Annotated in this window: 50 protein-coding genes (1 of these 50 running past the window's edge); 11 read left to right on the plus strand and 39 right to left on the minus strand. The window is 64.2% G+C overall.

Features of this window, described 5'->3' with window-relative positions:
• Window positions 1–168 precede the first annotated feature (168 nt).
• The 9 genes from hslU to LPA37_RS21110 all read right to left on the minus strand — a co-directional run bounded on the left by hslU (window position 169) and on the right by LPA37_RS21110 (window position 9546).
• Complete coding sequence (hslU, locus tag LPA37_RS21070; protein ID WP_229013646.1) at window positions 169–1515, minus strand: ATP-dependent protease ATPase subunit HslU; 1347 nt, start codon at window positions 1513–1515, stop codon at window positions 169–171.
• Between the two features lie 9 nt (window positions 1516–1524).
• On the minus strand, window positions 1525–2061 hold the full coding sequence (hslV, locus tag LPA37_RS21075; protein WP_228875513.1) for an ATP-dependent protease subunit HslV: 537 nt from the start codon (window positions 2059–2061) through the stop codon (window positions 1525–1527).
• A gap of 350 nt (window positions 2062–2411) precedes the next feature.
• On the minus strand, window positions 2412–2831 hold the full coding sequence (gene dksA / locus LPA37_RS21080; protein ID WP_006050516.1) for an RNA polymerase-binding protein DksA: 420 nt from the start codon (window positions 2829–2831) through the stop codon (window positions 2412–2414).
• 573 nt (window positions 2832–3404) lie between these two features.
• On the minus strand, window positions 3405–4463 hold the full coding sequence (locus LPA37_RS21085) for a CobW family GTP-binding protein (protein ID WP_229013647.1): 1059 nt from the start codon (window positions 4461–4463) through the stop codon (window positions 3405–3407).
• Between the two features lie 166 nt (window positions 4464–4629).
• Window positions 4630–5832, minus strand: a complete 1203-nt coding sequence (locus LPA37_RS21090; protein ID WP_228980105.1) for a class I SAM-dependent rRNA methyltransferase — start codon at window positions 5830–5832, stop codon at window positions 4630–4632.
• A gap of 123 nt (window positions 5833–5955) precedes the next feature.
• Complete coding sequence (gene xerC, locus LPA37_RS21095; RefSeq protein ID WP_228980108.1) at window positions 5956–6879, minus strand: tyrosine recombinase XerC; 924 nt, start codon at window positions 6877–6879, stop codon at window positions 5956–5958.
• A 36-nt stretch (window positions 6880–6915) separates the two neighbouring features.
• A complete protein-coding gene (locus tag LPA37_RS21100) occupies window positions 6916–7635 on the minus strand; it encodes a DUF484 family protein (RefSeq protein WP_229013648.1) in 720 nt (239 codons plus the stop codon).
• Between the two features lie 70 nt (window positions 7636–7705).
• Complete coding sequence (gene dapF, locus LPA37_RS21105) at window positions 7706–8572, minus strand: diaminopimelate epimerase (protein WP_228980113.1); 867 nt, start codon at window positions 8570–8572, stop codon at window positions 7706–7708.
• Between the two features lie 89 nt (window positions 8573–8661).
• On the minus strand, window positions 8662–9546 hold the full coding sequence (locus LPA37_RS21110) for a lipid A biosynthesis lauroyl acyltransferase (RefSeq protein WP_229013649.1): 885 nt from the start codon (window positions 9544–9546) through the stop codon (window positions 8662–8664).
• 277 nt (window positions 9547–9823) lie between these two features.
• Here LPA37_RS21110 and metK point away from each other — a divergent pair, with 277 nt between their 5' ends.
• On the plus strand, window positions 9824–11011 hold the full coding sequence (metK, locus tag LPA37_RS21115) for a methionine adenosyltransferase (protein WP_228980117.1): 1188 nt from the start codon (window positions 9824–9826) through the stop codon (window positions 11009–11011).
• Window positions 11012–11161: 150 nt separating this feature from the next.
• Here the strand turns inward: metK and LPA37_RS21120 are convergent, their stop codons facing one another.
• On the minus strand, window positions 11162–11521 hold the full coding sequence (locus LPA37_RS21120; protein WP_229013650.1) for a hypothetical protein: 360 nt from the start codon (window positions 11519–11521) through the stop codon (window positions 11162–11164).
• A gap of 427 nt (window positions 11522–11948) precedes the next feature.
• Between LPA37_RS21120 and LPA37_RS21125 the strand changes: the two genes are divergently transcribed.
• Window positions 11949–12728, plus strand: coding sequence for a phytanoyl-CoA dioxygenase family protein (locus tag LPA37_RS21125; protein ID WP_228980122.1), 780 nt, complete (start codon window positions 11949–11951; stop codon window positions 12726–12728).
• A gap of 82 nt (window positions 12729–12810) precedes the next feature.
• Here the strand turns inward: LPA37_RS21125 and LPA37_RS21130 are convergent, their stop codons facing one another.
• Window positions 12811–13014: a DUF3185 family protein gene (locus LPA37_RS21130; protein ID WP_228980123.1), complete on the minus strand. Its 204-nt coding sequence runs from the start codon at window positions 13012–13014 to the stop codon at window positions 12811–12813.
• A 160-nt stretch (window positions 13015–13174) separates the two neighbouring features.
• Between LPA37_RS21130 and mgrA the strand changes: the two genes are divergently transcribed.
• On the plus strand, window positions 13175–14218 hold the full coding sequence (gene mgrA, locus LPA37_RS21135) for an L-glyceraldehyde 3-phosphate reductase (protein ID WP_228980124.1): 1044 nt from the start codon (window positions 13175–13177) through the stop codon (window positions 14216–14218).
• Window positions 14219–14341: 123 nt separating this feature from the next.
• On the opposite strand, the gene LPA37_RS21140 is transcribed toward mgrA, so the two are convergent.
• The 5 genes from LPA37_RS21140 to LPA37_RS21160 form a co-directional block, all read right to left on the minus strand.
• The gene (locus tag LPA37_RS21140) at window positions 14342–14527 is read right to left on the minus strand and encodes a hypothetical protein (protein ID WP_090534779.1); all 186 of its coding nucleotides are present in this window, start codon (window positions 14525–14527) and stop codon (window positions 14342–14344) included.
• Between the two features lie 258 nt (window positions 14528–14785).
• Window positions 14786–16069 (minus strand): MFS transporter, encoded by a 1284-nt coding sequence (locus LPA37_RS21145; protein WP_456093801.1) that lies wholly within the window; start codon window positions 16067–16069, stop codon window positions 14786–14788.
• Between the two features lie 169 nt (window positions 16070–16238).
• On the minus strand, window positions 16239–17699 hold the full coding sequence (locus LPA37_RS21150; RefSeq protein WP_407672593.1) for an efflux transporter outer membrane subunit: 1461 nt from the start codon (window positions 17697–17699) through the stop codon (window positions 16239–16241).
• Window positions 17700–17770: 71 nt separating this feature from the next.
• On the minus strand, window positions 17771–19060 hold the full coding sequence (locus LPA37_RS21155; protein WP_407672588.1) for an efflux RND transporter periplasmic adaptor subunit: 1290 nt from the start codon (window positions 19058–19060) through the stop codon (window positions 17771–17773).
• Window positions 19060–22254 carry an efflux RND transporter permease subunit gene (locus LPA37_RS21160; RefSeq protein WP_228980127.1) on the minus strand — a complete coding sequence of 1065 codons (3195 nt, stop codon included), beginning with the start codon at window positions 22252–22254 and terminating at the stop codon, window positions 19060–19062. Before LPA37_RS21160 ends, LPA37_RS21155 begins: the two co-directional genes overlap by 1 nt.
• Before the next feature lie 423 nt (window positions 22255–22677).
• Here LPA37_RS21160 and LPA37_RS21165 point away from each other — a divergent pair, with 423 nt between their 5' ends.
• Together LPA37_RS21165 and LPA37_RS21170 are read left to right on the plus strand one after the other, a co-directional pair.
• Complete coding sequence (locus LPA37_RS21165) at window positions 22678–22890, plus strand: hypothetical protein (protein WP_228980129.1); 213 nt, start codon at window positions 22678–22680, stop codon at window positions 22888–22890.
• A gap of 220 nt (window positions 22891–23110) precedes the next feature.
• A complete protein-coding gene (locus tag LPA37_RS21170) occupies window positions 23111–24139 on the plus strand; it encodes a serine/threonine protein kinase (protein ID WP_228980239.1) in 1029 nt (342 codons plus the stop codon).
• Between the two features lie 21 nt (window positions 24140–24160).
• Here LPA37_RS21170 and LPA37_RS21175 read toward each other — a convergent pair whose 3' ends face one another.
• Window positions 24161–26074, minus strand: a complete 1914-nt coding sequence (locus LPA37_RS21175) for a DUF3857 domain-containing transglutaminase family protein (protein ID WP_229013652.1) — start codon at window positions 26072–26074, stop codon at window positions 24161–24163.
• A 402-nt stretch (window positions 26075–26476) separates the two neighbouring features.
• On the opposite strand from LPA37_RS21175, the gene LPA37_RS21180 reads away from it, so the two are divergent.
• A complete protein-coding gene (locus LPA37_RS21180; protein WP_229013653.1) occupies window positions 26477–27223 on the plus strand; it encodes a PepSY-associated TM helix domain-containing protein in 747 nt (248 codons plus the stop codon).
• Between the two features lie 18 nt (window positions 27224–27241).
• On the opposite strand, the gene LPA37_RS21185 is transcribed toward LPA37_RS21180, so the two are convergent.
• The 17 genes from LPA37_RS21185 to LPA37_RS21265 all read right to left on the minus strand — a co-directional run bounded on the left by LPA37_RS21185 (window position 27242) and on the right by LPA37_RS21265 (window position 48072).
• Window positions 27242–28264, minus strand: coding sequence for an XdhC family protein (locus LPA37_RS21185; RefSeq protein ID WP_229013654.1), 1023 nt, complete (start codon window positions 28262–28264; stop codon window positions 27242–27244).
• Window positions 28237–28818, minus strand: coding sequence for a CoxG family protein (locus LPA37_RS21190; RefSeq protein ID WP_229013655.1), 582 nt, complete (start codon window positions 28816–28818; stop codon window positions 28237–28239). The genes LPA37_RS21185 and LPA37_RS21190 overlap by 28 nt, the downstream gene beginning before the upstream one ends.
• A complete protein-coding gene (locus LPA37_RS21195; RefSeq protein WP_228980138.1) occupies window positions 28809–30125 on the minus strand; it encodes a vWA domain-containing protein in 1317 nt (438 codons plus the stop codon). Before LPA37_RS21195 ends, LPA37_RS21190 begins: the two co-directional genes overlap by 10 nt.
• A gap of 5 nt (window positions 30126–30130) precedes the next feature.
• On the minus strand, window positions 30131–31027 hold the full coding sequence (locus LPA37_RS21200) for an AAA family ATPase (RefSeq protein WP_228980140.1): 897 nt from the start codon (window positions 31025–31027) through the stop codon (window positions 30131–30133).
• Between the two features lie 193 nt (window positions 31028–31220).
• A complete protein-coding gene (locus LPA37_RS21205; protein ID WP_229013656.1) occupies window positions 31221–32042 on the minus strand; it encodes an FAD binding domain-containing protein in 822 nt (273 codons plus the stop codon).
• 15 nt (window positions 32043–32057) lie between these two features.
• Entirely contained in the window at window positions 32058–34445 is a 2388-nt protein-coding gene (locus LPA37_RS21210) for a xanthine dehydrogenase family protein molybdopterin-binding subunit (RefSeq protein ID WP_228980147.1), read from the minus strand.
• Between the two features lie 10 nt (window positions 34446–34455).
• A complete protein-coding gene (locus tag LPA37_RS21215; RefSeq protein ID WP_229013657.1) occupies window positions 34456–34977 on the minus strand; it encodes a (2Fe-2S)-binding protein in 522 nt (173 codons plus the stop codon).
• Between the two features lie 822 nt (window positions 34978–35799).
• Window positions 35800–37185, minus strand: a complete 1386-nt coding sequence (locus tag LPA37_RS21220; protein WP_228980151.1) for an amino acid permease — start codon at window positions 37183–37185, stop codon at window positions 35800–35802.
• A 276-nt stretch (window positions 37186–37461) separates the two neighbouring features.
• Window positions 37462–38121, minus strand: a complete 660-nt coding sequence (gene rqpR / locus LPA37_RS21225) for a response regulator transcription factor RqpR (protein ID WP_228980153.1) — start codon at window positions 38119–38121, stop codon at window positions 37462–37464.
• Window positions 38118–39161: a sensor histidine kinase gene (locus LPA37_RS21230; protein ID WP_229013658.1), complete on the minus strand. Its 1044-nt coding sequence runs from the start codon at window positions 39159–39161 to the stop codon at window positions 38118–38120. The genes rqpR and LPA37_RS21230 overlap by 4 nt, the downstream gene beginning before the upstream one ends.
• Before the next feature lie 592 nt (window positions 39162–39753).
• A complete protein-coding gene (locus tag LPA37_RS21235) occupies window positions 39754–40524 on the minus strand; it encodes a ferredoxin--NADP reductase (RefSeq protein ID WP_228980158.1) in 771 nt (256 codons plus the stop codon).
• A 519-nt stretch (window positions 40525–41043) separates the two neighbouring features.
• Window positions 41044–41688 carry a LysE family translocator gene (locus tag LPA37_RS21240; RefSeq protein WP_228980163.1) on the minus strand — a complete coding sequence of 215 codons (645 nt, stop codon included), beginning with the start codon at window positions 41686–41688 and terminating at the stop codon, window positions 41044–41046.
• A gap of 121 nt (window positions 41689–41809) precedes the next feature.
• Window positions 41810–42805, minus strand: a complete 996-nt coding sequence (locus LPA37_RS21245; protein WP_229013659.1) for an ABC transporter permease — start codon at window positions 42803–42805, stop codon at window positions 41810–41812.
• A gap of 23 nt (window positions 42806–42828) precedes the next feature.
• Window positions 42829–43824, minus strand: a complete 996-nt coding sequence (locus LPA37_RS21250; protein WP_229013660.1) for an ABC transporter permease — start codon at window positions 43822–43824, stop codon at window positions 42829–42831.
• A complete protein-coding gene (locus tag LPA37_RS21255; RefSeq protein ID WP_229013668.1) occupies window positions 43814–45379 on the minus strand; it encodes a sugar ABC transporter ATP-binding protein in 1566 nt (521 codons plus the stop codon). The genes LPA37_RS21250 and LPA37_RS21255 overlap by 11 nt, the downstream gene beginning before the upstream one ends.
• 520 nt (window positions 45380–45899) lie before the next feature.
• On the minus strand, window positions 45900–46904 hold the full coding sequence (locus LPA37_RS21260; RefSeq protein ID WP_228980169.1) for an ABC transporter substrate-binding protein: 1005 nt from the start codon (window positions 46902–46904) through the stop codon (window positions 45900–45902).
• A 115-nt stretch (window positions 46905–47019) separates the two neighbouring features.
• On the minus strand, window positions 47020–48072 hold the full coding sequence (locus tag LPA37_RS21265; protein WP_229013661.1) for a LacI family DNA-binding transcriptional regulator: 1053 nt from the start codon (window positions 48070–48072) through the stop codon (window positions 47020–47022).
• A gap of 320 nt (window positions 48073–48392) precedes the next feature.
• On the opposite strand from LPA37_RS21265, the gene LPA37_RS21270 reads away from it, so the two are divergent.
• Complete coding sequence (locus tag LPA37_RS21270; protein ID WP_229013662.1) at window positions 48393–49364, plus strand: aldose 1-epimerase; 972 nt, start codon at window positions 48393–48395, stop codon at window positions 49362–49364.
• A gap of 37 nt (window positions 49365–49401) precedes the next feature.
• Here the strand turns inward: LPA37_RS21270 and LPA37_RS21275 are convergent, their stop codons facing one another.
• Window positions 49402–50199 carry an endonuclease/exonuclease/phosphatase family protein gene (locus LPA37_RS21275; protein WP_228980172.1) on the minus strand — a complete coding sequence of 266 codons (798 nt, stop codon included), beginning with the start codon at window positions 50197–50199 and terminating at the stop codon, window positions 49402–49404.
• A 31-nt stretch (window positions 50200–50230) separates the two neighbouring features.
• Complete coding sequence (locus tag LPA37_RS21280; protein WP_228980174.1) at window positions 50231–50737, minus strand: hypothetical protein; 507 nt, start codon at window positions 50735–50737, stop codon at window positions 50231–50233.
• 365 nt (window positions 50738–51102) lie between these two features.
• Between LPA37_RS21280 and LPA37_RS21285 the strand changes: the two genes are divergently transcribed.
• The 3 genes from LPA37_RS21285 to LPA37_RS21295 all read left to right on the plus strand — a co-directional run bounded on the left by LPA37_RS21285 (window position 51103) and on the right by LPA37_RS21295 (window position 54086).
• Window positions 51103–52080 (plus strand): AAA family ATPase, encoded by a 978-nt coding sequence (locus LPA37_RS21285; protein ID WP_228980176.1) that lies wholly within the window; start codon window positions 51103–51105, stop codon window positions 52078–52080.
• A gap of 377 nt (window positions 52081–52457) precedes the next feature.
• The gene (locus LPA37_RS21290) at window positions 52458–53564 is read left to right on the plus strand and encodes an NAD(P)/FAD-dependent oxidoreductase (RefSeq protein WP_228980177.1); all 1107 of its coding nucleotides are present in this window, start codon (window positions 52458–52460) and stop codon (window positions 53562–53564) included.
• Between the two features lie 210 nt (window positions 53565–53774).
• A complete protein-coding gene (locus LPA37_RS21295; RefSeq protein WP_228980180.1) occupies window positions 53775–54086 on the plus strand; it encodes a high-potential iron-sulfur protein in 312 nt (103 codons plus the stop codon).
• Between the two features lie 70 nt (window positions 54087–54156).
• On the opposite strand, the gene LPA37_RS21300 is transcribed toward LPA37_RS21295, so the two are convergent.
• Complete coding sequence (locus LPA37_RS21300) at window positions 54157–54459, minus strand: hypothetical protein (RefSeq protein WP_228980182.1); 303 nt, start codon at window positions 54457–54459, stop codon at window positions 54157–54159.
• On the opposite strand from LPA37_RS21300, the gene LPA37_RS21305 reads away from it, so the two are divergent.
• Entirely contained in the window at window positions 54419–55699 is a 1281-nt protein-coding gene (locus LPA37_RS21305) for an MFS transporter (RefSeq protein ID WP_228980184.1), read from the plus strand. The two genes, LPA37_RS21300 and LPA37_RS21305, sit on opposite strands and share 41 nt — an antisense overlap.
• Before the next feature lie 54 nt (window positions 55700–55753).
• On the opposite strand, the gene LPA37_RS21310 is transcribed toward LPA37_RS21305, so the two are convergent.
• On the minus strand, window positions 55754–57271 hold the full coding sequence (locus LPA37_RS21310; RefSeq protein ID WP_229013663.1) for an amidase: 1518 nt from the start codon (window positions 57269–57271) through the stop codon (window positions 55754–55756).
• Window positions 57272–57430: 159 nt separating this feature from the next.
• Window positions 57431–57671, minus strand: partial view of a dienelactone hydrolase family protein gene (locus LPA37_RS21315; RefSeq protein ID WP_228980188.1) — the final stretch only. The gene runs 458 nt beyond the window's last position; 241 of the gene's 699 nt are visible here — the last part of the coding sequence; the start codon falls outside the window, past its right edge; the stop codon is at window positions 57431–57433.

Genomic DNA, 57671 nt, shown 5'->3' on the forward strand with positions numbered 1-57671 from the left:
CTCAACTTCCCGAACCGCCCGGTGCGGACCCGCATGCCGGGTGGTGTGGCAGGGGTACGGCCTCATGGCCGTCCCCTATGCCGATGTGCGTGATGCCGTATGGTCTACCCGGCGGGTGCCGGATAGTGTGTGCGTCGACGGCATTGCAGGCAGCGCCGTCGCGCGGGACTACAGCACGTAGCGCGACAGGTCCTCGTCTTCGGCGACTTCGTTCAGCGCACGATCGACATAGGCCGCGTCGATCGTGACGTTCGTGCCCGCGTGATTGCCCGCGGAGAACGACACTTCCTCGAGCAGCTTTTCGATCACCGTATAGAGACGGCGCGCGCCGATGTTCTCGGTTTTTTCGTTCACCGAAAACGCGATTTCGGCCAGGCGGCGAATGCCGTCTTCAGCGAAGTCGAGATGCACGTCTTCGGTAGCGAGCAGCGCCTGGTACTGTTTGACGAGGCTCGCGTCCGTTGCGACAAGAATCGATTCAAAGTCTTTCACCGAAAGCGAATCGAGTTCGACGCGAATCGGGAAGCGACCCTGCAGCTCGGGAATCAGGTCACTCGGCCTGGCCAGATGGAACGCACCGCTCGCGATGAACAGAACGTGATCCGTCTTCACCATGCCGTACTTCGTGTTGATCGTGGTGCCTTCGACGAGCGGCAGCAGATCGCGCTGCACACCCTGCCGCGACACCTCGCCGCCGCCGGCTTCATTGCGTGACGCGATCTTGTCGATCTCGTCGAGGAACACGATGCCGTTCTGCTCGACGTTACGCACGGCCATTGCCTTGACTTCTTCGTCGTTGAGCATCTTGCCGGCTTCCTCGTCGGTCAGCAGCTTCAGCGCTTCCTTGACCTTCAGCTTGCGACGCGTTTTCTTGCCGCCGCCGATGTTCGCGAACATCGAACGGATCTGCTCGGTCATGTCTTCCATGCCCGGCGGCCCCATGATGTCCATGCCGACCTGCGGTTGCTCGACGTCGAGTTCGATTTCCTTGTCGTCGAGAAGACCTTCGCGCAGACGCTTGCGGAATGTCTGACGCGTGGTGCTGCTTTCGTCGACGGTGTCGGCCGCGCTCGAGCTTGCGCCAAAACCGACGGGTCGCGCCGTTGGCAGCAGGATGTCGAGAATGCGGTCTTCGGCCTGATCTTCGGCCTTCGTGCGAACCTTGCGCATTTCCGTTTCGCGCGTCTGCTTGATGGAGATTTCCATCAGATCGCGCACGATGCTGTCGACGTCGCGACCGACGTAGCCGACTTCCGTGAACTTCGTGGCTTCGATCTTGATGAACGGCGCGTCGGCGAGCCTGGCCAGACGGCGCGCGATTTCGGTTTTACCGACACCTGTCGGCCCGATCATCAGAATGTTCTTCGGCGTGATTTCCTGGCGCAGCGGCTCTTCGACCTGCTGACGACGCCAGCGGTTGCGCAGCGCGACCGCGACCGCCTTCTTTGCACGGTCCTGACCGATGATGTGTTTGTCGAGTTCCGAGACGATCTCGGCTGGAGTCATGGTGCTCATCGTGGGTCCTTACTCGATCGTCTCGATGACGCGGTTATGGTTCGTGTAGATACACATGTCGCCGGCAATCTCCAGCGCCTTTTCGACGATCTCGCGCGGTGAAAGATCCGTGTTCGCGAGAAGCGCCGCGGCCGCCGCCTGCGCGTACGCACCGCCCGAGCCGATGGCGCAGATGCCGCCTTCAGGATCGAGCACGTCGCCGTTGCCGGTGATGACGAGCGTGGTGTGTGCGTCGGCGGTGATCAGCATGGCCTCGAGGCGGCGCAGCATGCGGTCGGTGCGCCAGTCCTTGGCGAGTTCGACGGCTGCCCGCGTGAGGTTGCCCTGATGTTTTTCGAGCTTGGCTTCGAAGCGGTCGAGGAGCGAAAAGGCGTCGGCCGTGCCGCCGGCGAAACCGACCATCACCTTGCCGCCATAGATGCGCCGGACTTTTTTTGCACCGCCTTTCATGACGATGTTGCCCAGTGTCACCTGGCCGTCGCCGCCGAGCGCGACCTTGTCGCCGCGCCGCACGGAAACGATCGTCGTGCCGTGAAATTGCTCCATATGCGTTCCTTTTGCAAAAACGGGAAGGACGCAGCAGCGCTGTGCGCCACTACTTGAATCCGGGTAAGCGGACGGCGCGCAACGCGGAAAACCAGGCAAAGGCGCGCGCGCTCGTGCAACGCATGTCGGATTTATTTTAGGGCGTGCGCCGCCATATCAAGAGTCGGCCGGATGGCTAACGGCGGAAAAAGGCGGGATAAAGAAGAAAAAACGCGTAAAAAGATGGGGCCGAAACGGCCGCGCCGGCAGTACGAAAGGGCGCGCCCCGGAAGAAAAAAGGCGCACGGAACACCGTGCGCCTCTCGACGAAGCAGCGTATTGGGGCGCGGGCCGAAACCGCGCCGCGGCGGTTAGTCGCCGAACAGCTTCTGGCGCAGCTCGCGGCGTTCCTGCGCTTCGAGCGACAGGGTTGCCGTGGGGCGTGCGAGCAGACGCGGAATGCCGATCGGCTCGCCGGTTTCCTCGCACCAGCCGTAGTCGCCCGAATCGATGCGTGCGAGCGATTGCTGAACCTTCTTCAGCAGCTTGCGTTCGCGGTCGCGCGTGCGCAGTTCCAGCGCATGCTCTTCCTCGATCGTCGCGCGGTCGGCCGGGTCCGGCACGATCACGGTTTCACGCAGGTTTTCAGTCGTCTGGCCGGCATTGCGGAGAATTTCCGCCTGCAGCTGTTCGAGCTTGTTCTTGAAGAAAGCGAGCTGATCCTCATTCATGTAATCCTTGTCGCTCATCTTCAGGATTTCGGCTTCGGTCAAGAGTCGTTTCGTCGTCATCTGGCTTGCTTCTTCAATGTGAGGCAAAACTCATACATATTGCCCGCTCTTTCGTGTTGCCCGCAAAGATGCCCTGATTAACGCTCAAATGAGCGACGGCGAACACGGACGGTGGGCTGTCGTGACGCCAAAGGCGCCGATGCGGGGCCGAACTCCTCTGGAAACCGGTCTACAAATGCTCCTGAGGCATGATCTTTCTACCGGCAGCGCGCTCCCCGAAACCGGTGTGCCAACCGGCATGCCGACGTGAATTCCGGATGAGATTTTCCGGCGCCGTGTGTGCCCGGTGCGAGCTGCAATGTCCCGGGCATTTCGTTGTCATTCTCCAGTGGGCCCGTATTGTAACTGAATCACAATACGGGACGACAACCGGGGGAAATCCCTGCTGCCACTGCCAATATCCTGAAAATATAACGCGCTGACGACCAAAAAGCGATGGTCGTTCATGGTTTTGCACAACAGGGTTTTCACGCGCCTTTCATATATGCCGCATTTTTGAATGGCCCGGCCGCACTGGCGAGGCCAGATTTACCGGTTTCGGGCCGCTTCCTGTTTTCGCGCAGTGCGGCCGCTTCAGGCAAGGCAGGCGTCGAGGCCGTCAGTAATCAGGTCTTGCGGCAGTTCGATACCGATAAACACCATCTTGCTGTTTTTCTTTTCAACCGGCTGCCATTTGGACGCGAGATCGCTGCCCATCATCTGATGCACGCCCTGGAACACCACCTTGCGATCGACGCCCTTCATGTACAGCACGCCCTTGTAGCGCAGCAGACGCTCGCCGTAGATCTGCAGGATGCCGCCGAGGAAGTCTTCGAGGCGGTTCGGGTCGAACGGCCGCTCGCTGCGGTAGACGAACGATTTGATCTTGTCGTCGTGATGCGCGTGGTGGTGATGGGCGTGATCGTGGTCGTGACCTTCGTGATCGCACTTGCCGTGATCGTGATCATCATGTGCGTGGTCGTGGTCGTGGTCGTGGTCGTCTTCGGCGAGGAAATCCGGGTCGATTTCGAGTTTCGCATTCAGGTTGAAGCCGCGCAGATCGAAGATTTCCTTGATGTCGGCCTCACCGAAATTGACGATCCTGATCGCCGCTTTCGGGTTCATGTGCAGCAGACGGTGACGCAGGTCGCCAAGCGCCTTGTCGTCGACGAGATCGGCCTTCGTGATGAACAGGCGGTCAGCGAAGCCGACCTGACGCTGCACGACTTCATGCTCGTCGAGCTGGTGATCCGCGTGTTTTGCGTCGACGAGCGTGATGATCGCGTCGAGCAGGAATTCGTCGGCGATCTCGTTATCCATAAAGAACGTCTGCGCCACGGGACCCGGATTGGCGAGACCGGTGGTTTCGATCACGACGCGGTCGAAATCCAGTTCGCCGGCCTGCTTTTTCGCGGCCAGGTCGCTGAGCACGCGCGCGAGGTCGCCGCGGATCGTGCAGCAGATGCAGCCGTTGCTCATCTGGATGATCTGCTCGTTCGCGTCCTGCACGAGGATTTCGTTATCGATGTTCTCTTCGCCGAACTCGTTTTCGATCACGGCGATCTTCATGCCGTGCTTTTCGTTCAGGATGCGCTTGAGCAGCGTGGTTTTGCCGCTGCCGAGAAAGCCGGTCAGGATGGTAACGGGAATCATGGTGTCTGCCTGTTAAATACGTGAAATCAGGTGCGGGGCCGCGCGCCGGCGGCCACTCGATCGGTCTGTTATTGAAACATATCTGTCAAGGCACCGCTTGCGGCTGCACGGCCAGCGGCACCCCGCCGGAATCCGGCCACGGGAAATATCCCGAAACTATGGGCGATCAGGCGATTTGCAACAACAGGCCTTTCAGATACTCGCCTTCCGGAAACGCGGTCAGCAGCGGATGGTCGACGCCCGCGCCGAGCCGCTTCAGGATGCGCGCGTCGATCCGCGCGTCGGAGGCGGCACTGGAGACGATTTTCTGGAACAGTTCGGCATCGATCGCGCCGGAGCACGAATAGGTGAAGAGCAGGCCGCCCGGCCGAAGCAGTTTCAGCCCGGTCAGGTTGATGTCCTTGTAGGCGCGCGCCGCGCGGTCCACATGTTCGCGCGACGGCGCGAATTTGGGCGGATCCAGCACGATCAGGTCGAAACGTTCGCCTTCGTCGTAAAGACGGCGTAGCGTCTTGAACGCGTCGGCATCGAGCCAGGTGGCGCGCGCAGCGTCGAAACCGTTAGCCGTCACGTTCTGCTGCGCAAGCGCGAGCGCCTCGCCGGACGAATCGATCGACACCACGCGCTGTGCGCCGCCCTTTAACGCGGCGAGCGAAAAGCCGCCGGTATAGCAGAAGCAGTTGAGCACGTCGCGACCCTGTGCAAACTGCTGCACGAGCGCGCGGTTGTCGCGCTGGTCGACGTAGAAACCCGTCTTGTGGCCGTTGCGTACGTCGACGTGATAGCGCACGCCGTTTTCCGTCGAGATCAGCGTGGCCGGCGGTTCGTCGCCGGCCAGCACGCCGGTTGTCTGTTCGAGGCCTTCCTTCTCGCGGATCGACACGTCGGAGCGTTCGTAGACGTTCGGACAACCCGTTGCATCTGTCAGCGCCGCGACGATCGCTTCCTTCCACGCCTCGACGCCCGCTGCCATGAACTGGCAGACGATCTGGCCGCGCTGTGTTTCATCGTCGGCGATGTAGTAGTCGACGACGAGACCGGGCAAACCGTCCGCCTCACCGAAAATCAGCCGCACGGCGCCGGTGTTCTGCACCATCTTTTGACGATGTGCGAGCGCGCGCTGCACGCGGCGCCTGAAGAACGCGTGATCGACGGGCTCGGCCTCGTCGAAGCTCCAGACGCGCGCGCGGATCTGCGAGTGCGCGCTATACGCCGCGCGCGCCAGAAACCGGCCGTCGTGCGCCCGGACGATGACGGTCGCGCCCGAAGCCGGCTCACCGTCGACGCGATCGATCGCGTTCGCATAGACCCACGGATGGCGGCGCAGCAGCGACTTCTCTTTCGACGATTTCAGCGTGACGGTGATCATGATTTGACTTTGCGAGGGGCTATTGCGTGCGGGCGACCGGGCGGACGTCTGTGCCCTGGGCGCTGCGGGAAGATGCATTGATATGGCCGGCGCGCATCAATTCGGGCGCCGGAAAGAGTATGGCTAGTCGCGCTTTTTGGCGCGCGGATGCGCCTGATCGTAGACCCGCGCCAGATGCTGGAAATCGAGCGCCGTATAGACCTGCGTGGCGGTGATGCTCGCGTGCCCCAACAGTTCCTGCACCGCGCGCAGGTCGCCGCTCGACTGCAGCACGTGCGTGGCGAACGAGTGACGCAGCACGTGCGGATGCACGTTCGCGGGAATGCCCGCGAGCATCGCGGCACGCTTCACGCGATCGCGCACGACGTTCGGCGACATCCGGTTGCCGCGCGACGAGAGAAACAGCGGGTGCGGATCGTGTTTCACGAATTCATCGCGCACGGCGATCCAGGCGCGCAGCGCATCGAGCGCCTTCGCACCGACCGGCACGACGCGGCGCCGGTTGCCCTTGCCGAGCACTTCGACCTCGGTCGCGTCGAGCTTGAGCCAGCCTGCCGAGCGATAGCCGTCGCGGTCGGCGAACGCGATGTCCAGCCCGATCAGTTCCGAGAGCCGCAGCCCGGACGAGTAGAACAGTTCCAGCATCGCGTGATCGCGTAGCCCTTCGGCGGTGCTCGCGGGGGGCGCTTCCATCAGCGTGTGCGCGTCGTCGACGGAAAGCGCTTTCGGCAGGGTTTTCGCCTGCTTTGGCGCACGGATGGTAGCGACCGGATTCACCGGCAGATCGATCCGCCCGGCGAGCCAGCGATAGAACGCGCGCCACGACGAAAGACGATGACTGATCGAGCGCGCCGACAGGCCGCCCGCGTGCGCCCGCGCGACCGCGCCGCGAATATCGGTGGCGGTGAGCTGCTGGAGCGGGCGACCGTTCGCGAGTTTCTTCAGTTCGTCGAGTTCGTGTGCGTAGCCGCGCAGCGTGTGCTCCGACAGCCGCCGCTCATGCTCGAGGCTCGAGAGATAAGCGGCGACAGGATCGGCGGGATTCACGGTCTCTGGGTGCGAGGGGTGGACGCGGGCAGGCGTTTAGCGCGGCAACAGGCGGCTCAGCGCCGCGCTGGCGAGCGCGCCGATCTGCGTGAGGAAATCGGTTGCCATGCCGTCGTGAAAGCGCCGGGTATCCGGCGAGCCCATCACGAGCAAGCCGAACGCGCTTGCATCGGCCTCGGCTTCCGGGTCGCGCAGCGCGAGCAGCGCGATGGAAGCGATGGATTGCGCCGGAGCGTCTTCGGCAGGAACGTTGTTCTCGTCCGGGACCGCCGTGAGCGCGGGTGCGAGCCATTGCGCGGCCTCGAAACCGGTGTTCGCGCCGCAATACGGCGTGGCCAGACTATTCGCGAAAATGCGGACTTCCTCGCCGACGTGGCGCGCGAATTCCGCGTGCGCGTACGGCTCGGAGACGTCCCACACGCGCAGCGCCGCCTGTGGCACGTCAAAGATGTCGCGCAGGCCGTCGGCGATCGTGCGCGGCAGCGCGTGCGGATCGCGTTCTGACATCACGCGCGTCGTCCAGCGGCTGAATCTGGCCGCGATGCTGTCGTTTTCGTGACCGTAGCGCAGCAGCTCGGCGAGCCGCCGTTCAAGGTGTTTGTTCTTGTCGCGCAGCATGTCCATCTGCCGTTCCTGCAGCGACACCGCTGCTTTCCCGTGCGGATTCGCCAGGCGGATGGTCGCGAGCATTTCCGCGTGTTCGGCGAAAAAATCAGGGTTGGCAAGCAGGTATTCGGCGACTTCGCGATCGTTCATGGTTTCGGCTTAAGGGATGCGCGGGGCGTGGAGTGGTTAATGATGGATTATTGATGGATTCTGTTTGCAGCTAGCCGGCCAGCTCGATCTCGCCTTCGAACACGGTCGTGGCCGGGCCCGCCATCATGAGCGGCGCGGCCTCGTCCCGGGCGCCGTTCCATGTAATGGTCAGCGCGCCGCCATGGGTATGCACTGTGACGGGCGAATCGAGCAGCCCGCGACGGATGCCCGCCGCGACCGCCGCGCACGCGCCCGTGCCGCACGCGAGCGTTTCGCCCGCACCGCGCTCATGGACGCGCAGCCTGATTTCGTTGCGCGTGACGATCTGCATGAAACCGGCGTTCACCTTCTGCGGAAAGCGCGGATGCTTTTCGATCGCGGGGCCGTCGGTGCCGACGGCAAACGCCTCGACGTCGCCGACGATCTGCACCGCATGCGGATTGCCCATCGATATAACCGAAATCTCACGCGTGGCGCCGTTCACGTCGAGCGGCCAGAGCGTGTCGCCGCCTTCGCGGCGCCCTTCGAGGCCACCGGCATCGAACGGGACGCGCGCGGGCTCGAACACCGGCGCGCCCATATCGACGGACACGTCGCCGTTCTCCTGCATGGTGAGCGTGACAAGGCCGTTCTGTACCTGCACGCGCACGGTGTGTTTGTCGGTCAGATGCGCGTCGCGCACGAATTTGACGAAGCACCGCGCGCCGTTGCCGCAATGCTCGACCTCGCCGCCGTCGCAATTGAAGATGCGATAGCGAAAGTCGACACCTTCCACGGTGGGTCGTTCGACCAGCAGCAACTGGTCGGCACCGACGCCGAAATGACGGTCCGCGAGCGCGCGCACCTGTGCCGCCGTCAGCGAGACAGGTTGCGTGTAGCCGTCGAGCACGACGAAGTCATTGCCCGCGCCGTGCATTTTGGTGAATTTGAGTTTCATCCCACTATTGTAAGGGACGCGCGAGTATGCGCGTGGGTGCCGGTTACGACATTGGTCATCTGGCCAGGGTGCCACCAGATGCGCCGCGTTCAGTAAACGCTCGGGTCACCGGGCGGGCGCGTCTTGAAACGCTTGTGCACCCAGTAGTACTGCTCCGGCATGTTAGGGATCTGCTCCTCGAGAAACGCGTTCATGCGGCGTGCATCAAGGTCATCGTCGCCGGTGGGGTAGTTGTCCCACGGCTTGAATACGTTCAGCCGGTAACCCTTGTAGTTCGGCAGCACCTCGCCGATGAACGGCACCACCTGCGCGCGGCCCACTTTCGCGAGCCGGCCGACGGCGGTCAGTGTGCACGCCGGCACGCCAAAGAAGGGCACGAACGTCGAATTGCGCATGCCGTAATCCATGTCGGCGCCGAGCATCACGGGCTTGCGATCGCGCAGCCAGCGCAGCACGATGCGCGCGCTGTCGGCGCGGCTCGCCATTTCGGCGTCGAACCGGCTGCGCGCGGCCTTTGCCACGGCTTCGAATTCCGGATTCGACATCGGCTGATAGAGGGAGCCGCAGGTCCGATGCAGCGAATAGTTCAGGAAAATCGAGCCTGCCTCGATGCCGACGAAATGCAGGCCGAGAAAGAGCGTAGGCGGCAGATCGGGATCGTTCAGATCGATTGCGCTGTTCACCTGCACCAGCTTTTCCAGTTTTCGCGCCGAGCCGAACCACTGGACGCTACGTTCCAGATAACTGCGGATCGCGTGGCGAAAGTGCTTTTGTGCGACGTCTGTGCGGCGTTCGTCGCTCCATTCCGGGAAGCACAACTTCAGATTGATATGAACAATGCGCTTGCGTTGGCTCGGGATCTGATACAGCAGCCAGCCGAGGCCGTCACCGAGACGCGCGACGAAACCGTACGGCAAAAGCGCAAATAATTTCAGCAGCGCGATCCCGAATTTGGCCCCATAGCGGCTCAGCATGCGGCTTCCCCGTGTGGGGTGCAGCACGGAAGCGTCTTCAGGAAATCAGAAAAAAGGACGTAATACATCACGCGAGGTCGTTCTGTGACAATCTGAGGAAGTCGCTATAATAAGGGCTTCGCCGAGTTAATAGACAACTTGCGGGGCGAAGCTGACGGGTGCCAACACAGTGTTTGCGCGTCCGATGGTTTGTAAATCCGCTAAAGCGTCGCCGCTTCAGGCCTCCGGAGCTGGCTACGTGAAACTCAACCGTAACCACATAACAGGAGTCTGCAACGTGGCAAACGATTACTTCTTCACCTCCGAATCCGTTTCCGAGGGTCATCCGGACAAGGTCGCCGACCAGATTTCGGACGCGATTCTCGACGCTATCCTGGCACAGGACAAATATTCGCGTGTTGCAGCGGAAACGCTGTGCAACACCGGTCTCGTCGTGCTGGCCGGCGAAATCACCACGACGGCCAACGTCGACTACATCCAGGTCGCGCGCGAAACGATCAAGCGCATCGGCTACGACAACACCGATTACGGCATCGACTACCGCGGTTGCGCGGTGCTCGTCGCGTACGACAAGCAGTCGCCGGACATCGCCCAGGGCGTGGACCGCGCGCACGACAACAACCTCGATCAGGGCGCGGGCGACCAGGGCCTGATGTTCGGTTACGCGTGCGACGAAACGCCGGAACTGATGCCGCTGCCGATCCACCTGTCGCATCGTCTGGTCGAACGCCAGGCCAATCTGCGCCGCGACGGCCGTCTGCCGTGGCTGCGTCCGGACGCGAAGTCGCAGGTCACGGTGCGCTACGTCGACGGCAAGCCGCATGCCATCGACACCGTCGTGCTGTCCACGCAGCATTCGCCGGACATCGAACTGTCGACGCTGCGCGAAGCCGTGATCGAGGAAATCATCAAGCCGACACTGCCCGCTGAGCTGATCAAGGGCGACATCAAGTTCCTCGTGAACCCGACTGGCCGGTTCGTGATCGGCGGCCCGCAAGGCGACTGCGGCCTGACCGGCCGCAAGATCATCGTCGACACGTACGGCGGCGCGGCACCGCACGGCGGCGGCGCGTTCTCGGGCAAGGATCCTTCGAAGGTCGACCGTTCGGCGGCTTATGCCGGCCGTTATGTCGCGAAGAACATCGTCGCGGCGGGCCTGGCTTCGCGCTGCCTGATTCAGGTGTCGTACGCCATCGGTGTGGCGCAGCCGACTTCGGTGATGGTCAACACGTTCGGCACGGGCCGCGTGTCGGATGCAACGATCACGCGTCTGGTCCTGGAACACTTCGACCTGCGTCCGAAGGGCATCGTCCAGATGCTCGACCTGCTGCGCCCGATCTACGAGAAAACCGCTGCTTACGGTCACTTCGGCCGCGAAGAGCCGGAATTCTCGTGGGAATCGGCCGACAAGGCGCTCGCGCTCGCGGAAGCGGCCGGCACCGAACCGGTTGCCGCACTGGCCTGATCCGGGTCCTGCACGCGAAGTTTGTGTTCTACACAGAAAAACCCCGCCGGCCTGCGCCGCGCGGGGTTTTTTATTGCAAATCCGGAAAATTGTGCTGCGGCGGTCTGGCCTTGCGCCAGCCGGGCTCAACGCCCGGCCACAGCCTTTGATTCAATGCGTCGCAAACGCAAACGCAAACCAGCCCGTGCTCGTGACCGACACGCGACGCGGGCGACGGCTCGTGCTTCGAACCACCGCGGCCGGACGCGCGTTCAGCGTGCGCAGGGTCGTCGGCTTGCGCAGCAGCGTGCGCAGCGAGAAACGATGTGAACCGCTACTTACGCGAAGCGCCGCGAAAAACGAGTGAAACCACATGCGAAGACTGTCGACGGGCTTCGCGTCGCGCCATTGCCCGGCGAGTGCGCGCGTACGCGCCGAATGATGACGCAACGCACGCATGACGTGGCGGCGCGCGGGACGCGCAGCCTTCAACGCGGCGCGGGTAAGACTGGTGCTCGATAAGGTGTGCATGGTTTCAGTCAGAAAAATAGGGCATCGGACAAGCGATGGCAGGTGCGTTGAACGAAGCACCAAACAGGCCAGCGGGGTCGATGGAGAAACCGGGAAATGCGTGGATCGATGCCGCGGCAGCCGTCACAGGCCGCGCGCGCACCGCAGAGGCGGGATGGGCAATCAACATGCATGCAGGCTACACGCGATTCATGACGCCAGGAAGTCGGGTTTTTCCCCTTGAGAGTGCGGAAAATGCAGGTCATAACCCTGTTGCAAACACGGGCCATGAACTGCAATCGCGCGCCCGTGACCGTTTTTCGTGCGGGGCTGCCCCTCGGATGTGCGATACGTCAAGGTAGCCGTTTGCGCGGTCGCCGATCGCGCGCGCAGCAGGATCGGGTACGTTTTACAATCCGGTATTAGCCAGCCGAACCGGAATGTCTCCATGTCAGTACAGTCGCATCCTTCGCTTCATTCGAAAAAGGAACAGGTACAGGTGCTGCGCGAACGCGGCTTCGTGGTCGTGCCCGGCCTGCTTTCGCCAGAGCGCTGCGCGCAGATGAAGCAGGTGGCGCAGCGGCAGTTGCAGGAGGCCGCCGCGCCGCTCGAATTCGAGGCGGATCTGCGCTATCCGGGCGCGCCCGAGTCGAAGCATGCGCCTGGCGGACACACCGTGCGGCGCCTGCTCGATGCTTACCAGCGCGATCCGCTCTTTCGCGAATGGGCGACCGCGCCGGAAATTCGTGGCTGGATGGAACTGTATTTCGGCGAGGAGCCGCGCCTGTCGCGCGCGCATCACAACTGCATGATGACGAAGCACCCCGCGTACGGCAGCCTGACGGGCTGGCATCGCGACGTGCGGTACTGGTCGTTCGAGCGGGATGACCTGGTGTCGGTGTGGGTCGCGCTCGGACCCGAAACGGTCGACAACGGCGCGCTCTGGTTTGTGCCGCTGTCGCACACCGCGCCGTTCACGTCGGAGCGCTTCGATCAGGCGAAATTTTTCCGCTCCGATCTGCCCGAAAATCAGGCGCTGATCCAGACGGCGATCTCGCCGGAACTGCAGGCCGGCGACGTCGTGTTCTTCCACTGCAACACGCTGCATTCCGCCGGCAAGAATATCAGCGACGACGTGAAATTTTCGCTCGTGTTCACGTATCACGGCGCGAGCAATGTGCCGCTGCCCGGATCGCGGTCGGCGTCGATTCCGGAAGTCGCGTTCTGAAGCTCGACCGGCGATCTTCAACCGGTAACCGCAAACGATGAGCGGTGTTTCAATCGTCAATCGCCGCTCATCGCGCGCGGATCTAGCGCTTGCCCGACACGACGAGACCGGTGAGCCCGGCAAGTGTCGCGACCACCCCGCCTGCGATCAGAAAGATCGTCTTGTTTGTCGGTGCGCCCGTGAAGACGCGCGAGACATCGTTGCTGAACGAGTGGAACGACTGGCCGCCGAAGTAAAGCAGCACCACGCCGCCAACGATCAACGCAAACGAGATCGCTCTGGTCATGAAAATCCCTCATCGTTAAACATGGTCGCCGCAGTTTAGGCGAGCGACGTGGCAACGTCCATCCTTCGTCCCGCAGTGTGGGGCGATGCAGTCGACGCCCCGATTGGCTACCATACACAGTTCAGCACGCCTTTTCAGCCTCTATCAGGGAATTCCAGCGATGGCTTACGAAGCAGCATCAGAACGCTATTCGGACATGCAATACCGCGTCTGCGGCAAGTCGGGGCTCAAGCTGCCGGCGCTGTCGCTCGGCCTGTGGCACAACTTCGGCGATACGACGCCTTTCTCGACGCAACGCGACATCCTGCGCACCGCGTTCGATCTCGGCATCACGCACTTCGATCTGGCGAACAATTACGGGCCGCCGTACGGTAGCGCGGAAACGAATTTCGGCCGCCATTTCAAGGACGATTTCAAGCCGTACCGCGACGAACTGCTGATCTCGTCGAAGGCGGGCTGGGACATGTGGCCGGGTCCGTACGGTCAGGGCGGCGGCTCGCGCAAGTACGTGCTCGCGAGTCTCGATCAGAGCCTGCAGCGCATGGGCCTCGATTACGTCGACATTTTCTATTCGCATCGTTTCGACGCCGACACGCCGCTCGAGGAAACCGCCGGTGCGCTCGCTACTGCGGTGCAACAGGGCAAGGCGCTGTACATCGGCATTTCGTCGTATTCGCCGGCAAAAACGCGTGAAATGGCGAAGCTGCTCAGCGAATACAAGGTGCCGCTGCTGATCCACCAGCCGGCGTACAACATGCTGAACCGCTGGGTCGAGCATGAACTGCTCGACACGCTCGATGGCATCGGCGCCGGCAGTATCGCGTTCACGCCGCTCGCGCAAGGTCTTCTGACCGGCAAGTATCTGAACGGCGTGCCGCAGGACGCACGCGTCAACAAGGCGGGTGGCGGTTCGCTCAAGCAGGAGCATCTGAGCGCGCAAAACATGGAGCACGTGCGCAAGCTCAACGAAATCGCGCAACGCCGCGGCCAGAGCCTCGCGCAGATGGCGCTTGCCTGGACGCTGCGCGGTGGCCGCGTGACGTCGGCACTGATCGGCGCGAGCAAGCCGGAGCAGGTGCGCGAGAATGCCGGTGCGTTGAAGAACCTTGAGTTTTCGAAGGAAGAACTGGCTGAAATCGATCGTTACGCGACCGAAGGCGGCGTCAACCTGTGGGAAAAGCCGTCGACCGATCAGCACGTCTGACCGGCTGCGCGGCCCTCGCGTTTGATCGCGCAGGTGTATCCGGAAAGCCGCCGCAAGGCGGCTTTTTCACGTGTGCTTCACGTATGCGGAGCGCCTGCCCCGGCGATCCGCGTGATCGGGTAGCTAGACCAGTGCGGGTAGGCCTTCGACCAGCAGCACCGCAACGACCACGCCGAGTAGCGCGCCCAGCACGCGCAACACGTTATGCCTGAACTCGGTTGCACACGGGCACGCGCCAAGAAAGAGCGCACCGGCTAGCGCCATCGGAATGACCAGAATGAAATCACCGATCGTGAAATAGGTCGTCATGCCCGTCTCCTTATGTGTTGCTGCATATTTCTGCGCGAGGCCCGCTGTAGTTGTAATGAAAGCGGAGCAACCGCGTGATTTGAGTATAGGCGACGGTTTGACGGACAGCGCCGTGATGCGGCGCCGCAGCGCGGCGTTTCGCATAGCCGGAGGCGCGCCAGGTGGGGCCCGACGCGGTCTGGCACCTGTTTGAAGTGGTCACGCAAAAGTGTGACGGCGCCTTGCAACGACCTTTCGATGCGCGCGGTGGCTCGTGGTTTACGCGAGGCCTTGCCGTTCGCGCGCGCGCAGCCACCACGCCCCCGCGATGCCGCACAGCAACAGCAACGTGACGAGCGAAACCACGCCGTTCCAGCCGTGCTTCACCCACACGTGTCCGCCGTACGAACCCACGATGCTTGATCCGAGGTAATACGCGAGCAGATACAGCGCGGCGGCCTGGCCTTTCGCCGTTTTCGCCATCCGGCCGACCCAGCCGCTTGCCACTGCGTGTCCGGCGAAAAAGCCGAACGTCAGGCACGCGATGCCGGCCGCGATCGCCAGGATCGGTTGCAGCATCGTCAGCGCCACGCCGCTCAGCATGAGCACGAGGCTTGCTATCAGCACGCGTGCCCGGCCGAACGTATCGGCCATGCGTCCCGACCACGGCGAGGCGACCACGCCGGTGAGATACACGACGAAAATCGAGCTGATTTCGGCCTGGCTCAGCAGGTACGGCGGCGCGAGCAGCCGGTAGCCGATGTAGTTGTACAACGTGACGAAACTGCCCATCAGCACGAACGCCATCAGGAACACGACCGGCAGTCCGGCGGTCGTGAAATGCTTCGCGAGCGCGGCTCGATGATGCGAAAAACCCAGCCCGCGACGAGGCACGAAATGGCGCGACGGCGGCAGCAGCGTGCGAAACGCGAGCATCGCCAGCAGGCCGAGCACGCCGATGACGGCAATCGACACACGCCAGCCGAACAGGTTCGCGACGACGCCCGTGATCACGCGCCCCGCCATGCCGCCGATCGCCGTGCCGCCCACGTACAGTCCCATCGCGAGGCCGAGGCCCTCGGGATGCACTTCCTCGGCGAGATAAGCCATCGCGACGGCCGGCACGCCGCCGAGCGCGAGCCCTTCGAGCGCGCGCAGCACCAGCAGCTGATGCCATTGCGGCGCGAAAGCCGCCGCGAGCGTGAGCACCGACGACGCCGTGAGCGACGCCGTCATCAGACGATGACGGCTCCAGCCTTCCGACACAAAGCCCGCGACGAAAATCGCGAACGCGAGCGTGGCCGTCGTGAGTGAGAGCGAGAAACTGCTTTGCGCGGGGCTGACGCCGAACGCCGTCGAGAACGCGGGCAGGAGCGGTTGCACGCAATAGAGCAGTGAGAACGTCGCGTAGCCGGCGAACAGCAGCGCGAGACTTGCACGCCAGTAGGTGCGCGTGCCGCGCTCCAGGTACGGAATGCCGGAAGCGTCGTCCGGCGCATGACCCGAAGCAGTTGAAGAAACCGCCGGATCAGGCAGCCGGTCAGGTTTCTGTGAAGCGTTCACGAAGCGGTCTCCCGGAAAAGCAAAGACCTCAACGATACGCCGGTCACGCGTGAGAGGTGGCCGGCGCGGGCAATCGATGGCGTTCCCGCGGCTGCGCGAAACGCGCGCCGCGCACCGGATTCGATGCAACGCAACGCAACGCCGCTCGCCACGCGTACCGCGCGCGTCGCTATCCGCGCGTTGCCGGCGCGCTGGACACCGCACCGGTCGATGTGCCCGAAGGTGCATCGGGATGCACGATCTGCTCGTCGGTGGGCAGTTGCGACGCGTCCCAGCCGCCGCCGAGCGCCTTGATCAGCGCGACGCTCGAGGCCATCCGGCGGCGCGCGATGGCGACCGACTGGCGTTCGTTCGACAGCGCCGTGGTCTGCGCGACGACGACATCGAGATAGGTGATCGCGCCGTTTTTGTAGCGGTCCGAGATCACCGCGAGCGCGCGCTCCGCAGCCGTCACGGCATCGTTCTGCGCGAGCGCTTCCTGTTCGAGCACGCGCAATGCGGCGAGATTGTCCTCGACGTCGCCGAACGCGCTGAGCACGGTCTGACGATAGTTCGCGACGCTTTCGTCGTAGTGCGCCTGCGCCTCTGCCTTCACGGCCGCGCGTCCGCCGAAGTCGAGCAGCGTGCCCGCAAGCGTCGGCCCGAGCGACCAGAAGCGCGAGGGCGCCAGCAGCCACGAGCTGACGTTCGTCGCTTCGAGACCGCCGGTGACGGACAGCACCAGGTCCGGAAAGAATGCCGCGGTCGCAACGCCGATCTGCGCGTTCGTCGCGGCCATCTGGCGTTCCGCGGAAGCGATGTCGGGCCGCCGTTCGAGCAGCGCCGACGGCACGCCAGCCGGCGCCACGACCGGCACCGCGACGAGCGGCGCGACGGGCAGCGAGAACGTCGACGGACTCTGGCCCGTCAGGATGGCGATCGCGTGCTCGAGTTGCGTGCGCTGCACGTCGAGATCGATCGCCTGCGCCTGGGTGGTTCGCAGCTGGGTTTCCGCCTGCGCGACATCGGCGTCGGTGGCGATGCCGCCCGCCCGGCGATGCTGCGTCAGGTCGAGCGCATCGCGATATGCCTTGATCGTGTTGTCGAGCAGCTGATGCTCCTGATCGATACCGCGCAGCTCGAAGTAGTCGGTGGCGAGTTCGGCCTGCATCGACAGAAGCGCGGACTGCGCATCGGCGGCGCTCGCCTGCGCGCCCGCTTTCGCGCCTTCGACGCTGCGCGAGATGCGACCCCACAGATCGGGTTCCCACGATGCATCCGCCTGCACGAGGTAGTCGTTGAGCGTGAGGCCGGCGGTCGATTTGTGCAGCACGTTGGCCGACGAACGCGCGCGCGAATAGTCGCCGGATGCGGTCACGGACGGAAAGAAGCTGGAGCGGAACTGCGAGACCGTGGCGCGGGCCGCGCGAAAGCGCGCCTGCGCGGCCTGCACGTCCTGGTTTTCGGTGGCGACGCGCGTTTCGAGCGCGTTTAGCGCCGGGTCGCCGTAGACTTCCCACCACGCGCCGCGCGTGCCGAGGTCGGCGGGTTGCGCGGGCTTCCAGCCGGTGCCTTCGAGTTCCTTGTATGTCGCGGCGGTGGTCGAGGTCGGTTTGACGTAGTCCGGACCCACGACGCAGCCCGCAAGCATCGATGCCGCTGCAATCGCTGCCAGCGAAAGACGCAGCCCGCGCCGGTGAGACGAACGATGAAGTCGCATGTTCACTGCCCGGCCTGCCCTGACGAAGCGCCTTGCGCACTGGCCGTCGCCGTGGCGGACGCGCCCGCTGCGCCGCCTGCGCCATTGGGCCCGCCTGCGTTCTTCCGCTCGACGATGCGCACGGGTGCGCCGTTGACGATCGAATCCTGCGGATTGAGGATCACCTGCTCATCGCCCTGCAAACCCGATGCAACGGCCACGCGCGTGCCGAAGTCCGTCCCGAGGGAAACGGTCACCAGCTTGACGTGGTTGTCGGGCGTCACGGTGGCGACTTTCACGCCATCCGGCCGGAACAGGAACGCGTTGCCCGGCAGCGTGAACCGCGCGGCGCCCGTGCCGAGCGCGAAGTGCACCTGCGCATATGCGCCCGGCAGCAGATCGCCGTCGTGATTGTCGACATCGACTTCGACGAGCATCGTTCGCTGTGTCGCATCGACGGACCCAGCCGTGCGCGCGACCTTGCCTGGATAGTGTTTCGCGGGCGTTTCCGTGAGCGTGAGGTATGCGTTCTGCTGCGCATGGATCTGCTGCGCGTAAGCCTGCGGCACGTTGACGTACACCCGCAGCCGGTCCGCCTGCGCGACGTGGAACAGCTCTTTCGCCGGACCGCCCGAACTGCCTGCATCGATCAGCGCGCCGACGTCGACGTTACGCGCCGTCACGATGCCGTCGAACGGTGCGAAGACCTTCTGGAACGACTGCGTCTTTTCGAGCCGCGCGACGTTGAAACGCGCCGCGTCGAGCGTCGCTTTCTTCGCGAGCATGTCGCCGACTTTCTCGTCGGTTTCCTGCTTCGAGACCGAGTTGCTTTTCAGCATGTCGGTCCAGCGGTCGGCGGTCGTTTTCGACAACGCGAAATTTGCCTGCGCATTGGCAAGATCGGCGCGCGCCGCGCGCAACTGGTCGTCGACTTCCGGCGTGTCGATCTCGGCGAGCAGCTGGCCGGCCTTCACGTGCGCGCCGATGTCGGCGTACCACTTGCGCAGATAGCCGTTCGTGCGCGCGTAGATCGGCGTGTCGAGAAACGCCTGCACGTTGCCCGGCAGCACGAGATCGAGCGCCGCATCCGACTTTTGCGGATGCACGACCTGGACGCTCGTCTGGCTCGCGTGAACCGCATCGCGTTCGAGCGCGGCGTGCGCGCTGCGACGCGACCAGATGCCCTGCGCCGCGAGCACCAGCACGACGACGATCGCCACCACGACGGGCCAGCGCTTGCGCTTCGGCATCGCCGTTGCTTTAGCCTTCAGGAGGTGCGCGTCGTCGTGACGCTCCGGACCTTTGCCTTCCATCAATGCCCCACATCAGGATGTTTTTGAACCACGTTTTCCGACGCGCGTAGACGTCGCGCCGAGAGCTGTCTATAGATCAGCGAGAACACCACCGGCACGAAAATCAGCGTCGCGAGCGTGCCGACCGCGAGACCGCCGATCACCGCCCGGCCGAGCGGCGCGTTCTGCTCGCCGCCTTCGCCGAGGCCGATCGCCATCGGCACCATGCCGATCACCATCGCGAGCGCGGTCATCAGCACAGGACGGAATCGCGTGAAGCCCGCTTCGATGGCGGCGCGTGTCGCGTCGCCGTGTTCGAGCAGCTGTTCGCGGGCGAAGCTGATCACCAGGATCGAGTTGGCCGTCGCGATGCCGATACACATGATCGCGCCGGTGAGCGCGGGAATCGACAGCGTGGTGTGCGTGAGAAACAGCATCCACACGATGCCCGCGAGCGCGCCCGGCAACGCGGTGATGATGATGAACGGATCGAGCCACGACTGGAAGTTCACCACGATCAGCAGATACACCAGCACGATCGCGAACACGAGACCGGCGAAGAGGCCGGAGAACGAATCGTTCATCGTCTGCACCTGGCCGCGCAGCTTGATCGTCGAGCTCTTCGGCATGTCTGCTTTCGAGTCGGCGATGATCTTCGAAATGTCGTCGGAGACGCCGCCGAGATCGCGGCCGTCGGCGGTGCCGTAGATGTCGATCGTCGTTTGCGCGTTGTAGTGGTTGATGACGGCGTTGCCCGCTTCGCGGTGCATCGTCGCCAGCGAGCCGAGGATGTTGCTCTTGCCGTTCGCGTTGAGCGGAATATTCGCGAGCGCCTGCAGCGAATCGATCGTGTATTGCGGCGCTTCCGTGATCACGTTGTAGCTGACGCCGTTCAGCGGATTGAGCCAGAACGTCGGCGTCGTCTGCTGGCTGCCCGATAGCGTGATCAGCAGGTTGCTCGCCACGTCCTTCTGCGTGAAGCCGGCCTGCTGCGCGCGCGTGCGGTCGACGTCGATGAAAATGCGCGGCAGGTCGGAGGGCTGCTGGATTCGGGCGTCGGCAAACCCGGGCACGGTGCGCAGGCGGTCGAGCAGGCGCGCGGCGAACGCACGGTTACCCTGCACGTCGCGCCCGACGATCTGGATATCGATCGGCGACGGCATGCCGAAGTTGAGCGTCTGGCTCACGATATCCGCGGGCAGGAACGCGAACTGCACGCCGGGAAATTCGTCGCTGAGCGTGCGGCGCAGGAGGCGGACGTAACCGGCGGTCGGATGATGATCGGCGTTCAGCGTGATGAGCACGTCGGCGTCGGACGAGCCGATCGTGCCCGTGTTGCTGTACGACAGGTTGATACCCGACACCGGCAGGCCGATGTTGTCGATGATCGAATGCAGTTCGGCAGGCGGAATCAGCTGACGAATCCGTTTGTCGACGCGATCCGTGACGACCGCCGTTTCCTCGACCCGCATGCCGGTTTTCGCGCGCAGATGGAGCGCGATCGTGCCGGCGTCGACCTGCGGGAAGAAGTCGCGGCCGAGAAACGGCATCAGCAGCATCGACGCGCCGCAGCACGCCAGAAACGCAATGACGAACACGCCTGGTTTCGCCACGCGCGCTTCCAGAAACACGCGATAGCGGTTGCGTACGTTCTCGAAGCCGCGCTCGAACGCGAGATGCGCGCGCATGAACGGATTGTGCGTCGTTTCGCTTACGTGCAGGTCTTCCTTGCGATGGTGATTGCGCAGCAGGTATTTCGCGAGGGTCGGCACGAGCGTGCGCGAAAAGAAGTACGACGCGAGCATCGCGAAGACGACGGCTTCGGCAAGCGGAACGAACAGATAATGCGCGACGCCCGTCAACAGGAACATCGGCACGAACACGATACAGATCGCCAGCGTCGACACCAGCGTGGGGATCGCGATCTGATGCGCGCCATCGAGAATCGCCTGCTCGAGATTCTTGCCCTGCTCCAGCTGATGGCTGATGTTTTCGATCGCGACGGTCGCGTCGTCGACCAGAATCCCGACCGCGAGCGCGAGCCCGCCGAGCGTCATGATGTTGATCGTTTCGCCGAGCGCGGACAGCGCGATGATCGACGTGATCATCGAAAGCGGAATCGACACGGCGATGATCAGCGTCGCGCGCCAGTTGCCGAGAAAGAGCAGGATCATCAGGGCGGTGAGGCCGGCGGCGATCAGCGCTTCGCGCAGCACGCCCTGCACCGAGGCGCGCACGAACAGCGACTGGTCAGCGACAGGATCGATGTTGAGCGACTCGGGCACGAGATTGCGCAGCGTCGGCATCATGTCCTTGATGCGCTGGACGATTTCGAGTGTCGACGTATTGCCGCTCTTGTTGATCGTGAGGAGCGATGCGCGCTGGCCGTTCACGCGCACGATGTTCGTCTGCGGCTGGAAGCCGTCGCGCACGTGCGCGACATCGCGGATATAAACGGTGCCGTTCGCGGTGGACTTGATCGGAATGTTGTTCAGGCCGGCGAGCGAATCGGGGCTCGCGTTCATCGTCACCGAATATTCAGTCGAACCGATTTTCGCGGTACCCGAGGGCAGGATCAGGTTTTGCGCGGTAATCGCGTTCACCACGTCCATCGGCGACAGGTTGCGCTCCTGGAGCTTGCGCGAATCGATGTCCACCATGATCTGGCGCTGCTTGCCGCCGTACGGCAGCGGCGCCGACGCGCCGGGTATGGTCGCGAGCTGCGTCTTCAGGAAGTTATTGCCGAAGTCGAACAGTTCCTGCTCGGTGAGCGTCGGCGACGACAGCGCGAGGCGCAGGATCGGCACTGTCGACGCGTTGTAGCGCAGGATGAACGGCGGCGTGATGCCCGGCGGCAGCGAGCGCACCTGCGACTGCGACAGTGCGGTGACTTCCGCGAGTGCCTCGTCGATATTCGCATGTGGCTGGAAGAAGATCTTGACGACAGCGATGCCGTTCAGCGAGGTCGATTCGACGTGCTCGATGTCGTTCACCGCCACCGAAAGCCCGCGCTCGTAGTTGAGCACGATGCGCTTTTCCATCTCGTCGGCGGGCAGGCCGTTGTACGACCAGATCACCGACAGCACCGGAATGTCGATGTTCGGGAAGATATCCGTCGGCGTGCGCATGATCGTCAACGGTCCGACGATCAGCAGCAGCAGGGCGAGGACGATAAAGGTGTACGGGCGCCGTAGCGCGAGTCGAACAATCCACATTGAACGGCGCGGGTCTGGGCTGGTCGGTTGAAAGCCGGGCTGGCTGCGCCGCGTGCACGGCCTGCGTTGCGCGAACGATGGCCGCGCCCGGCATGCGCGACAGCAATATAACGCGTATCGTAGTCCTCATGCGTCATTTTCGGATACGGGTTCCCCAAGGTTTATGATTGGTCCATTACGACGCATTACACAAGGGACCGCTGATTGGGATTTCGTAAGTGGAATGTACGAATTGAGGGGTGTTGGGCCCTTATTTTTCGCTTTCCCGGGCGGTACAAAACGTGAACAATGAGTTTGAAGGCCTTTTTCGCGGTTCGCGCGATGCAGGTTAGGTGCGCACGCAACGTTTCTGGCAACGCGGCGCTTTTTATCGCCACACGACCGGCGCTTCATTCAAGCCGGCAAAGAGAACGGGGAAACATCATGCAAGTCGGTTCTATCGTCCGCACCGTGCATATCGCCGTGCCCCAGGGCGCACGCGGCATCGTCATGCGCATTCTTGGCGACATGGCCATGGTGGCGTGGTACGCCGGTGAACCCGGTACGTCGATCCAGCTGAACACCGAACCCTTCTTCCTTGAAGACCTGATCGACACGGGCGAGCAGGTTCGCCCCGCCAGCGCGCAGATGCACTGAACGCGGTGCCGCGCGCAGCGCATCGACGCAGCGCGCAGTCGGGATAACGTTGTGTCCGGGGCGCGGAAAGCGTTGGCGCCCCGCGCGCCTGCTGCCTGCATCGGGGGCTTGATGCACACGCCGTTACATCCAGTGATGCGCTGGCATGCCCCTGCGTGACGCGTCACGCGTGTCACGTGTGTCGCTCGTCATCGCGGACGGCGCGGCGCACAATGCGGGCATGAACGACGACACTCCCGATCTCCAGGACGGCGCTTCCAGCACTGTCCCTTTCGCCCGGCTGACGCCGGAATGCGTGCTCGATGCCATCGACAGCGTCCTGATTCCCGCCGGCCAGCGCACCGATGGCCGCATGCTCGCGCTCAACAGCTACGAAAACCGCGTCTTCCAGGTGGGTGTGGAAGACGGGCCGCCCGTTGTCGCGAAGTTCTACCGTCCCGGGCGCTGGACGGACGAAGCCATTCTCGAAGAGCACGCGTTCGTCGCGGAACTGGCCGCGCGCGAGATTCCCGCGGTGCCGGCGCGCGTCGATAACGGCCATTCGCTGCATACGTTCGACGGCTTCCGTCTCGCGATTTTCGAGCGCCGCGGCGGACGCGCGCCCGATCTCGATCGCGACGGCACGCTCGAATGGCTCGGACGTTTTATCGGGCGTATTCACGCGATGGGCCAGCTCGAGCCGTACAGGTCGCGCCCGGCGCTCGATATCCAGAGCTTCGGCTACGAGCCGCGCGATTTCCTGCTGGAGCATCGCTTTGTCCCCGATGACGTTCGGACAGCCTGGGAAACGGTGGCCAATCTGGCGCTGGAAGGCGTCGAGCGCGCGTTCGAGCGCGCCGGCGATATCCGCTCGCTGCGCGTTCATGGCGACTGTCATCCGGGCAACGTGCTATGGACCGAAGCTGGCCCGCATTTCGTCGACTTCGACGACAGCCGGATGGCGCCCGCCATCCAGGATCTGTGGCTGCTGCTGCCGGGTGAGCGCGCGGCAGCGTCGCGCGCATTGACGGACCTGCTGGCCGGATATGAAGACTTCTGCGAATTCGAGCCGCGCGAGCTGTATCTCGTCGAAGCGTTGCGCACGCTGCGGCTGATTCACTATTCGGCGTGGCTCGCGCGGCGTTGGGACGACCCCGCGTTTCCCGCGGCGTTTCCGTGGTTCAACACGCAGCGCTACTGGGAAGACCGCATTCTCGAACTGCGCGAGCAGATCGGCGCGATGCAGGAAGGGCCGCTCTGGCCGGTTTGATTTTCGGCGCCCGGTGGTCGCTCACGGTGAGCTGGTCGCGACGCGCGCGCCATCGAGCGTCGATTTCACGATGACCTGCGCGCGCACATCGCGTCCGAGAGTTTCCATCGCCGGGCGCATCTGCGCGAATTCATCCGGCGAGCAGACGTCGCTGTCGAAATGCGTGCTGCCGTCGCGGGTGACGTCGATGACGTGCGTCGCCGGATCGAACGTGTACTGCGAGCGGAAATCGAGGAAACGGTCCTGCGTCTGCGCCGGCTCGGGCATGTCGAGCACGCGGAAGTTCGCCGGCAGCGTGATTTGCGTGTGCTCGTGCAGTTCGATATTGCGGCACACGAACGGCTGCGTGCGCTGGCGTTCGCCGAGCCAGTAGCGCGTGTCCGATTCGAAGCCGCCAGCGAGGCTCGTGAGCGTCGGAATCGATGCCGCCGTGCCGGGCACGACGAGATTCTCCAGCGTGCCGCGCATCGTGAGCACGAGCGGGCCGCCGGTCGCGGCGAGGTTGCTGGTGGTGAGCGTCGCCGCGCCGCGCAGGTTCGCATTGCGCAATTCGCCCTGAAGCGATTCCTCGCGCTGCGCGGGCGTTTGCAGGCGTAGCATCGTGCGACCCTGTTCAGCCGCCCAGCCCGTCGCTTCCAGCCTGTAGACGAACGTCGCCGAGCCGTCCGGCATCACGACGATCGACAGATCCGTGCGGCGTGCCATCGTCGCTGTCGAAGGTGTCCGTGCGAGCACGCCTTCGTTCACGAGCAGCGCCGGGCGGTTCATGTCCGTCGACGGCAGAAAACCGAACTCGACGTTCGTCGCCGTGGAATCGGCGTAGAGCTGCAGGTCGGGCAGCCACGAAATCACGTGATTGATGACGCCGTAGCCTGGCACCGTCGGCAGCGAATAGATGGTGCCGCTATTGATGAGCGCCGGCTCGTTGCGGATGCCGACGGCGTCGAGCAGCGCGCCGTAGAGCGCGACGTGATCCTTGCAGTCGCCGTAGCGGTACGCGAGGATTTCGCTCGCGCGATGCGGAATCACCGCGCCGCGCCCGACGTTGATCGCGACGTAGCGCACGTTGCGGCGCATCCAGTCGTAGAGCGTCCTGGCTTTCGCGCGCGGGGTGGTGTCGTGTGCGGTGAGCGTGCGGGCCAGCGTGACGACAGCGGGATCGGCCGCGCTCGCATCGACCGACGAAGCGCGGTACGTCGCCGCGAACGCCGCGTAATCGGGAAACGTCGACACCATCAACCTGTCGCCGTACGACACGTACGCCACCGAGCCATATTCGAGCCGCCCGAAATGCGCCTTGTCATAGCGGAATTCGTAGCGCGTGCGTCCATGCGCGGTGACCGGCGCGATCGTCGTGAAGCCGCGCGCGTCGGCATATAACGGCTTGCCGGCGGGCAGATCGTAGATGAGCCTGAAATTGTGCGTCGGTGCGAGATCGGGCGGCGTGAAGTCGCTGAAATGGCCCGGCACGATCGGCACCTTCTGCGTTTTCCGGTACGTCAGATGGACGCGCGCGCCCGGTTCGACCGCCGGAAAGACGATCACCTTTTCCTGGATGTCCTGAAACATCGGGGCATCGAACGAACGCGCTTCCTGCACGTCGCGTATCTGCTCCGGCCCGACGTCGTGCCGTACGCCGTCCGCGCCCGTCGTCCAGGCTTCTACGATGTCGACGTCCGCCATGTTGCGGTTGAACCAGATGTACTGCTGCGCAACCCGCGCGACGCCGGCTTCGTTGTTCACGAGTAGCGTCATCGAATCGAGTTTGGTATAGGAGCCGTCCGCGTTGACGGTGAACGTCTGCGTTTCGCCTTCGTTCGTGTACGGCTCGACCGGCTGGGCCGAGGGCGTGGCGTATACGGCACGGGCGGCCGTCGACCAGACGAGCGTCAGGATGCAGGCAAGCTGAAGGAAGCGCATGGTGTGTTCAGGCATCCAGACGACCAGCGACAACGGTTAGGGACAGGTTCGTGTACTTAAAGGTCTGGCGAAGCCAAAGTCAAGCGGTCACCCCGCATAGCGCGAGCGAACGTCTTCGGTGGGCGTCGCGGCGTGGGTCGCCGGTCTGTCATGCGCCGTAACGGCTGGACACCCCACGCCGGATTGAGAAAAAATCCGGTCTGTGTAATGATAGCCATTCTCATTTGAAAGGTTCCGCCAGCCACTGTCACATTTCTCCTCTGTGATGGCCAGCCAGCCACGCCTTTTGCCGGATGCGGCCGCTGTTCCAGTCTTGCCCATCTGATGCAATCCACCCTGTTTCACGCCAGCGGCGCGCCCGGCAGGGCCATCGTCGCGCGCTGTCGTGTGCTTTTGCCTTTGCGCCTGGAGCCTGATGTGAACGCGCCTGAATCGATCGAAGTACAACCCGTCGCGCCGGCCGGCACGACGCGCTACAGGCAGCACGCTGTCGAGCCGGACCATCATCTGATGGACGATGCGCAGCAGGCCGCGCGCCGGCAGCGTTCGCGCCGCGCGACGTTTATCAAGTGGCTGCGCAAGGTGCATGGCTGGGTCGGCCTGTGGGGCGCAGCCATCGGGTTGCTGTTCGGCGTATCCGGCTTCTTGCTGAACCATCGGGCGGGACCGCTGAAGGTATCGTCCGGCAAGCCGCAGGTCGAACAGCTGCAACTCGCGCTTCCCGAAGGCAGCCGGTTCAGGACGCCGATGGACATGGCGCACTGGCTCAAGGGCGAACTGAAGATCGACGGCAAGCCGGGCAAGCCGCGTCGCGAGCCGGCGCACCGGGTGGCGTGGGGCGACCATAGCGTCGTGCAGCCCGAGTACTGGCAGGTCGGCGTCTTCGGCACAAAAGAAAGCGTGCAGGCGGAATACTGGGTGGGCAACGACTACGTGTCAGTCAGGCGGGCGCAGAACACGTTCCTCGGCGAGCTGAACAACCTGCATCGCGGTGTCGGGATGAGCATCGGCTGGGTGCTGTTTATCGACACCTTCGCGGGCGGCATCCTGCTGCTGTCGCTGACGGGCGTGCTGCTGTGGACGGAGTTGAACCGCCGGCGCACGGTCGGCGTCGTGCTGGTACTCGGATCGATCGCGGCCGCCGTGCTCACCGGCATGTTCTAAGGCGCTTTCGCGCGATGGTCACACGCTGCAGGCCGCGTCGCCGCCCGCGGCGACTTCCCGCGCGGCCTTCGCGCCTTCCACCTGAAGCAGCGTGGGCAGCGAGACTCCGTTCTTCGCCGCCGTCACTTCGGCGAGAATCGACACGGCGATCTCCGGCGGCGTACGGCTGCCGATATAGATGCCAACCGGCCCGTGCAATCGCGCGAGTTCGGTTTCGTTCAGATCGAACTCCTTCAACCGCTCGCGCCGCGCCGCGTTGTTGCGCCGCGAGCCGAGCGCGCCGACATAGAACGCGGGCGTTTTCAGCGCCTCCATCAGCGCGAGGTCGTCGAGCTTTGGATCGTGCGTGAGCGCGATCACGGCGCAGCGCTCGTCGAGCTTCATGTCGAGGACCGTATCGTCCGGCATCGTGCGGACGATCTTCGTGCCCGGAATATCCCACTCGTCGGTGTACTCCTCGCGTGGATCGCACACCGTGACCTGATAGTCGAGCCCGACCGCGATTTGACAGAGATAGCGCGACAGCTGTCCCGCGCCGATCACGAGCATGCGGTAGCGCGGGCCGTGAATCGTCAAAAGACGCTGCTCGTCGAAATCGACGCCGTCGGTGGCCTGCGCCGGTGTGAGGCGCGCGGTGCCGGTCGCCATGTCGACCGTGCGCGCCACGAGCGCGCCGCGCTCCACCGAATCGCACAGTTCGGCGATACCGCTTTCCTTCGTCAGCGGTTCGAGCACGAGCTGGATCGTGCCGCCGCACGGCAGGCCGAAACGGTGGGCTTCCTCCGCGGTGATCCCATATTTGACGGCTTCAGGCCGTGTCTGCTCGATGCCGCACCGGCGCACCCGATCGATCAGATCGTCTTCGATACAACCGCCCGACACCGAGCCGACAACGAGACCGTCGTCACGCACGACGAGCATCGCGCCCTCGGGACGCGGCGACGAGCCCCACGTTTTCACCACTGTCACCAGCAACGCGCGATGCCCCTGTTCGAGCCAGCGGGCGCTGGATTTCAGAACTTCGAGATCCACGCTGTCCATGATTTCTTCCCTTTTCCTGCGTCTTCACCGGCGGCCTCGTCTGGGGATTCCGGTTCCTCACCGAAATCCGGCGGACCTGCTTCGGACGCGCCGGCATCGCCAGCATCGCCCTCGCCTGTTACCTGCGCGCTGAAGCGTTTGAAGAACTCGCCTGCGATCTTGCGGGCCGCGCCGTCGACGAGCCGCGAGCCGATCTGCGCGAGCTTGCCGCCCACCTGGGCGGTGGCGGTGTAGGACAGTTTCGTCGACGTTTCGCCGTCCGCTTCGAGGGTGACGTGGGCGTTGCCCTTGCCGAAGCCGGCGGCGCCGCCCTGTCCCTCGAAGACGATCGTATAGGTGTTCGGCGCATCGATGTCGGTGAGCAGCATGCGGCCCTTGAAGCGCGCTTTCACCGGTCCGACCGATGCGCTCATCGACAGCGCGTAGGCGTTCTCGCCGTCGGGCTCGATGCTGTCGCAGCCGGGGATCGACGCGCGCAGGATCGCGGTGTCGTTCAGCGCTTCCCACGCGCGTTGCTGCGGGACCGGCAGCGTATAACTTTCGGTCAGTTCCATGCGGATGCTCCTGCTGTTATCGTGCCTGCACCGGTGGCGCGAGGCGCGCGCGTGAGTTGCGCGAGGTCGCGGCCAAACGCGGCGAGGCTCTCCAGATTATGAACCGGCCGGTGCGCGTCCACATGCGGCAGCATGGCCTGCACGCCGCGCGCCCTCGGCGCGAACGCGCTGTAGCGCAGCAACGGGTTCAGCCAGACAATGCGATGCGCGAAGCGGTGCAGCCTGGCCATTTCGGTCTCGAGCACGTCGATCGCTTCGTGATCGAGGCCGTCGGTCACGAGCAGCACGGTGGCTCTGCCGGTCAGCACGCGCCGTGCCCAGCGCCGGTTGAATTCGGCGAGCGCCGCGCCGATCCGCGTGCCGCCGGACCAGTCCACCACCTGCTCCGCGATCGTCGCAATCGCGACATCCGGGTCGCGTTCGCGCAGCGCGCGCGTCGCGTTCGTGAGGCGGGTGCCGAACAGGAACACCTGCAGCCGTTCGCGCGATTGCAGGAGCGCATGGCAGAAATACAGCACGGCGCGCGAATAGCTGCTCATCGAGCCGGAGATGTCGAGCAGCAGCACGAGCGGCGGCTTGCGTTCCACGACCGCGCGGTATTTCCACACGGTCCAGTCGCCGCCCGCGCGTACCGCATGGCGTGCGCTGGCGCGCAGGTCCGCATGCGTGCCGCGCGACGAAGCCTTGAGCCGGCGCGTCGGTTCCGTCGCGAGCGGCAGGCGCTGGCCGCGTATCAGATGGCGCAGCGTGCGCCATTCGTCGGCGGTGAGCGTATCGAAGTCGCGGTGACGCAGGCGCTCTTCGGCGCTGAAGGTCACATGCGCGTGCAGTTCGTGCTGTTCGGTTTCCTGCGGCCGGTGGCCGGGCTTCGACGGCGGCGGCCGTACCGCGAGCGCATCCGCGAGGCGGTTGTTGCGGCGCGGTGGCGGCAGGCCGCCGCGCACTTTCGGCAGCAGCAGCGCGCGCAGCTTGCCTTCCCAGTCCGGGTCGCGCCAGAAGAGGTCGAAGGCGGCGTTAAAGAGATCGCGCTCGTCGGGGGCGGAAACGAGCAGCGCCGCGAGCGCCGCGCGCACATCGTCGCGGCGTTCGAGATCGACCCAGTGCAGTGCCGCGAGCGCGTCGACGGCCTGGGCCGGCGACATCGGCAGGCCCGCGCCGCGCAGCACGCGCACGAAATGCACGACGTTGCGCGCCAGCGTGGGGGTGTCCGGCGCGCTTTCGGCGAGCGGGCTGAGCGCAGCAGCGGCGAGGTCGTATGCGGACCTGCCGGTGACATCGGGAGCATCTGACGGGCGCGGGTTGGGCATCGCCGCTACTCCGGCACCGCGAGACATTGCGCGATCTGCTGCGCGTCGATACGCGCGAGGTCGTCCTGGTACTTGAGCAGCACACCAAGCGTGTTCTGTACGGATTGCGGATCCAGCTCCGTCACGCTTAGCGCGGAAAGTGCGCGGCACCAGTCGATCGTTTCGGCGATGCCCGGCGCCTTGAACAGGTCCATGCCGCGCAGCCGGTGCACGAAATTGACCGCGCGCCGCTGCAGTTCCGCCGACGTTTCCGGCGCACGCGCGGCCACGATCGCCAGTTCGCGGTCCCGGTCGGGATAGCCGATCCACTGGTACAGGCAGCGGCGCTTTAACGCGTCATGTACTTCGCGCGTGCGGTTCGAGGTCATCACGACGAGCGGCGGTTGCGCCGCGCACACCGTGCCGTATTCAGGAATCGACACCTGGAAATCGGAGAGCAGTTCGAGCAGAAACGCTTCGAACGGTTCGTCGGCGCGGTCGATCTCGTCGATGAGCAGCACGCGGCGCGCGCCCGGGTGATGTTCGTCGGGCATCAGCGCCTGCAGGAGCGGGCGCTTGAGCAGGAATTCGCTGCGATAGAGCGTGTCGTTGCCGGGCCGCTCGCCGGCGGCTTCGGCGAGACGCAGCGCCATGATCTGGCGCGGGTAATCCCATTCGTACAGCGCGCTGGCCGTATCGAGCCCTTCGTAGCACTGCAGGCGCAGCATCGTCGTGCCTAGCATGCCCGCGGCGGCCTTCGCGAGTTCGGTCTTGCCGACGCCCGGCTCGCCTTCGACGAAAAGCGGCCGCTCCATGCGCAGCGCAAGATAGAGCGCCGTCGCAAGCTCGCGACTCGCGAAATAGCCCTGAGCGGTGAGCTTTTCCAGGGTGGCGTCGATTGAATCGGGCTGCGTGGTTGTCATCGGTGAACTCGAGGCGCGACGATATTGCAAAACGGCGGATCGGGCGGCGAGGCGGCGGGCAACGGGCAACGGGCGGCGGTTGACGTACAGCGCCCGGCGGCGGATCCATGTTAACGCCGGACCCGTGCCGCCCGCTGGCAACCGCTGCTTCCGGTCATTCGCCAGTTACCAGCCGCTTGCCGCGTAAAGGACTTCAGCCGCTGCTGCTGTCCCCGCCGATCGCCCGCGCGGCCAGCACCGGGATCAGATGCGCGCGATAGTCGGCGCTCGCGTGCATGTCGGTGTTGAGGTTGCTGGCGTCGATCGTGACCGCGCGCGCCGCTTCCTGCGTGAAATTCGCGCTGAGCGCCTGCTCCAGCGCCGTCGCGCGAAACACCGACGAAGCCGCGCCCGTTACCGCCACGCGCACGCCACCCGTGCCACCCGCGCCACCCACGCCTTTCGCGACGAACACGCCCACCAGCGCAAAGTGCGAAGCCGGGTTGTGAAACTTCTCGTAGGCGCTGCTTTCGGGTACCGGGAACTCGACGGCGGTGATCAGCTCGTCCGGTTCCAGCGCGGTCTCGTACATGCCGACGAAGAAATCGTCGGCGGTGATGCGCTGCCTGTCGGTGACGACGGTCGCGTTCAGGCCGAGCACCGCGGCCGGATAGCACGCCGCCGGATCGTTGTTCGCGAGCGAGCCGCCGATCGTGCCGAGCGCGCGCACCTGGCGGTCGCCGATGTGCGCGGCGAGCCCGGCGAGGCCGGGCAGCACGCGCTGGATGTCGGCGTTGCCCGCGACGTCCGCGTGACAGACGGCGGCGCCGATCGTCACCGTTTTCGCGTCGACCTTGATCTCCTTCAACGCGGCGATGCGCGTGACGTCGATCAGTTGCGAAGGCTGGGCAAGGCGCAGGCGCATCGTCGGCAGCAGGCTTTGTCCGCCCGCGAGGTATTTGGCGTCGCTGTCCGCGTTCAGGGCCGCGACGGCGGCTTTCGCATCGGATGCGCGTTGATAGTCGAATGCATACATGTCGGCTTCCTCCGTTCAGGTCGTCGGGTTTTGAGCGGCGCGGATCGCGGACCACACGCGATGCGGCGTCGCCGGCATTTGCAGGTCCGTCACGCCGAGCGGCGCGAGCGCATCCAGGATCGCGTTGATCACCGCCGGCGGCGAGCCGATCGCGCCTGCCTCGCCACAACCCTTCACGCCCAGCGGGTTGTGCGTGCACGGCGTGCCCTTCGACGTCTCGACGGTGAAGTCCGGCAGATCCGACGCGCGCGGCATCGCGTAATCCATGTACGAGCCGGAGAGCAGCTGGCCGCTCTCGTTGTCGTACACGCAGCGCTCGAGCATCGCCTGGCCGATGCCCTGGCCGATCCCGCCGTGCACCTGGCCTTCGACGATCATCGGATTGATCACGTTGCCGAAGTCGTCCACGGCCGTGAATTGCTGGATGCTGCATTCGCCGGTGTCCGGATCGACTTCGACTTCGCAGATGTACGCACCCGACGGATACGTGAAGTTCGTCGGATCGTAGAACGCGCTTTCGTCGAGGCCCGGTTCGAGCTTGTCGAGCGGGTAGTTGTGCGGCACGTACGCGGCGAGCGACACGTCGGCGAATGCCTTCGTGCGGTCGGTGCCGGCGACGCGGAACACGCCGTCCCTGAACTCGATGTCTTCTGCCGCGGCTTCGAGCAGATGCGCGGCGATCTTCTTCGCTTTCGCTTCGATCTTGTCGAGCGCCTTCATGATCGCCGAGCCGCCGACCGCGATCGAGCGCGAGCCGTACGTGCCCATGCCGAACGGAATGCGTCCGGTGTCGCCGTGCACGATCTCGACGTTTTCGAGCGGAATGCCGAGGCGGTCGGCGACCACCTGCGCGAACGTCGTTTCGTGACCCTGGCCGTGGCTGTGCGAGCCGGTGAAGACCGTGACCGACCCGGTTGGATGCACGCGGATTTCGCCGACTTCGAAGAGCCCTGCCCGCGCGCCGAGCGCGCCCGCGATGTTCGACGGCGCGAGGCCGCACGCTTCGATGTAGCACGAATAGCCGAGGCCTCGTCGCTTGCCGTTCTTCTCCGACTCCTGCCTGCGCGCGGCGAAGCCTTTCACGTCCGCGAGTTCGAGCGAGCGGGCGAGGATGGTTTCGTAGTCGCCGGTGTCGTAGGTGAGGCCGACCGGCGTCGCATACGGAAACTCGCGGATGAAGTTGCGCCGGCGGATTTCGGCCGGGTCGAGCTTCATCTCGCGCGCCGCGGTTTCGACGAGCCGTTCGACGACGTACGTCGCTTCGGGGCGTCCCGCGCCGCGATAGGCGTCGACCGGCACCGTGTTCGTGAAGACCGCTTTCACTTCGGCGTAGATCGCGGGTGTCGCGTACTGGCCGGCGAGGAGCGTCGCGTAGAGGATCGTCGGGATGCTCGAGGAGAACGTCGACAGATACGCCCCCATGTTCGCGATCGTGTGGACTCGCATCGCGAGGAATTTGCCGTCGGCGTCCATCGCGAGTTCGGCTTTCGTCACATGATCGCGGCCGTGGGCGTCGGAGATGAACGACTCCGAACGCTCGGCGGTCCATTTGACAGGGCGGCGGATTTTCTTCGACGCCCACGTGAGCGCGACGTCTTCTGCATAGAGGAAGATTTTCGAGCCGAAGCCGCCGCCCACGTCCGGCGCGATTACGCGCAGTTTCGACTCAGGCAGGCCGAGCACGAACGCGGCCATCAGCAGACGCTCCACGTGCGGATTCTGGTTCGCGACGTAGACCGTGTAGCTGTCGTCCTGCGGCGACCAGCTTGCGTTGACCGCGCGCGGTTCGATGGCGTTCGGGATCAGACGCTGGTTGACGATGTCGAGCGTCGTGACGTGAGCGGCTTTGGCGAAGGCGGCGTCGGTGGCGGCCTTGTCGCCGTGGCCCCACGTGTAGCAGGTGTTGTCCGGCACTTCGTCGTGAACCGCCGGCTGGCCGGGATCGGCCGCGTGCGCGGTATCGACGGCGGCGGACAGCACGTCGTAGTCGACCTCGATGAGTTCGGCGGCGTCTTTTGCGGCCTTGATCGAATCGGCGATCACGAGCGCGACCTGGTCGCCGACGTGGCGGGCCTTTGTGTGCGCGATGACCGGATGCGGCGGCTCGTTCATCGGCTTGCCGTCCACACTGTGGATGAGCCAGCCGCACGGCAGGCCGCCGACGTTTTCGGCGGCCATGTCGGCGCCGGTGAAGATCGCGACGACGCCTGGGGATGCTTTCGCCGCGGTCGTGTCGATGCTTTTGATGCGTGCGTGCGCGTGTGGCGAGCGCAGGAATATCGCGTACGTCTGCTGCGGCAGGACGATGTCATCGGTGTACTGGCCGTTGCCGGTCAGAAAACGATAGTCTTCCTTGCGTTTGACGGAGGCGCCGATCATGCGGGGGGTATCGGGTGCGTTCATCGTCGGCTCCTCAGGCGGTGACTGTGGCGGACGCGGCTGCATCTGCGCTGGCGTTGCTGCTGGCGGCTTTCATGCCGGCGGCGCCTTCGAGGACGGCCTTGACGATGTTGTGATAGCCCGTACAGCGGCACAGGTTGCCATCCAGCTGACGGCGCACATCGTCTGCACTGGCGTCGGGCTGGGTCTGGACGAGCGCGATGGCGCTCATCACCATGCCGGGCGTGCAGAAGCCGCACTGGAGGCCGTGGCAGTTACGGAAGGCTTCCTGCATCGGATGGAGCGAGCCGTTTGCGGCGAGGCCTTCGATGGTGGTGATGCTGGCGCCCTCTGCCTGAACCGCGAGCATGTTGCAGGATTTGATGGCGCGACCGTTGAGGTGGACCGTGCAGGCGCCGCACTGGGCGGTATCGCAGCCGATGTGTGTTCCGGTGAGGCGAAGCGGGTCGCGCAGAAACTGGACAAGCAGGCTGTGGGGTTCGACTTCGGCGGTTACCGGTGTGCCGTTTACCGTCAGGCTGATGCTGATTGCCATTGACTGTCTCCTTGGGGGATAGAGACCGGTACGAAGCTCACATTTCCATTCCACTTCCTGTTCCGACTGCCTGCTGTGAGGTTCGTGCGGGTTTGGTCTGGTTTTTATGCTTGCAGCGAAAAGTAGAACACAAATTGGAGGGAGGGGGTATTGGGGGTTTGCTTTTGCCCCTTTGGCGGGGCGGCATTTTCGCTTTTTCGTTTTCCGTTATTGCTTTGGCCTTTCCTTGAATTCATGTCGGTCTATTAGCGTTGCCCCTGTGCGGGGCGGCACCTACTTTTCTTTGCCTTGCCAAAGAAAAGTAGGCAAAAGAAAGGCGCTTCGAAAGGCCACCTTTTCCAGGCGCGTCATCGCTGGGGAATGGCAACCCACGAAGTGTCGCCCCCACACCTCAGCCGCCATTGGTCCCCGCGCGATTCCGTCCCGCGCGCGGTCAGTGCCCGTGACAAAGGGCGCATTCATCCGACTGCGCGCTACGCGCATCGCCGACCGGCATAACCCGTCCCGCGCATTCGCGCCGCGACGCACGTAGTGCGGAGTGGGATGAATGAGCCCTGTGTCACGGGCGGTGGCTGCGCGGGAGATCAGATCGTGCGCGGACCAGCACGAGGTGAAATGCGGGAGCGACATCTCATGGGGTGCCATTCCCGGCGGATGACGCACCAGGAAAAGGTGAGTTTTCGAAGCGCCTTTCTTTTGCCTACTTTTCTTTGGCAAGGCAAAGAAAAGTAGGTGCCGCCCCGCACAGGGGCAACGCTAATAGACCGACATGAATTCAAGGAAAGGCCAAAGCAAACACACAGCTTCGGTACGAAAAACCCCCTATGCCAGTTTCGACCGCTTCCTTGAATATCCAAAATAAATAACCATCCCAATACCGAGCCAGACAACAAACGCGACCCAGGTAACAGCCTGAAGATTAATCATCAGAAACAGACACGAAGCCACCGCCAGCACCGGCACAACCGGCACACCGGGGCACCTGAACGCCCTCGGCAACGCCGGATGCGTCCGGCGCAATACCAGCACTGCCACCGAAACCATCGAAAACGCCGCCAGCGTGCCAATATTGATCAGCTCAGCAAGCACATTCAACGGCACCAGCGCACCAATCAAACCAAAGAAAATCCCGACGATCCACGTCGTCAGAAACGGCGTCGCAAACTTCGGATGCACCTTCGACAGCGCCGCCGGCAACAACCCGTCCCGCGACATCGCGAAAATCACCCGCGTCTGCCCGTATCCCATCACCAGAATCACAGTCAGCATCCCCAGCACCGCGCCAAGGTCGATAAAACCCGCCACCCATTTCTGCCCGGCAACCTGCAACGCATACGAAACCGGATGCGAAATATTGGCGAACTGCGCCGACGGCACAATCCCCGTCACCACCGCCGCCACGGCTACATACAGCACCGCGCATACCCCCAGCGACGCAATGATCCCGATCGGCAGATCCCGCTTCGGATCGCGCACTTCCTCGGCCGCCGACGACACGGAATCGAACCCGATAAACGCAAAGAACATCACCGCCGCCGCGCCAAATACGCCGTTCCAGCCATTCGGCATGAACGGGTGCCAGTTCGCCGGCGTGACGTGAAATACCCCCACCGCGATCACCAGCAGCACGACGGTCACCTTGATCGCGACCATTACGTTGTTGATGCGCGTCGATTCACGGACGCCAATCGACAGCAACGTCGTGATGGCCATCATCACGAGAAACGCAGGCAGATTGAACAGCGTTGCGGCACCCGGCACGGCGCCCGGTGCCGCCGTCAACGCGACAGGCAGCGAGATGCCGAAGCCGGCCAGCAGCGATTGCAGATAACCCGACCAGCCAACTGAAACGGCGGACGTCGCGAGGCCGTATTCCAGCATCAGATCCCAGCCGATGATCCACGCGGCCAGTTCGCCAAGCGTCGCGTACGAATACGTGTAAATGGAGCCGGCAACAGGAATCGTCGAAGCGAACTCGGCGTACGCGAGCGCCGCGAAGCCGCAGGCAACGGCGGCGGCGAGAAAGGAAATCATCAGCGCCGGACCAGCCTGAACGGCACCCGTGCCGGTCAGCACGAATATCCCTGTGCCGATGATGGCGCCCACGCCAAGGAAAGTCAGATCCAGCGCGCCGAGCGCCTTCTTCAGCCCGGCGCTCTGCGCGCCGGCCAGCATGTGTTCAACGTCTTTCTTGCGAAAAAGGGACATTGGCGAATGTTCTCCTGAAAAGCACGCGACCCGCGCGCCGAATGTCGGGGAAAACCCGCGATTCTAGCGGACGCGCGCCCGGATTCGTCGCGGCGGCGGCAACTTGCGTAGTCATGCGTAAAAAGGGAAACCCGTGATATCGCCCTGAATTGGGCGCGCATTTTCGCGACAGGCGGTCGCGGCGCGATTTTCCGCTCGCTATCTCAAGCGGATCGGCAGGAAGCAACCTTAATGCGGCAATACGGTCATGGCCGTCGTACTTCGGGAGGTCTGGATTTAACCCGTCATCGCCGGGTTGAGGTCGACGAGCCGGTTGCTCATCACGTAGAACGTGAGTTCGGCGTTGTTGTTCAGCTTCATCTTTTCGAGCAGACGCGTGCGGTACACGCTGACTGTCTTCACCGAAAGCGACAGCGAGTTGGCGATGTCGGTCAGCCGCTTGCCGGACGCGAGCATGCACAGCGTCTGGTATTCGCGGTCGGAGAGCTTTTCGTGCGGCATCTGCTCGCCGTCGAACGAGACGTAATCCGCGAGCGCCTCGGCCATCGCGGGGCTCACGTATTTGCGGCCGGCGGCCACCTGCTGGATCGCGGCGATCATCTGCGCGGCGTCGACGGTCTTCGACAGATAGCCCGAAGCGCCCGCTTTCAGCGCCCGCACGGCGTATTGATCCTCGCGATACATCGAAAACATCATCACGGGCACGCGCGGCACCTTGCGCTTGATGCGCTTCAACACCTCGACGCCGTTCATGTCGGGCAGCGAAATGTCGAGCAGGACGATGTCGAACGCGTGCTTCGACACGGCGGCGAGCGCTTCGCCGCCCGTCTCCGCTTCGGCGACTTCGCTCGCGACGTCACGGTCGAGCAGCAGCTGGCGCACACCCTGGCGAACCACGGCATGGTCTTCGACGAGCAGGATGCGCAGGCTTTTCATCGGCGGCTTAGCAGGACGCCACGTGGCGCGCGATCGGAGCGCGATCCGGCGAGCAGCGCTTCCCACGCGAAACGGGCGCGTACGGTCGTGCCGCGCATATTGCCTTTGACCCGCGTGCCGTTTGTCTCTTGCGTGCGGCTCGTGCCGTTCATCCCGTTCATGCCGCGTGCGCACACGGCGTCGCCGCGCTCGCCCGCGTTGCGGCGCGCGCGCGGCCCGGTGCCCGCGACGATCCGCAGCGTGCCGTCGAATGCCGCACACCGTGCGCGCATGCCTGCGAGGCCGAAGCCGCCCTGGTCGCCGCCGCGTGGCACGGCGGCACGGGGGGACACGCCGATGCCGTCATCGGTGACGGTAAGCGTCAGATGGCGCCGCGAGCTTTCGAGCCTGACGTCCGCGCCGGACGCCCGGGCGTGCTTCGCGACGTTGTTGAGCGCTTCCTGCGCCGCGCGAAACACGGCGAGCGAAGCGGCGGCTGGGAGTTGCGTGAGCCGCACGTCGGCTGCGCAGACGAAGCTGGTGCGCAGGCCGGTGCGGGCGGCGAACTCGCTCACCCACTGCGACAGCGTGCCGACGATACCCGCCTCCATCTGCGGACCGTACAGGTCGGCGACGGTGCGGCGGGTGGCTTCGCACACGGCATCGAGCGAGCGCCTGACGGCGGCGAGCGCGGCGACGCATTGCGGCGGCGCATCGGCGGGCAGCCATGTGTCGACGTTCGCGAGCGCGAAGCGCGTGGCGGTGAGTTCGGCGCCGACACCATCATGCAGTTCGCGCGCGAGCTGGCCGCGCGCCCGTTCCTGCGCCGCTGTCAATTCGGCCGCCAGTTCCCGCACGCGTGACTGCAACTGCGCGAGCTGCGGGCTGGCGGATGTCGGGACTGCATCTGACGGGAGATAGTGCGAGGTGGAAGCAACATGAGCCGCGGCCGCAAGCGCATCGGCGGAGGAAGACAGGTCGAAAATGGCCGCACTGCCGGCTTCCCGCGCAGCGGTGGCCGGCGTATTCGCACTCATCGGAATCACTGTCGACGTATCCATGACCCTCCCATTCAGGAAGCAGCTTCAACGGTACCTGCGAGCGCCGGACGGCGACCGCAGACAAACGGCAGGCGAATGTCTGATAAATGCGCATTCCGGCACAGCCCCAACGACGGAAAATTACCACGTCTTTATGTAACGAAATTTACATTTCGTAACATCGACCCCGGTTCTTCGGCTGTTGTCGCCGGTGAGCGGTGCTGCGCCGCAATAATATCTCAAAATAGGGAGCGATGCAGGCCCAGTAAGGCATGATCATCGCTTGCAATGCCATGATCCCTTTCCGTCGCCTGTTATATTTGTAGGAATAATACTGACATGCGAGGTAAGTATTGCGTGCGAATATGTAACAGGAAACGAGGGGAAACGCGTATACGGCGAATGGTGAAAACCACGCTTTAAACGCGGCAAACAGCAGCATCGTCATCCGCTGCCGGATCGTCTTCGAATGGCATTCAACTGCCGTCAAATGCGCGGCCGTCCGGCTATCAGAAGCGCACAAAAACAAAACCGGAGCACACGGCTCCGGTTTCTGTTTGTAGCGAGGCAACGCGATGCGGCCGGACGGCCGCGACGGTGCGGTTCGGAAGGTTTAGCCGACGAACGCCTTTTCGATCACGTAGTGGCCCGGCTTGTTGTTGCTGCCTTCCTGGAAGCCCATGCTGTCGAGCAGTTCGCGCGTGTCGCGCAGCATATGCGGGCTGCCGCAGAGCATCACGCGGTCGTTTTCGAGCGAGAAGTGCGGCAGGTCGACGTCTTCGAACAGCTTCTTCGTTTCGATCAGCTCAGTGATGCGGCCACGATTGTGGAACGCTTCGCGCGTGACCGTCGGGTAATACACCAGCTTCTCCTGGATCAGCTCACCCAGATGCTCGTGCTCCGGCAGGTGATCGGTGATGTATTCCTTGTACGCGAGTTCGTCGACGAAACGGCAGGTGTGCGTCAGCACGACCTTCTCGTAACGGTCGTACACGTCCGGGTCCTTGATGATCGACATGAACGGCGCGAGACCCGTGCCCGTGGACAGCAGCCACAGTGTCTTGCCCGGCAGCAGGTTGTCGGCCATCAGCGTGCCCGTCGGCTTCTTGCCGATCAGGACCTGGTCGCCCACCTTCAGATGCTGCAGACGCGACGTCAGCGGGCCGTCCTGCACCTTGATGCTCAGGAATTCGAGGTTCTCTTCGTAGTTCGCGCTCGCCATGCTGTATGCACGGATCAGCGGCTTGCCTTCGACTTCGAGGCCCACCATCGTGAACTGGCCGTTTTCGAAGCGGAACGACGCATCGCGCGTGCAGGTGAAGCTGAAAAGCGTATCGGTCCAGTGGTGGACGCTCAGGACGGTTTGTGGATTCAGGTTGCTCATGGCTTCTGGAATAGTGCGAAAACAGGGCTGCCAGACGAACACGCCGGCCGGCACGGCAAGGGCGATGCAGCGCGAACCCGCTTGGGGAACGATGCGCAATCCGCTATTTTACCGCGCCTGCACCTTGAGGGTGGCGGCGCGGCAGTTGCGCGGGATCAGGCGGATATCGAACGCATGACCGGCACCCGATATGGCGGCGAAATAGAACGGCAATGCGACGAAGGTGAAGCCAGGTAGTGCGGAAGATGGGCAAATCACGCGCGGTGGCCGCCATCTGGTGTCTGGAGCCCACGCGGATGCGCACGCACGCGGACAACGACGTCGCCGATGATACCGAATCCGGCGATGCGTCGCAGTATAAACCCTGCTGGCGGAAGGTCAACGCGGCCTGAAAAGCGCCCCTTTTCGCCTGTTTAGCGCCGTTTTGCCGGTTCTTCCCGTCGCAATGCACGTTGCCCCGGGCGCCGGATGGTGGACGCCTTGATTGCACGCAGCGTGGGAACCTGCGCTGCGCCGGAATCAGCTTTCCGCCGCCAGCTTCGCGCCGAGGCCGACCAGCGCCGCGCCGCAGAAGCCGTCGATCGGCCGGCGCAGCCGGCGGTAGCCGCGCTGCGTGCGCTCCGTCGCGAACATCAGCGCGACGCTAACGTACCAGCCCGCCGAAAGTGTCGTGATCATCGCCAGCACCACGCCGTAGAACCACAGCGGCGCGTGCTGCGGAAACATCGTCGCGAAGACGCTGGTCCAGAACGCGCACGATTTCGGGTTCGTGAGGCAGGTGACGAGCCCGGTGCGCCACGCGCGAAAGTGCGCGGCGGCATCGGCGGCGGGCGGCGCCGTATCGACGACCACGGGCGCCTCGTCGCGCCGTGTGGCCGCGCGCAGCAGTTTGAAGCCGAACCAGATCAGATAGAGCGCGCCCGCGATCCGGATGCCGTTGTACAGCCAGTCGATTTTTTGCAGGACGGTGGCGAGACCGAGCATCGCGAGCGCGGCCCAGATCGTCGAGGCTGTGCCGACGCCGAGCGCCGAAGCGGCGCCGAGGCGCCGGCGGCCCGCCAGCGAAAGCTGCGTGATCATGAAGAAGTTCGGGCCGGGGGTGATCGCCGCGATCAGGTAGACGACGGCGATCTGCAGCAGGATCGGAAGATAGTGGACGTGCATGTCGGTTCGCAGGAAAAGCCCGGATGCCGGGCGTTCTGGCGCGCGAAAACAGCAACGCGCGGCACGGGAAACCGCGATTTTACTGCGATCCGCTGCCAAACCCACGCGTGAGCTGCACTCTTCAGCTTGCCGCCGCGCTGCTCGAACTGCCCGGGTTGCCCGTGTTGCCCGCGCTGTCTTTCGCGCCGCGCTGTTTCAGCACACGCGCCTGCATCACGATCACGAGCAGCAGGAACACGCCGCGAATCACCGACTGCCAGTACGCCGACAGGCTGATGAATCCCATGCCGTTTTCGAAGTTCAGCAGATTGAACACGAGTCCGAGCAGCAGCACGCCGGCGATCGTCATCGCAATCGAGCCTTCGCCGCCCGTGAGCAGCGTGCCGCCCAGCACGACCGCCGAGATCGCGAACAGCTCCCAGCCGACGCCTTCGTTCGGCTGTCCCGCGCCGAACTGCGCGGCGAGGATCACGCCGGCGAGGCCCGCCAGCAGCCCGCTCACCGCGTATGCGGCGATCAGCGTGCGGTCGACGTTCAGGCCCATCAGCCGCGCCGCTTCCTCGCTGCCGCCGATCGCGAGCGTGTGTCGCCCGAAGCGTGTGCTGCGCAGCGCGAGCCAGCCGATGACGGCGGCCGCGAGCGCCACGAGGCCCGGAATCGGCAGCCCGAACAGGTCGCCCTGGCCGAAGTTCGCGAAATTCGAATCGGACGAGATCGACACCGCATCGTTGCGCCCGAGCAGCAGCGCGACGCCGTGCGCGCCGAGGCTCGTCGCGAGCGTCGTGATGAACGGCAGGATATTGAGGCGCGTGATGACCACGCCGTTCAGCACGCCGACCGCGAGCCCGGCGAATGCGCCCGCCAGCACCGCGACCCAGCCGCCGTACGGGCTCGCCAGCGCCGCGACGACGCTTGAAAGCGCCGCGACCGTGCCGACTGACAGATCGATGCCACCCGTGATGATCACGAATGCCATGCCGACGGATATCAGCGCGAACATCGAGTTGTATCGCCAGAATGACGTGATGTTGTACGCCGACGCAAAGTGTTCGTAACGCACGACGCCGAGCACGAGCAGCAGCACCAGCGCCAGCAAAACCGGGAGATTCTTTTTCATCGCTATGAAATCCTGTGTGGCTGTCAGCGCGCGCGGCGCTGCACGTACACCGCGGCAATGATGATGCCGGCCTTCACCACGAGCGCGGCGGCGTCCGGGATGCCATGCGCGAGCAGCGTGTAGCGCAGCAGCTGGATGATCAACGCGCCGATCAGCGTGCCGCCGATATACGCCTTGCCGCCCATCAACGACGTACCGCCCACCGCGACCGCCGCGATCGCATCGAGTTCGATGCCAAGTCCGACCACGTTCGCATCCGACGATGAATTCACCGAAATCGAGATGAGCCCGGCGAGCCCGGAGAGCGCCGCGCAGACGGTGTACGCGATCAGTTTCACGCGGGCCGTCGGCACGCCGCAGAGGTACGCCGCTTTCTCGTTGCCGCCGGTGACGAGCAGGTACTGGCCGAACAGCGTCTTGCGCACGATCCATACGAACAGGCACACCAGCGCGAACATCAGCAGCACCTGGAACGGTATGCCGCCCACCTTGCCGAGCGCGATCCACTGGAACGCGGGATTGTTGAACGCCTGCAGGCTGCCGTCGGTGACGACCTGCGCGATGCCACGCCCGGCGATGAACAGCACGAGCGTCGCGACAATCGGCTGCACCGACAATCGCGTGACCAGCAGGCCGTTGAATACGCCGCACGCGGCAGCGGCGAGCACCGGCAGCGTGAACGCGAGCGCGATGCCCAGCGGACCGTCGATGTTCATGAAGAGCATCGGCGCGAGCGCCCCGGAAATCGCCATCGAGGCGCCCACGGAAAGATCGATGCCGCCTGTCGCGACTACCAGCGTCATGCCGATGCCGACAATCACGATCGTCACGACCTGCGTCAGGTTGACGTTGAACGTCTGCAGCGACCAGAAGTGCGGCGTGAAGATCAGGTTGAAGAGCAGCATCGCGAGCAGCACGACGATCTCGCGCTGGATCGGAATGCGGCGGCGCGCCTTCGTTTTCGTGTCCGATGCGGGCACTGACGCCGCGGGTTCGTTACGCAACGACTCATGCGCCATGACGTGGGCCCTCCACTGCGTCTTCCACGTGCGCCGCGCCGACGGCTTCCGACAGTTGCGACGTGCCGTCGCTGCCGTACGCAATCGCGTCCATGATCGATGCCTCATTCATTTCGCCGCCATTCAGTTCGGCGACCGTGCGGCCGTCGCGAATCACGACGGCGCGGTCCGCCACGGCGGTCAGTTCTTCCAGTTCCGATGCCGACATCAAGACCGCGAGCCCGGCGTCGCGCAGCTCGCGCACGATCTTCGCGACGTCGGCTTTCGCGCCGACGTCGATGCCGCGCGTCGGTTCGTCGAGCAGCAGCACGCGGGGTTGCGTCGCGAGCCAGCGCGCGAGCAGCACTTTCTGCTGGTTGCCGCCCGAGAGTTCGCGGATCGGCTGGTCGGGCGAGCGCAGCTTGATGCCGAGCGACGCGATGAACTGGTCCACGATCTCCTGCTGCTTTTTCACATCGACGATGCCGTGTTTCGACAGCGTGCGCAGGCAGACCAGCGTGAGGTTGTCGCGCACCGACAGTTCGGGGACGATGCCTTCGAGCTTGCGGTCCTCGGTGAGATACGCGAGGCCGCGCGCGATGGCGTCCTGCGGCGACTTGAGCGCGACTGTCTTGCCGTCGATTTCGAGCACGCCGCGCGTCGCCGGATCGGCGCCGAACAGCAGGCGCATCGTTTCCGTGCGGCCCGAGCCGAGCAGGCCCGCGAGGCCGACCGCTTCGCCCGCGTGGACGTCGAGCGAGACGTCGTTCACTTTCGGATGCGCGGCGAGATTTTTCGCCGAGAGGGTTTGCGCGCCGCGCCGCGCGAGGTTCGCTTCGCGCGCGGCGGTGTCGTCCTGCACGACGGCGGCGAGCGTGCGGCCGAGCATCGTCGTGACGAGCTGCAGCTTGCCCATGTCGGCCATCGCGCTTTGCGCGACCGTCTGACCGTCGCGCATCACGGTGACGCGATCGCACAGCGCATACAGTTCGTCCAGCCGGTGCGACACGAAGATCACCGCACGGCCGTCGTCGCGCAGCTTGCGCACGACGTTAAAGAGCAGTTCCACCTCGCGTTCGTCGAGCGACGAAGTCGACTCGTCCATGATGACCATCTTCGCGTCGGTCGACACGGCGCGCGCGAGCGCGACCATCTGCTGGATCGCCGTCGAATGGCTGCCAACAGGCTTCTTCACGTCGATCTGCAAGCCGAACGATTCGAGCAGCGCGGCGGCGCGTTGCTGCACCGCCCGCCAGTCGATGAGACCAAAGCGACGCGGCTCGCGACCGAGGAAGATGTTCTCCGCGACCGAGCGGAACGGCACGAGGTTGATCTCCTGATAGATCGTGCTGATGCCCGCTTCACGTGCTTCCTTCGGCGTGCGGAAATCGATCTCGCGCCCTTCGAAGCGCACGGTCCCGCCCGAGCGGCGATACGCGCCGGTGAGGATCTTGATCATCGTCGACTTGCCGGCGCCGTTCTGGCCGATCAATGCATGCACCTCGCCGGCGGCCACGCTCAGTTGCGCGCTGCGCAACGCGGGCACGCCGCCGAAGCTGATCTGGATGTCCTGCATCTCCAGCAGGGGCGGCTGCCCAGGCTGTGGCCCGGTGGCCTGGAATCCGGTACCGGTATGCGTCACGTGTGTCTCCTGATGCGTGTTCCCGTTCCCCGTGGCGTATGCCCGGGAACCGGTGTGCGCAGGTGCATGAATGCGTGGAGGATCGTCCGGTGCGCGCGTGCCGGCAGGGCGGCGCGCGGCGATCCTTCTTTCATCGACCGGCATCGATCGGGATGCGGCGGGCGGCGACCGGACTGGCGTACCGCGCCAGTATTGCGCGAGTCGCGGGCCGGCGCAAAAAGAGCGTTGCGGCGAGTGCCGCACAGGCCGGTTCCGTGCGCCAGCCGGCGTCCGCCAGCCGCCGTGTGCAAGCGCTGACAAAGCGAAGCGACGTTCCGCGCTGGCGCGGACACGTCGCCTCGAACCCTCCCGCTAGCCGGACGCCGCGGCATCCGGTTGCAGGTCCAGCCCGGAACGGCCCGTCTCCGGTTCACCTGCCCTTCGTTTCCTGATCCGGCTTGCGAGGCGAATACGCCTAGTAGCCGTACTGCATGCTTTCCTTGATGTTGCTCTTGTCGTAGAAGCGGTCGGACACCTTCACCCACGTCGGGATCTTTTCTCCCTTCGCATAGCGTTGCGCGACATCGCAGGCGAGCGGGCCGAAGAACGGGCTCGACTGCACGCTTGCGCCGAGTTCGCCGGCTGCGATGGCGTCCATGCCGCCCTTGGTGCCGTCGATCGTCACGATCTGGATGTCCTTGCCCGGCTGCTTGCCGGCGGCCTTGATCGCGGCGATCGCGCCGAGCGCCATTTCGTCGTTGTGCGCGTAGACGGCGGTCACATCCGGATGCGCCTGCAACAGCGTTTCCATGACCTGACGACCCTTGTCACGCGCGAAGTCGCCGCTTTGCGAAGCGATGATCGTCATGCCCGGATTCTTCGCGATGATTTCGTCGAAGCCCTTCTTGCGGTCGTTCGCAGCGGAGGCGCCCGTCGTGCCTTCGAGTTCGATGATCTTCGCCTTGCCGCCCGTCGCCTTGACGAGCCAGTCAGCGGCGCGGTGGCCCTGATCGATGAAGTCCGAGCCGATGAACGTGATGTAGTCGCGGCCCGCCTTCGCCACCGACTGGTCGACGTCACGGTCGACGAGGATCACCGGAATGCCAGCCTTTTTTGCCTGCAGCACGACTGGTGCGAGCGGCTTTTCCTCGCGCGGCGGGAATACCAGCAGATCGACGTGCTGCGCGATCATGTTCTGGATGTCCGAAACCTGTTTGGAGTTCGAGCTGTTGGCGTCCGTCAGGACGAGCTGCCAGCCGCATTTTGCTGCCACGTCCTTGAAACTCTTCGTTTCCGCGAGACGCCACGGGTTGTTGCTTTCGGTCTGCGCGAAGCCGACCTTCAGCGGTGTCTTGTGCGGCAGTTTGGGCAGGGCGTCGTCGGCGTGCGCCGTCGAGATGCCGAAGCCGATTGCCAGTGCCAGAACCGATCCGACGAGCGGACGTACCCGCTGCGGACGCTTTTGCTTGAGCGACGCCATGTCTTCCTCCAGTGCTTTGGTTTAATTGCTTTTTGCTTTGCGATGCACCGGTCTCAGCGACGCGTTTGTCACATCGTCCGGGTACGTCGATTATTCCATCGCAAATTATTATTGGTCAATCACTAATAATATTAATTACAGGCGATATTTCTTCAGTAATTACCCTAACAGAGGCGCGCTCCACGAGCGGTCCGTCGAGCTTTACCATGCGATGCCGGACGGGCGCGCCGGCGGCGCGGTTGTGCTCGTCCTGCAGCAGCGTTTCGACGGCCCAGCGACCGAGTTCATAGTTCGGCAGCACGACGGTCGAAAGCGGGGGATGGGTGTGGCGCGCGATTTCCTGATCGTCGTAGCCGAGCACGGAAACGTCTTCCGGCACGCGATGCCCGAGCTGCTTTAACGCCTCGATGGCGCCGAGCGCCATCAGGTCGTTCGCGCAAAAAATCGCGGTGGGCGGATTGGGTTCGCGCATTAGCGAAAGCGTCTGTTCGAAGCCGGTGCCCGAACTCCAGTCGCCGTCGCGGACCATCTCCTGCGCGAACGGCAGGTCGGCCGTGGCGAGCGCGGTGCGATAGCCCTTGAGGCGATCCTTCGCGGCGTCCTGCCAGTGTTCGCCGTTGATATAACCGATGCGCCGGTGTCCCGCGCGCAGCAGATATTCGGTCGCGACATGGCCGCCCGCGACCTCCGCCGGCACCACCGAGGAGAAGCCGCCTTCGCTCGTGTAGCAGTTGAGCAGAACGGTCGGAACCTGCGACAGCGCGGCCGGCGGGCTGACCTTGCGCGTGTACACCGTCGCATAGATGACGCCGAATACGTTCGGGCTGGCAAGTGCGGCTTCGAGCACCTGCTGCTCGATGTCGGCGTTGCCGTGTGTGGAGTAGACCGCGAGCATCTTGCCGTGTGCATACGCGGCATCGCGCGCGCCGTCGATGTTGACGACCGGATGCGGGCTCGTCGAGATTTCGTCGGCGATGTAGACGATCAGGCTGCGCTCGTCCTTCGACGGTTGAACGGCATCGCGCGTCGACAGACGGTAGCCGAGGTCGGCCGCGGCCTTCAGCACCTTGTTGCGCGTGGCTTCGGAAAATTTGGCGCCGGTGGCGTTGTTGAGAACGAGTGAGACAGTCGATTGCGACACGCCAGTGAGCTTGGCGATGTCGGTCATCGTCGGACGTCTTTGAGTCGATTTTTTCATTGAGCAAACCGCGGGTGACAGCGGCAAAAACAGGTGACGCCGAAGGCGTCGGCGGTCTGACGGTACCACTAATAATATGCGTCGGGCAACGCGCGCTAACCCGTGCGCGCCGGTTCCATGAAGGTCTTCCGGCTGGCTCGTTAGTGCATGAATTATTACTAATAATATTGACGAAAGGCGCTGCGCCGTGCGATTCTCGGTCGCGCGAGCCTTGGAGGCGCGCCGGCTGCGCCTGTCGCGCGGCATGCGACACGACACAAGAAGGCGTCTGCCGTCTTTCGAGAACAACAATGCGCAATGCTTTCCCGAATCCCTCTTCCGACAGTGCATCAGCCGACGCGGCGCTCGACGACCCGTCGCTCATCGCGCTTCGCAGCGGCAACACGGAACTGCGCGTGGCGCCGCGGATCGGTGGCTCGATCGCGGCGTACTTCGAGACGACTGATGCGGGCCCGGTTCACTGGATGCGCCCGGCGACCCGCGCTGCGCTCGACGCGCGCAACCCGCTTCAGATGGCGAGTTTTCCGCTGTTGCCGTATTGCAACCGCATTCGCGACGCGCGCTTCGATTTCGACGGCCAGTCGATCGACCTCTCCGGCGACGGCAACACGTTCGCGCATGCGCTGCACGGCAACGCGTGGCGGCGCGCGTGGCGCGTCGGCAAGCAGACCGCGAAGTCCGTCGAACTGCATCTGGAACACACGCCCGACGCTTCGATTCCGGGCGACTGGCCGTTTGCATATCAGGCGCGGCAGATAATCGAGCTGATCGGCGACGTGCTGCGTGTGACGCTGGGCGCGCGCAACCTGGCCGATCGTGCAATGCCGTTCGGCATGGGACATCATCCTTATTACCCGCGCACCGCGAATACCGTGGTGACGGCATCCGTCGATGCAATGTGGCACGCCGATCCGGACGTGCTGCCGACGCATCTGGGCGCGCATCCTGCCGTCGATGCGCTGCGCGACGGGCTGTCCGCCGACGCGTTCGATCTCGACAACAACTTCACGGGCTGGAAGCGCGAGGCGGTGATCGCGTGGACGGACGAGCATCGCAAGCTGACGCTCACCGCCGACGAGACGTTCGGGCAGATGGTGGTGTTCGCGCCCGCGAGCGAGGCGCTGCTGTGTGTCGAGCCGGTGTCGAATACGACCGACTGCTTCAATTCACCGGCTGACGCGCGGGAAAACGTTGGCGGCTGCGTGCTGAAACCCGGCGAATCGATCACCGGCGTGTTGCACTGGACGCCCGCCAGGTACTAAACGGAACGCGGGCTGCGACAGCGGGATTACAAGCGCCTCAACCCACCTGAAGCCGCGCCATATACGGCAGATGATCCGACAGCCACGCGGTTTCCTGCGCAGGCTGGATCCATTCGATCGGCTTCATGTCGCGCACGAACATCTTGTCGAGCGCGAGCGCCGGTGAGAACGCCGGGAACGTGCGCGCGGATTCGCCGAGCAGCGTCGCGACTTCGTGCAGGCCGTGTTCGGCGAAAAGCGGCACGGAATCGTTGCGCCAGTCGTTGAAATCGCCGGCGAGCACGAGCGGGCCGGTCGGCGCTTCCTTCGCGATCCAGTGCGCGATCCAGTTCATCTGACGCAGCCGGGCGGCGCGCGTCAGCGCGAGGTGCGCACACAGCAGCGTCACCGAGTGACCGGCAAACGTCGCGCGCGCAACCAGCAGGCCGCGCCGCTCGAAGCGATGTGCGGAAATGTCCCAGCGTCCGCCCAGATCGAGCGGATGGGGCGACAGAATGGCATTGCCGTGTCGCCACGAAGGCTTGAACACATTGGTGCCGAGCGCGATCTGCAATTGCAGCGAACTCGCGATTTCGGTGGCCTGGCAATGCCAGATATCGTCGATGGGCTCGCCCAGCGGCGCGCCGAAATTTGATGACAGCACCGGCGACGGCATCCGCCGCGCCATGGCTTCCTGCAGAAAATAGGCATCCGCGTGGGTCGACTGAACCCAGCGCTGCATCGCCTGCCAGGCCTGCAGGCCAAGCGGCGAGCGACCTTTGTGCAGGTTCCAGCTCACCGCGATGAAATCCTTGGGATGCGCGTTCTCGCGTATCAGTTCTTCGGGGTTTCGCATGCCGCGTTATCCGCTTCTTCTTTCGTCAATGTCAGGGGTTGGTCACGAGGCTCGCCTTTACACGGTAGACCAGTGTCGGGTCCTTGTCGACGATAGTCCAGGTGACCCACTGGCCGTCCGGCACCGTCAGCCCGGGATGGCTCGCCGCAACCCGACGCGGCTGCGGCGGCAGCTTGCAGCCCGTATCCGTCTGGCGCGCGCCGGGTTCCTCGATGGTTTCCTGCGCGTCGATCGCGAGCGTGACTTCGGTCGCCGAAGCCTGCAGTGGCGAAACGGTCAGTGTGCGGGACAGATCGATGCTGCCGCCCGGCGCATCCTTGCAGCCGACGTTGTGCGTCACCACGTGGTGATGCGTATCCGTGCGCGCCTGGCCGACGGTCGTCGTGCCATCGAATGCGTCGATCTGCTGACCGTCGCTGACGACCTGTAACTGCCACTGCACCGACTGCTGCGCGGGGCGCTGCTGCGCCCCGGCGTGAGTCTGGATCATGAGCGACGCAGTGCCGAACATCACGGCGACGACGCGGGTTTTCCACATGAAGAATCTCCGGGAAGGCTGCTTCCGGCGGGATGGGCAGGCGCCCATCTTACGCTCGATCGGGCCAATCGATTTCTGACACAGGGTACGGGGCGGGGTTCAGCAACGCCCTGTTTCAGGTGGTGACGCACAGGCCGCACTTCAACTGTTCCGACACCTGATTCGCGATGGACGCACGCGGCGTTCCCCCGTCCGCGGACGGGTTTCAGCGCGGCTGCGCGGGCGGTGGCGCTGTTAGCAGCACACCCTTCCGGCTGCTCGCTTGCAAGCGGACAGGGTCTCGATACACTGAAAATCAGGCGACGTCATGCCGGTGTCGCCGCGGCGGTAAAGCCCGGCAGATACGCACAAAAACGGGGTGAGCGATGACGACAGCCATGGTCAGACAGGAAATCGCGGTGGCGTCGTTCAGCCAGGTCTATGACCTCGATCGGGTCGAGACGGCGTTGAACGATCTCAGCGAAGGCGCGAACGACGCGCTGCGCGCCACCTACGAAATGATGCTGAAGGTCGGCAATCTGCGCTTTTGCGTGAAGCCGAACCGGATGCCGTCGATCGACGATCTGATCGGCGCGTTGCCCAACTTCGCGGAGCCGCTCGACGACGTGCGCCGTCAGGTCGCGCTGTGTCTCGAAACCGAAGACCGCCTCGAACTGATGCCGATTCTGCTGCTCGGCGATCCGGGCATCGGCAAGACGCATTTTGCGAAGCAGCTGTCGCGGCTGCTCGGCACGTCGTATCACTACGTGGCGATGAGTTCGCTCACGGCCGGCTGGATTCTGTCGGGTGCATCGTCGCAGTGGAAAAACGCGAAGCCGGGCAAGGTGTTCGAGGCGCTCGTGCGCGGTACTTTCGCGAACCCGGTGATTGCCGTCGACGAAATCGACAAGGCCACCGGAGACGCGCAATACGACCCGCTCGGCGCGCTCTATGCACTGCTGGAGCACGACACGGCGCAGACCTTCATCGACGAATTCGCCGAGGTGCCGATCAATGCCGCGCACGTGATCTGGATCGCCACCGCCAACAGTGCGCGCGGTATTCCGGAGCCGATCCTGAACCGCATGAACGTCTACGAGATTTCGCCGCCCGACCGCGACGGCGCGCGCCGGATCGCGCAGGCGATCTATCACGAGATCCGCTCGGCGCACGGCTGGGGCCAGCGCTTTCCCGCCGAACTCGGCGACGCCACGCTCGATGCGCTCGCGCAGGCTTCGCCCCGGGAGATGCGTCGCGCGATCCTCAATGGTTTCGGCGCTGCACGCATCGACAGTTGCGACGAGATCGGCGTCGCGCATATCCGGCTCGACTCTGGCGCTCGCCGCAAACCGATCGGGTTTTGACAAAATGTCGTGTTTGACCCGGCTTTTACGTCGTTTTATGCAAAAAAACCGCTCTCGGGCGGTTTTTCTGTCCGGGCGGCAAAGATTCATGCGCTTTTCATCGTTCCGGATGCCGGATTATTCTCTTTACAGAAATAGTCAATTTATTTTATCGATCTGGATTTTTGATAGCTGATGCCAGCGAGCCGGCCGTCCACAAGGTCGCGGGCATTCTGCATTCCGCGTTCTGAACGCCGACGTACAATTTTGATCAGTACAGGAGATACGTTCGACAACGCGCGGTGCGACGCGCGAAACGGCCGCATCCTGTTTTCGGAATTCATCGGTCGATCAGGTAGCGCGGGCAGGTAGCGCGGGCAAAATTCGCGTCAAGGGACATGGACCAAATCGAATGTGTAGTAATCGGCGCAGGCGTGATCGGCCTCGCCGTGGCGCGCGCGCTGGCGGCGCGCGGACGGGAAGTGATCGTGCTCGAAGCGGCCGAAGCGATCGGCGTCGGAACGAGCTCGCGCAACAGCGAAGTGATTCACGCAGGCCTCTATTACCCGCGCGGCTCGCTCAAGGCGTCGCTGTGCGTGCGCGGCCGCGAAATGCTCTACGACTACTGCGAGACGCATGGTGTGCCGCATCAACGCTGCGGCAAGCTGCTCGTCGCGACGGCGCGCAACCAGGTGCCGCAACTCGACAGCATTCTCGCGCGCGGCAAGGAAAACGGCGTACTTGATCTCGTGCGCATCAGCGGCGATGAGGCGCGTGCGCTCGAACCCGCGCTCGAATGCGTGGAGGCGGTGTTCTCGCCGCAGACGGGCATCGTCGACAGCCATCAACTGATGCTCGCGCTGCAAGGCGACGCCGGGCGCAGCGGCGCGATGTTCGCGTTTCACGCGCCGGTCGACGCCGTCGAGGCGAACAACGGACGTTTCGTCATCAAGGTCGGCGGCGTCGCGCCGACGACGATCAGCGCCGCATGCGTCATCAACAGCGCCGGCCTGCAGGCGAACCGGCTCGCGTGCAGCATCCGTGGTCTCGATGCGCGGCACGTGCCGCCGCTCTATCTGGCGCGCGGCAATTACTTCAGCGTGTCCGGGCGTGCGCCCTTCAGCCGGCTGATCTATCCGATGCCGAACGATGCCGGGCTCGGTGTTCATCTGACGATCGACCTGGGCGGCCAGGCGCGTTTCGGCCCCGACGTCGAATGGGTCGACACGATCAGCTATGACGTCGATCCGCGTCGAGCCGAGTCGTTTTACGCCGCGATCCGCGCGTACTGGCCGCAATTGCCGGATGGCGCACTGCAGCCGGCGTATGCGGGCATTCGTCCGAAACTCTCCGGCCCCGGCGAGCCTGCAGCCGATTTCCTGATTCAGGGGCCGGCAGCGCACGGTGTGCGCGGACTCGTCAACCTGTTCGGTATCGAATCGCCTGGATTGACGGCCTCGCTGGCGATCGCGCAGCGCGTCTGCGAACTGGCCGGACGCGCCTGAACCGCAGGCTGCGTTTCGCGTGAACGATGGCTGCGACAGGCCGGGCGCAGGCGAAACGACGCAGAATCGCGAGGCTGCGCGGATTCGCGCAGCCGCTATGAATTTGCTTATCCCTGACATTTGGGCTGACCCGTGCCCGCTTCATTGTTATTCTTGGAAACCGCTGTCGTTAGAACGGCGTTCAGTTCAATAACATGGAGTGAGTCCCCCATGAAGTCATCCCGTCGTACGTTTCTGATCACGAGCCTTGGCGTTGCGTCGTCGCTCGCACTGTCCCGCCAGGCGTTCGCCGACGCCCCGAAAGTCACCGAAAACGATCCGACCGCGCAGGCGCTCGGCTACAAGACAGACGCGAGCAAGGTCGACAAGGCGAAGTTCGCCAAATACGCGGCCGGCCAGGACTGCGGAAACTGCAGCTTCTTCCAGGGCAAGGCGGGCGATCCGTATGGCGGTTGCCCGATGTTCGCCGGCAAGCAGGTGGCCGCGACCGGCTGGTGCAGCGCATATAACAAGAAGGCCTGATCGTCTCGCGGGCCGCACTGCGGCTGGATCTTGCGGAAAAGCAGGGCAGCATCTCCCCCGCGAAGCGGCTTCACCGGATCGGCAGGCGCCGGTCGCATAATGCGACCGGCGCTTTTTTATAGTTGAAAACACCTACGACGATCTTTACACTCGCAGGGCATTTGCGATCGACGCGCTTGCCGGTGACAAGACCCGCCGGCGGCAACGCACGACGGGACACCTTACGAAGGCTGGAGATCCGGATGGCACACGCGTCAAAAGAAACGTCGAAGGGTGCGCCGAAAGTCGCATCAGCATCAACAAGCGCATCAAAAGGCGCATCGAGACAGGCGTTGAAAAGCCTCAATACGCGCGCGGTGATCGCGGCTGTCATCGGCAATGCGCTCGAATGGTACGACTTCGTCGTATTCGGCTTCCTCACGGTTGTCATCGCCGGACTGTTTTTCCCTTCCGGCAGCGAATATTCGTCGCTGCTTCTCACTACCGCGAGTTTTGGCGTCGCGTTCGTCATGCGGCCGGTCGGCGGCATCGTGCTGGGTCTGTACGCGGATCGCGCGGGTCGCAAAGCGGCGCTTTCACTTGTCATCGCGCTGATGACGCTCGGCATTTTCCTGCTTGCGATCGCACCGCCGTATTCGGCGATCGGCATTGGCGCGCCGGTGATGATCGTCGTGGGCCGGCTGTTGCAAGGCTTCTCCGCGGGCGGCGAATTCGGCAGCTCGACGGCCCTTCTGATCGAAGCCGCGCCGTTTTCGAAGCGCGGCTTTTACGGCAGCTTCCAGATGGCGAGCCAGGCAGCCGCGCTGCTGCTCGGCGCGGTAGTGGGCGCGGCGGTGACGCGCGGCCTTTCACCCGAAGCGCTCAGGGCATGGGGCTGGCGCGTGCCGTTCATCGTCGGCCTCGTGATCGGACCGATCGGGTTTTATATCCGCCGCAATCTTGCCGATTCCGAAGCGTTCCTGCACGCGAAACAGACCGCCCGGCGCGCGACGCTCGGCGAAGTCTTCAAAAGCCACAGCCGCGAAATCCTGTGCGGACTCGGCTCGGTGATCGCGCTGACGGTGACGATCTATGTGCTCATCAGCTATCTGCCGACGTTCGCGGTCAAGCAGCTGAAGCTGCCGTATGCAGACCCGTTCCTTGCGCTGATCGTGGGCAACCTGCTGCTGACCGTGCTGTGTCCGGTTGCCGGCGCACTCTCCGATCGCATCGGACGCAAGGGTCTGGCGTTGTGGTCGCTGATCATCACGCTCGTGATGATCTATCCGCTTTTCTCGTGGCTCGAAGCCGCGCCGAGCGTCTCGAAGCTGATCCTCGTGCAGGCGATGCTTTCGGTGGCGCTGTCGGGTTACTTCGGCCCGTTCGGCGCGATGATCGCGGAACTGTTCCCGGCGAACGTGCGCTCCACCGGGTTATCGCTCGCCTACAACATCGCGGTGATGGTGTTCGGCGGCTTCGGACCGTTCTTCGTGACATGGCTCATCAAGACCACCGATACGCCGCTCGCGCCGACTTACTACGTGATGGGCGGCCTCGCGATTTCGATCGTCGCGGTGGCATGCATTCCGGCGATGCGTCACGCGGACCTCGACGCGCGGCGCAAGCCGGCATGAAATCCCGAGCGTCGCGAGGAACGCGCGCGTGACCACGGCAATCCGCGCGATCGATCAGTCTCGCGCCTGCATCAACGGCGGACGGCGATCGAACCACGGACGTGCCGCCTCGAGTTGCGCGGCAAGACGAAAGAGCGTTGCCTCGCCGCCGTCGCGCGTTGCGAACTGCACGCCGACGGGCAGTCCGCGCGCGTTCCAGTAAAGCGGCACCGACATCGCGGGTTGACCCGTCAGATTGAATAGTTCGGTGCAGCCGGCCCACGCGAACGCCTTGTTCGACGTTTCCACCAGCATTTTCTTCATCAGCGCTTCGATGGGCATCGTGGTGAGCGCGCGCATCTGCATGCGTTCGACCTGCGTCGGCAGCATCTCGCCGATCTTGATCGGCGCGGCCGCGAGCGTCGCGCACAGGATCACGTCGTAGCGCGTCAGCAGGTCGGCCATTTTCGCGGTAATGCGCTGCTGTTCTTCCAGCGCGCCGGGCAATGCACGCTCGCCGAGCTTGCGGCCGATGTGCGCCATCGCCCACGAAGCAATTTCGAATTCGCCGCGCTGCGGTTTGCGTCCTGTCGTGCGCTCCGCGTCCAGCACGACGTCTTTCGCGATCACCGACCAGATCGTCAGGAACGCATGCCGGACAGCGTCGAAATCGATCCCCAGCGAAACGGGTTCGACATGGTGACCCAGCGATGCGGCGAGCTGCGCGGCGTCTTCGAGCGCGGCACGTGTGTCGGCCGACAGCGCGGGTGCGAGCATCGGGTCGGTGACGTAGGCGATGTGAAGCGGCTTGCACGGCTCACCAGTTGCGCCGAGAAACGTGCCCGGCGCGCCCTGGGGCAGCGCGGCATTGCCGGCGGTGAGATCGAGCAGCAACGCGCTGTCGCGCACGCTGCGCGAAACGGCGTGATCGACGCCGAGTTCGCCGGGCATCTGCACGGGCGCGGGCGGTTGCCTGCCGCGTGACGGCTTGAAGCCGAACAGCCCGCAGCAGGACGCGGGAATGCGTATCGAGCCGCCGCCGTCGGACGCGTGCGCGATCGGCACGATGCCGGCGGCGACCGCGGCCGCCGCGCCGCCGCTCGAACCGCCGGGCGTGTGATCGAGGCTCCACGGATTGCGGCACGGGCCGAACAGTTCGGGCTCCGTGTAGGGCATCTGGCCGATCTCGGATGTGCTCGTCTTGCCGAAGATATTGAGGCCGGCGGCACGGCTCAGCGTGACGATGGGCGCGTCTTCGGCGGGGACGAAGTAGCGGTAGTGGCGGCTGCCGAGCGACATCCGCAGGCCGGCGACAGGTGCGAGATCCTTGATCAGATAAGGCACACCGGCGAGTGCGCCGCCCGCATCGCCGTTGTGTTGGGGGACGCCGTCGTTCGCCGCATCGGCCGATGCGGACGCGGACGCGCGCTGGCGCGCGGCGTCATAGTCTTTCAGCACGAGCGCGTTGATCGCGGGATTGACCGCTTCGGCGCGGGCGATCGCGGTGTCCAGCAGCTCACGCGCGGTGACTTCGCGCTTGCGCACGAGTTCGGCGAGACCGATGGCGTCATGAGACAGATAATCGGATTGCACGACCGGCGCCCCCGCGGATGAATGGTGATATGTATGGCGTCGAGATGACGTCTGTATTGAATGCCGGACTAACCTCTGCTCGCGCGCCGTGGCTGCCGCCGGCGGCATGACGGATCATGCCGCCGGCGGTTTCGGCGTGATACGCGCGATGAAAACGGCTTACAGATGCTCGCCGAGGAACGTCAGCGTGCGGCCGTGCGCGAGTGCGGCGGCGCGCGGGTTGTACGAATCGCGGTCCGTGCAGTTGAAGCCGTGATCGGCGTTCGGATACAGATGGAATTCGACGTCGTCGCGACCGACGAAGCGCTCCTTCACCTGGCCCACCGCATCGATCGGAATACCGTGGTCGAGTTCGGCGTAGTGGAACTGCATTGGCACCTTGATCTTCGATGCTTCTTCG

The organism is Paraburkholderia gardini, from assembly GCF_907164545.1.
Taxonomy (GTDB): Bacteria; Pseudomonadota; Gammaproteobacteria; order Burkholderiales; family Burkholderiaceae; genus Paraburkholderia; species Paraburkholderia gardini.

Bases quoted from the DNA above. Each gene is read 5' to 3' on its own strand.
- hslU (WP_229013646.1), bottom strand. From the start codon at position 1,515: ATGAGCACCATGACTCCAGCCGAGATCGTCTCGGAACTCGACAAACAC.
- hslV (WP_228875513.1), bottom strand. From the start codon at position 2,061: ATGGAGCAATTTCACGGCACGACGATCGTTTCCGTGCGGCGCGGCGAC.
- dksA (WP_006050516.1), bottom strand. From the start codon at position 2,831: ATGACGACGAAACGACTCTTGACCGAAGCCGAAATCCTGAAGATGAGC.
- LPA37_RS21085 (WP_229013647.1), bottom strand. From the start codon at position 4,463: ATGATTCCCGTTACCATCCTGACCGGCTTTCTCGGCAGCGGCAAAACC.
- LPA37_RS21090 (WP_228980105.1), bottom strand. From the start codon at position 5,832: ATGATCACCGTCACGCTGAAATCGTCGAAAGAGAAGTCGCTGCTGCGC.
- LPA37_RS21100 (WP_229013648.1), bottom strand. From the start codon at position 7,635: ATGAACGATCGCGAAGTCGCCGAATACCTGCTTGCCAACCCTGATTTT.
- dapF (WP_228980113.1), bottom strand. From the start codon at position 8,572: ATGAAACTCAAATTCACCAAAATGCACGGCGCGGGCAATGACTTCGTC.
- LPA37_RS21110 (WP_229013649.1), bottom strand. From the start codon at position 9,546: ATGCTGAGCCGCTATGGGGCCAAATTCGGGATCGCGCTGCTGAAATTA.
- LPA37_RS21120 (WP_229013650.1), bottom strand. From the start codon at position 11,521: ATGCACACCTTATCGAGCACCAGTCTTACCCGCGCCGCGTTGAAGGCT.
- LPA37_RS21125 (WP_228980122.1), top strand. From the start codon at position 11,949: ATGTCAGTACAGTCGCATCCTTCGCTTCATTCGAAAAAGGAACAGGTA.
- LPA37_RS21130 (WP_228980123.1), bottom strand. From the start codon at position 13,014: ATGACCAGAGCGATCTCGTTTGCGTTGATCGTTGGCGGCGTGGTGCTG.
- mgrA (WP_228980124.1), top strand. From the start codon at position 13,175: ATGGCTTACGAAGCAGCATCAGAACGCTATTCGGACATGCAATACCGC.
- LPA37_RS21140 (WP_090534779.1), bottom strand. From the start codon at position 14,527: ATGACGACCTATTTCACGATCGGTGATTTCATTCTGGTCATTCCGATG.
- LPA37_RS21150 (WP_407672593.1), bottom strand. From the start codon at position 17,699: ATGCTTGCGGGCTGCGTCGTGGGTCCGGACTACGTCAAACCGACCTCG.
- LPA37_RS21155 (WP_407672588.1), bottom strand. From the start codon at position 19,060: ATGGAAGGCAAAGGTCCGGAGCGTCACGACGACGCGCACCTCCTGAAG.
- LPA37_RS21160 (WP_228980127.1), bottom strand. From the start codon at position 22,254: ATGTGGATTGTTCGACTCGCGCTACGGCGCCCGTACACCTTTATCGTC.
- LPA37_RS21165 (WP_228980129.1), top strand. From the start codon at position 22,678: ATGCAAGTCGGTTCTATCGTCCGCACCGTGCATATCGCCGTGCCCCAG.
- LPA37_RS21170 (WP_228980239.1), top strand. From the start codon at position 23,111: ATGAACGACGACACTCCCGATCTCCAGGACGGCGCTTCCAGCACTGTC.
- LPA37_RS21175 (WP_229013652.1), bottom strand. From the start codon at position 26,074: ATGCCTGAACACACCATGCGCTTCCTTCAGCTTGCCTGCATCCTGACG.
- LPA37_RS21185 (WP_229013654.1), bottom strand. From the start codon at position 28,264: ATGGACAGCGTGGATCTCGAAGTTCTGAAATCCAGCGCCCGCTGGCTC.
- LPA37_RS21190 (WP_229013655.1), bottom strand. From the start codon at position 28,818: ATGGAACTGACCGAAAGTTATACGCTGCCGGTCCCGCAGCAACGCGCG.
- LPA37_RS21195 (WP_228980138.1), bottom strand. From the start codon at position 30,125: ATGCCCAACCCGCGCCCGTCAGATGCTCCCGATGTCACCGGCAGGTCC.
- LPA37_RS21200 (WP_228980140.1), bottom strand. From the start codon at position 31,027: ATGACAACCACGCAGCCCGATTCAATCGACGCCACCCTGGAAAAGCTC.
- LPA37_RS21205 (WP_229013656.1), bottom strand. From the start codon at position 32,042: ATGTATGCATTCGACTATCAACGCGCATCCGATGCGAAAGCCGCCGTC.
- LPA37_RS21210 (WP_228980147.1), bottom strand. From the start codon at position 34,445: ATGAACGCACCCGATACCCCCCGCATGATCGGCGCCTCCGTCAAACGC.
- LPA37_RS21215 (WP_229013657.1), bottom strand. From the start codon at position 34,977: ATGGCAATCAGCATCAGCCTGACGGTAAACGGCACACCGGTAACCGCC.
- LPA37_RS21220 (WP_228980151.1), bottom strand. From the start codon at position 37,185: ATGTCCCTTTTTCGCAAGAAAGACGTTGAACACATGCTGGCCGGCGCG.
- rqpR (WP_228980153.1), bottom strand. From the start codon at position 38,121: ATGAAAAGCCTGCGCATCCTGCTCGTCGAAGACCATGCCGTGGTTCGC.
- LPA37_RS21230 (WP_229013658.1), bottom strand. From the start codon at position 39,161: ATGGATACGTCGACAGTGATTCCGATGAGTGCGAATACGCCGGCCACC.
- LPA37_RS21235 (WP_228980158.1), bottom strand. From the start codon at position 40,524: ATGAGCAACCTGAATCCACAAACCGTCCTGAGCGTCCACCACTGGACC.
- LPA37_RS21240 (WP_228980163.1), bottom strand. From the start codon at position 41,688: ATGCACGTCCACTATCTTCCGATCCTGCTGCAGATCGCCGTCGTCTAC.
- LPA37_RS21245 (WP_229013659.1), bottom strand. From the start codon at position 42,805: ATGAAAAAGAATCTCCCGGTTTTGCTGGCGCTGGTGCTGCTGCTCGTG.
- LPA37_RS21250 (WP_229013660.1), bottom strand. From the start codon at position 43,824: ATGGCGCATGAGTCGTTGCGTAACGAACCCGCGGCGTCAGTGCCCGCA.
- LPA37_RS21255 (WP_229013668.1), bottom strand. From the start codon at position 45,379: ATGCAGGACATCCAGATCAGCTTCGGCGGCGTGCCCGCGTTGCGCAGC.
- LPA37_RS21260 (WP_228980169.1), bottom strand. From the start codon at position 46,904: ATGGCGTCGCTCAAGCAAAAGCGTCCGCAGCGGGTACGTCCGCTCGTC.
- LPA37_RS21265 (WP_229013661.1), bottom strand. From the start codon at position 48,072: ATGACCGACATCGCCAAGCTCACTGGCGTGTCGCAATCGACTGTCTCA.
- LPA37_RS21270 (WP_229013662.1), top strand. From the start codon at position 48,393: ATGCGCAATGCTTTCCCGAATCCCTCTTCCGACAGTGCATCAGCCGAC.
- LPA37_RS21275 (WP_228980172.1), bottom strand. From the start codon at position 50,199: ATGCGAAACCCCGAAGAACTGATACGCGAGAACGCGCATCCCAAGGAT.
- LPA37_RS21280 (WP_228980174.1), bottom strand. From the start codon at position 50,737: ATGTGGAAAACCCGCGTCGTCGCCGTGATGTTCGGCACTGCGTCGCTC.
- LPA37_RS21285 (WP_228980176.1), top strand. From the start codon at position 51,103: ATGACGACAGCCATGGTCAGACAGGAAATCGCGGTGGCGTCGTTCAGC.
- LPA37_RS21290 (WP_228980177.1), top strand. From the start codon at position 52,458: ATGGACCAAATCGAATGTGTAGTAATCGGCGCAGGCGTGATCGGCCTC.
- LPA37_RS21295 (WP_228980180.1), top strand. From the start codon at position 53,775: ATGAAGTCATCCCGTCGTACGTTTCTGATCACGAGCCTTGGCGTTGCG.
- LPA37_RS21300 (WP_228980182.1), bottom strand. From the start codon at position 54,459: ATGACAGCCGCGATCACCGCGCGCGTATTGAGGCTTTTCAACGCCTGT.